Origin of the sequence: Sphingopyxis sp. L1A2A (assembly GCF_005502465.1) — a bacterium.
In the GTDB taxonomy this organism is placed as follows: Bacteria; Pseudomonadota; Alphaproteobacteria; order Sphingomonadales; family Sphingomonadaceae; genus Sphingopyxis.
This window is the reverse complement of the sequence record NZ_SCOT01000019.1, coordinates 1-55,380: the sequence shown is the minus strand read 5'-3', so window position 1 is coordinate 55,380 and position 55,380 is coordinate 1. Positions and strand designations below refer to the sequence as shown.

At 65.6% G+C, this 55,380-nt stretch carries 58 protein-coding genes (1 of these 58 only partly in view); 34 read left to right on the top strand and 24 right to left on the bottom strand.

The window, feature by feature from the left end:
* Positions 1–175, bottom strand: partial view of a metallophosphoesterase gene (locus FFS68_RS11940; protein ID WP_137753421.1) — the 5' portion only. 674 nt of this gene lie to the left of the window's left edge; only the first 175 of its 849 coding nucleotides appear in the window; the start codon lies at positions 173–175; its stop codon lies beyond the left edge, outside the window.
* Positions 172–1,002 (bottom strand): diacylglycerol kinase family protein, encoded by an 831-nt coding sequence (locus FFS68_RS11935; RefSeq protein WP_137753420.1) that lies wholly within the window; start codon positions 1,000–1,002, stop codon positions 172–174. The genes FFS68_RS11940 and FFS68_RS11935 overlap by 4 nt, the downstream gene beginning before the upstream one ends.
* 237 nt (positions 1,003–1,239) lie before the next feature.
* Here FFS68_RS11935 and FFS68_RS11930 point away from each other — a divergent pair, with 237 nt between their 5' ends.
* Genes FFS68_RS11930 through FFS68_RS11920 form a run of 3 tightly spaced genes read left to right on the top strand, consistent with a single transcriptional unit; the run spans position 1,240 to position 3,706 of the window.
* Positions 1,240–2,154, top strand: coding sequence for an alpha/beta hydrolase (locus FFS68_RS11930; protein ID WP_249340139.1), 915 nt, complete (start codon positions 1,240–1,242; stop codon positions 2,152–2,154).
* Complete coding sequence (locus tag FFS68_RS11925; RefSeq protein WP_137753418.1) at positions 2,151–2,945, top strand: nucleotidyltransferase family protein; 795 nt, start codon at positions 2,151–2,153, stop codon at positions 2,943–2,945. The genes FFS68_RS11930 and FFS68_RS11925 overlap by 4 nt, the downstream gene beginning before the upstream one ends.
* Positions 2,942–3,706, top strand: a complete 765-nt coding sequence (locus FFS68_RS11920; RefSeq protein WP_137753417.1) for a phosphocholine cytidylyltransferase family protein — start codon at positions 2,942–2,944, stop codon at positions 3,704–3,706. Before FFS68_RS11925 ends, FFS68_RS11920 begins: the two co-directional genes overlap by 4 nt.
* On the opposite strand, the gene FFS68_RS11915 is transcribed toward FFS68_RS11920, so the two are convergent.
* The 5 genes from FFS68_RS11915 to FFS68_RS11895 are packed head-to-tail and all read right to left on the bottom strand — an operon-like array spanning position 3,694 to position 8,612.
* Positions 3,694–4,122, bottom strand: coding sequence for an HIT family protein (locus FFS68_RS11915; protein WP_137753416.1), 429 nt, complete (start codon positions 4,120–4,122; stop codon positions 3,694–3,696). The genes FFS68_RS11920 and FFS68_RS11915 overlap by 13 nt on opposite strands.
* On the bottom strand, positions 4,119–5,222 hold the full coding sequence (locus FFS68_RS11910; RefSeq protein WP_137753415.1) for a CDP-alcohol phosphatidyltransferase family protein: 1,104 nt from the start codon (positions 5,220–5,222) through the stop codon (positions 4,119–4,121). Before FFS68_RS11910 ends, FFS68_RS11915 begins: the two co-directional genes overlap by 4 nt.
* Positions 5,222–6,358, bottom strand: coding sequence for a CDP-glycerol glycerophosphotransferase family protein (locus FFS68_RS11905; RefSeq protein ID WP_137753414.1), 1,137 nt, complete (start codon positions 6,356–6,358; stop codon positions 5,222–5,224). Before FFS68_RS11905 ends, FFS68_RS11910 begins: the two co-directional genes overlap by 1 nt.
* On the bottom strand, positions 6,358–7,071 hold the full coding sequence (locus FFS68_RS11900) for an HAD-IB family phosphatase (RefSeq protein ID WP_137753413.1): 714 nt from the start codon (positions 7,069–7,071) through the stop codon (positions 6,358–6,360). The genes FFS68_RS11905 and FFS68_RS11900 overlap by 1 nt, the downstream gene beginning before the upstream one ends.
* A complete protein-coding gene (locus FFS68_RS11895) occupies positions 7,068–8,612 on the bottom strand; it encodes an oligosaccharide flippase family protein (protein ID WP_137753412.1) in 1,545 nt (514 codons plus the stop codon). The genes FFS68_RS11900 and FFS68_RS11895 overlap by 4 nt, the downstream gene beginning before the upstream one ends.
* A gap of 128 nt (positions 8,613–8,740) precedes the next feature.
* Between FFS68_RS11895 and FFS68_RS11890 the strand changes: the two genes are divergently transcribed.
* The 3 genes from FFS68_RS11890 (at position 8,741) to zapE (ending at position 11,281) form a co-directional block, all read left to right on the top strand.
* Positions 8,741–9,523 (top strand): succinate dehydrogenase iron-sulfur subunit, encoded by a 783-nt coding sequence (locus FFS68_RS11890; protein ID WP_137753411.1) that lies wholly within the window; start codon positions 8,741–8,743, stop codon positions 9,521–9,523.
* A gap of 94 nt (positions 9,524–9,617) precedes the next feature.
* Positions 9,618–10,145, top strand: a complete 528-nt coding sequence (locus FFS68_RS11885; RefSeq protein WP_249340138.1) for a PaaI family thioesterase — start codon at positions 9,618–9,620, stop codon at positions 10,143–10,145.
* On the top strand, positions 10,142–11,281 hold the full coding sequence (zapE, locus tag FFS68_RS11880) for a cell division protein ZapE (RefSeq protein WP_137753410.1): 1,140 nt from the start codon (positions 10,142–10,144) through the stop codon (positions 11,279–11,281). The genes FFS68_RS11885 and zapE overlap by 4 nt, the downstream gene beginning before the upstream one ends.
* Here zapE and FFS68_RS11875 read toward each other — a convergent pair.
* Positions 11,234–12,277 carry a hypothetical protein gene (locus FFS68_RS11875; protein ID WP_137753409.1) on the bottom strand — a complete coding sequence of 348 codons (1,044 nt, stop codon included), beginning with the start codon at positions 12,275–12,277 and terminating at the stop codon, positions 11,234–11,236. The genes zapE and FFS68_RS11875 overlap by 48 nt on opposite strands.
* Before the next feature lie 311 nt (positions 12,278–12,588).
* On the opposite strand from FFS68_RS11875, the gene mdh reads away from it, so the two are divergent.
* The 10 genes from mdh (at position 12,589) to FFS68_RS11825 (ending at position 24,005) form a co-directional block, all read left to right on the top strand.
* Positions 12,589–13,551: a malate dehydrogenase gene (gene mdh, locus FFS68_RS11870; protein ID WP_137753408.1), complete on the top strand. Its 963-nt coding sequence runs from the start codon at positions 12,589–12,591 to the stop codon at positions 13,549–13,551.
* 59 nt (positions 13,552–13,610) lie between these two features.
* A complete protein-coding gene (locus FFS68_RS11865) occupies positions 13,611–14,060 on the top strand; it encodes a hypothetical protein (protein WP_137753407.1) in 450 nt (149 codons plus the stop codon).
* Between the two features lie 76 nt (positions 14,061–14,136).
* Positions 14,137–15,027, top strand: a complete 891-nt coding sequence (gene sucD, locus FFS68_RS11860) for a succinate--CoA ligase subunit alpha (RefSeq protein WP_137753406.1) — start codon at positions 14,137–14,139, stop codon at positions 15,025–15,027.
* Positions 15,028–15,117: 90 nt separating this feature from the next.
* Entirely contained in the window at positions 15,118–17,940 is a 2,823-nt protein-coding gene (locus FFS68_RS11855) for a 2-oxoglutarate dehydrogenase E1 component (RefSeq protein WP_137753405.1), read from the top strand.
* Positions 17,941–17,972: 32 nt separating this feature from the next.
* Positions 17,973–19,196, top strand: a complete 1,224-nt coding sequence (gene odhB / locus FFS68_RS11850) for a 2-oxoglutarate dehydrogenase complex dihydrolipoyllysine-residue succinyltransferase (protein ID WP_137753404.1) — start codon at positions 17,973–17,975, stop codon at positions 19,194–19,196.
* Between the two features lie 99 nt (positions 19,197–19,295).
* Entirely contained in the window at positions 19,296–19,589 is a 294-nt protein-coding gene (locus FFS68_RS11845; protein WP_249340137.1) for a GIY-YIG nuclease family protein, read from the top strand.
* Between the two features lie 44 nt (positions 19,590–19,633).
* Entirely contained in the window at positions 19,634–21,031 is a 1,398-nt protein-coding gene (gene lpdA, locus FFS68_RS11840; protein WP_137753403.1) for a dihydrolipoyl dehydrogenase, read from the top strand.
* 25 nt (positions 21,032–21,056) lie between these two features.
* Positions 21,057–22,394, top strand: a complete 1,338-nt coding sequence (locus tag FFS68_RS11835) for an amidohydrolase (protein WP_137753402.1) — start codon at positions 21,057–21,059, stop codon at positions 22,392–22,394.
* A gap of 8 nt (positions 22,395–22,402) precedes the next feature.
* Positions 22,403–23,035 (top strand): TRIC cation channel family protein, encoded by a 633-nt coding sequence (locus FFS68_RS11830; RefSeq protein WP_137753401.1) that lies wholly within the window; start codon positions 22,403–22,405, stop codon positions 23,033–23,035.
* 67 nt (positions 23,036–23,102) lie between these two features.
* Positions 23,103–24,005 carry an alpha/beta fold hydrolase gene (locus tag FFS68_RS11825; protein ID WP_137753400.1) on the top strand — a complete coding sequence of 301 codons (903 nt, stop codon included), beginning with the start codon at positions 23,103–23,105 and terminating at the stop codon, positions 24,003–24,005.
* Positions 24,006–24,116: 111 nt separating this feature from the next.
* Here FFS68_RS11825 and sppA read toward each other — a convergent pair whose 3' ends face one another.
* The 5 genes from sppA to obgE form a co-directional block, all read right to left on the bottom strand.
* Positions 24,117–26,099, bottom strand: a complete 1,983-nt coding sequence (sppA, locus tag FFS68_RS11820) for a signal peptide peptidase SppA (protein ID WP_137753399.1) — start codon at positions 26,097–26,099, stop codon at positions 24,117–24,119.
* Positions 26,100–26,277: 178 nt separating this feature from the next.
* Positions 26,278–27,177, bottom strand: coding sequence for an NAD(P)H-binding protein (locus tag FFS68_RS11815; RefSeq protein WP_137753428.1), 900 nt, complete (start codon positions 27,175–27,177; stop codon positions 26,278–26,280).
* Between the two features lie 17 nt (positions 27,178–27,194).
* Positions 27,195–28,298, bottom strand: a complete 1,104-nt coding sequence (gene proB, locus FFS68_RS11810) for a glutamate 5-kinase (RefSeq protein ID WP_137753398.1) — start codon at positions 28,296–28,298, stop codon at positions 27,195–27,197.
* Between the two features lie 46 nt (positions 28,299–28,344).
* A complete protein-coding gene (locus FFS68_RS11805) occupies positions 28,345–29,157 on the bottom strand; it encodes a MipA/OmpV family protein (protein ID WP_137753397.1) in 813 nt (270 codons plus the stop codon).
* A gap of 50 nt (positions 29,158–29,207) precedes the next feature.
* On the bottom strand, positions 29,208–30,257 hold the full coding sequence (gene obgE / locus FFS68_RS11800; RefSeq protein ID WP_137753396.1) for a GTPase ObgE: 1,050 nt from the start codon (positions 30,255–30,257) through the stop codon (positions 29,208–29,210).
* Positions 30,258–30,556: 299 nt separating this feature from the next.
* Between obgE and FFS68_RS11795 the strand changes: the two genes are divergently transcribed.
* Positions 30,557–31,021: a PA2169 family four-helix-bundle protein gene (locus tag FFS68_RS11795; protein WP_137753395.1), complete on the top strand. Its 465-nt coding sequence runs from the start codon at positions 30,557–30,559 to the stop codon at positions 31,019–31,021.
* 64 nt (positions 31,022–31,085) lie between these two features.
* On the opposite strand, the gene FFS68_RS11790 is transcribed toward FFS68_RS11795, so the two are convergent.
* Positions 31,086–31,685 (bottom strand): TetR family transcriptional regulator, encoded by a 600-nt coding sequence (locus FFS68_RS11790; protein ID WP_137753394.1) that lies wholly within the window; start codon positions 31,683–31,685, stop codon positions 31,086–31,088.
* Between the two features lie 57 nt (positions 31,686–31,742).
* Between FFS68_RS11790 and FFS68_RS11785 the strand changes: the two genes are divergently transcribed.
* The 3 genes from FFS68_RS11785 (at position 31,743) to FFS68_RS11775 (ending at position 34,014) form a co-directional block, all read left to right on the top strand.
* Positions 31,743–32,633, top strand: coding sequence for a metal-dependent hydrolase (locus tag FFS68_RS11785; protein WP_137753393.1), 891 nt, complete (start codon positions 31,743–31,745; stop codon positions 32,631–32,633).
* A gap of 269 nt (positions 32,634–32,902) precedes the next feature.
* Positions 32,903–33,451, top strand: a complete 549-nt coding sequence (locus FFS68_RS11780) for a hypothetical protein (protein ID WP_249340136.1) — start codon at positions 32,903–32,905, stop codon at positions 33,449–33,451.
* 32 nt (positions 33,452–33,483) lie between these two features.
* On the top strand, positions 33,484–34,014 hold the full coding sequence (locus FFS68_RS11775; protein ID WP_137753391.1) for a GNAT family N-acetyltransferase: 531 nt from the start codon (positions 33,484–33,486) through the stop codon (positions 34,012–34,014).
* A 131-nt stretch (positions 34,015–34,145) separates the two neighbouring features.
* Here FFS68_RS11775 and FFS68_RS11770 read toward each other — a convergent pair whose 3' ends face one another.
* Both FFS68_RS11770 and FFS68_RS11765 read right to left on the bottom strand, forming a co-directional pair.
* Positions 34,146–34,592, bottom strand: a complete 447-nt coding sequence (locus FFS68_RS11770) for an NfeD family protein (protein ID WP_137753390.1) — start codon at positions 34,590–34,592, stop codon at positions 34,146–34,148.
* Between the two features lies 1 nt (position 34,593).
* The gene (locus FFS68_RS11765) at positions 34,594–35,535 is read right to left on the bottom strand and encodes an SPFH domain-containing protein (protein WP_137753389.1); all 942 of its coding nucleotides are present in this window, start codon (positions 35,533–35,535) and stop codon (positions 34,594–34,596) included.
* A gap of 81 nt (positions 35,536–35,616) precedes the next feature.
* Here FFS68_RS11765 and FFS68_RS11760 point away from each other — a divergent pair, with 81 nt between their 5' ends.
* On the top strand, positions 35,617–36,426 hold the full coding sequence (locus FFS68_RS11760; RefSeq protein WP_137753388.1) for a CoA ester lyase: 810 nt from the start codon (positions 35,617–35,619) through the stop codon (positions 36,424–36,426).
* Between the two features lie 68 nt (positions 36,427–36,494).
* The gene (locus FFS68_RS11755) at positions 36,495–37,997 is read left to right on the top strand and encodes a M28 family peptidase (RefSeq protein ID WP_249340135.1); all 1,503 of its coding nucleotides are present in this window, start codon (positions 36,495–36,497) and stop codon (positions 37,995–37,997) included.
* 100 nt (positions 37,998–38,097) lie between these two features.
* Here the strand turns inward: FFS68_RS11755 and FFS68_RS11750 are convergent, their stop codons facing one another.
* Positions 38,098–39,471, bottom strand: a complete 1,374-nt coding sequence (locus FFS68_RS11750; protein WP_137753387.1) for a class II 3-deoxy-7-phosphoheptulonate synthase — start codon at positions 39,469–39,471, stop codon at positions 38,098–38,100.
* A 258-nt stretch (positions 39,472–39,729) separates the two neighbouring features.
* Between FFS68_RS11750 and FFS68_RS11745 the strand changes: the two genes are divergently transcribed.
* The 3 genes from FFS68_RS11745 to FFS68_RS11735 are packed head-to-tail and all read left to right on the top strand — an operon-like array spanning position 39,730 to position 41,888.
* Positions 39,730–40,407 carry a cyclic nucleotide-binding domain-containing protein gene (locus tag FFS68_RS11745; RefSeq protein WP_171003850.1) on the top strand — a complete coding sequence of 226 codons (678 nt, stop codon included), beginning with the start codon at positions 39,730–39,732 and terminating at the stop codon, positions 40,405–40,407.
* 57 nt (positions 40,408–40,464) lie between these two features.
* A complete protein-coding gene (locus FFS68_RS11740) occupies positions 40,465–40,815 on the top strand; it encodes an ArsC family reductase (RefSeq protein WP_137753385.1) in 351 nt (116 codons plus the stop codon).
* Positions 40,812–41,888, top strand: coding sequence for a glycerophosphodiester phosphodiesterase (locus FFS68_RS11735; RefSeq protein WP_137753384.1), 1,077 nt, complete (start codon positions 40,812–40,814; stop codon positions 41,886–41,888). The genes FFS68_RS11740 and FFS68_RS11735 overlap by 4 nt, the downstream gene beginning before the upstream one ends.
* A gap of 242 nt (positions 41,889–42,130) precedes the next feature.
* Here FFS68_RS11735 and FFS68_RS11730 read toward each other — a convergent pair whose 3' ends face one another.
* Both FFS68_RS11730 and FFS68_RS11725 read right to left on the bottom strand, forming a co-directional pair.
* A complete protein-coding gene (locus FFS68_RS11730) occupies positions 42,131–42,352 on the bottom strand; it encodes a helix-turn-helix transcriptional regulator (RefSeq protein ID WP_137753383.1) in 222 nt (73 codons plus the stop codon).
* A gap of 3 nt (positions 42,353–42,355) precedes the next feature.
* Complete coding sequence (locus tag FFS68_RS11725; RefSeq protein WP_137753382.1) at positions 42,356–42,778, bottom strand: hypothetical protein; 423 nt, start codon at positions 42,776–42,778, stop codon at positions 42,356–42,358.
* A 126-nt stretch (positions 42,779–42,904) separates the two neighbouring features.
* On the opposite strand from FFS68_RS11725, the gene panB reads away from it, so the two are divergent.
* The 6 genes from panB to FFS68_RS11695 all read left to right on the top strand — a co-directional run bounded on the left by panB (position 42,905) and on the right by FFS68_RS11695 (position 48,165).
* Complete coding sequence (panB, locus tag FFS68_RS11720; protein ID WP_137753381.1) at positions 42,905–43,768, top strand: 3-methyl-2-oxobutanoate hydroxymethyltransferase; 864 nt, start codon at positions 42,905–42,907, stop codon at positions 43,766–43,768.
* A 107-nt stretch (positions 43,769–43,875) separates the two neighbouring features.
* Positions 43,876–44,649, top strand: a complete 774-nt coding sequence (locus FFS68_RS11715) for a tetratricopeptide repeat protein (RefSeq protein ID WP_137753380.1) — start codon at positions 43,876–43,878, stop codon at positions 44,647–44,649.
* A gap of 1 nt (position 44,650) precedes the next feature.
* Positions 44,651–45,985, top strand: coding sequence for a PQQ-binding-like beta-propeller repeat protein (locus tag FFS68_RS11710; protein ID WP_137753379.1), 1,335 nt, complete (start codon positions 44,651–44,653; stop codon positions 45,983–45,985).
* Positions 45,986–46,035: 50 nt separating this feature from the next.
* Positions 46,036–47,415: a ribosome biogenesis GTPase Der gene (gene der, locus FFS68_RS11705; RefSeq protein ID WP_137753378.1), complete on the top strand. Its 1,380-nt coding sequence runs from the start codon at positions 46,036–46,038 to the stop codon at positions 47,413–47,415.
* Positions 47,412–47,645: a sulfurtransferase TusA family protein gene (locus tag FFS68_RS11700; protein ID WP_137753377.1), complete on the top strand. Its 234-nt coding sequence runs from the start codon at positions 47,412–47,414 to the stop codon at positions 47,643–47,645. The genes der and FFS68_RS11700 overlap by 4 nt, the downstream gene beginning before the upstream one ends.
* A 115-nt stretch (positions 47,646–47,760) precedes the next feature.
* The gene (locus FFS68_RS11695; RefSeq protein ID WP_171003849.1) at positions 47,761–48,165 is read left to right on the top strand and encodes an Hpt domain-containing protein; all 405 of its coding nucleotides are present in this window, start codon (positions 47,761–47,763) and stop codon (positions 48,163–48,165) included.
* Here the strand turns inward: FFS68_RS11695 and FFS68_RS11690 are convergent.
* Positions 48,159–49,412: a DUF418 domain-containing protein gene (locus tag FFS68_RS11690; RefSeq protein ID WP_137753376.1), complete on the bottom strand. Its 1,254-nt coding sequence runs from the start codon at positions 49,410–49,412 to the stop codon at positions 48,159–48,161. The two genes, FFS68_RS11695 and FFS68_RS11690, sit on opposite strands and share 7 nt — an antisense overlap.
* 127 nt (positions 49,413–49,539) lie before the next feature.
* On the opposite strand from FFS68_RS11690, the gene FFS68_RS11685 reads away from it, so the two are divergent.
* Complete coding sequence (locus tag FFS68_RS11685) at positions 49,540–50,322, top strand: Coq4 family protein (RefSeq protein ID WP_137753375.1); 783 nt, start codon at positions 49,540–49,542, stop codon at positions 50,320–50,322.
* A 138-nt stretch (positions 50,323–50,460) separates the two neighbouring features.
* Here FFS68_RS11685 and FFS68_RS11680 read toward each other — a convergent pair whose 3' ends face one another.
* The 4 genes from FFS68_RS11680 to FFS68_RS11665 form a co-directional block, all read right to left on the bottom strand.
* Positions 50,461–51,198 (bottom strand): DUF72 domain-containing protein, encoded by a 738-nt coding sequence (locus FFS68_RS11680; protein ID WP_137753374.1) that lies wholly within the window; start codon positions 51,196–51,198, stop codon positions 50,461–50,463.
* A gap of 104 nt (positions 51,199–51,302) precedes the next feature.
* On the bottom strand, positions 51,303–53,558 hold the full coding sequence (gene purL / locus FFS68_RS11675; protein ID WP_137753373.1) for a phosphoribosylformylglycinamidine synthase subunit PurL: 2,256 nt from the start codon (positions 53,556–53,558) through the stop codon (positions 51,303–51,305).
* 82 nt (positions 53,559–53,640) lie between these two features.
* Positions 53,641–53,937 carry a hypothetical protein gene (locus FFS68_RS11670; RefSeq protein WP_137753372.1) on the bottom strand — a complete coding sequence of 99 codons (297 nt, stop codon included), beginning with the start codon at positions 53,935–53,937 and terminating at the stop codon, positions 53,641–53,643.
* A gap of 131 nt (positions 53,938–54,068) precedes the next feature.
* On the bottom strand, positions 54,069–54,485 hold the full coding sequence (locus tag FFS68_RS11665) for a DUF2177 family protein (RefSeq protein ID WP_171003848.1): 417 nt from the start codon (positions 54,483–54,485) through the stop codon (positions 54,069–54,071).
* Positions 54,486–54,615: 130 nt separating this feature from the next.
* Here FFS68_RS11665 and FFS68_RS11660 point away from each other — a divergent pair, with 130 nt between their 5' ends.
* Together FFS68_RS11660 and FFS68_RS11655 are read left to right on the top strand one after the other, a co-directional pair.
* Positions 54,616–54,891, top strand: a complete 276-nt coding sequence (locus tag FFS68_RS11660) for an exodeoxyribonuclease VII small subunit (protein ID WP_137753424.1) — start codon at positions 54,616–54,618, stop codon at positions 54,889–54,891.
* A gap of 6 nt (positions 54,892–54,897) precedes the next feature.
* On the top strand, positions 54,898–55,380 hold a 483-nt coding region (locus tag FFS68_RS11655; RefSeq protein ID WP_171003847.1), incomplete at its 3' end, for a polyprenyl synthetase family protein.

Genomic DNA, 55,380 nt, shown 5'->3' with positions numbered 1-55,380 from the left:
TCTCGATCCAGTCGCACGCTGCGGCAAATTCGTGGGAGCGCGCGCGCATCGTGAGGTCGCCGGTGATCAGCACCGCGTCGGGTTGTTCGCGGCGGACGCATTCGCGGAACCAGTCGAGCGCGGCGCGATCCTCCAGCCCGAAATGCAGGTCGCTGATGTGGAAAAGCCGCGTCATGCGGTGGCGATGAAGTCGACCGCGCTGGTGCCGAGCGAAAATTTCGCGGGCGATGCGACCTCTGCCAGTTCGCCGTCGAATTCCAGACTGATCGGTTGGTCGCTTTCCAGCACGACGATTTCGCCGCTCGCGACCGGCTCGCTCGGCCCGTCGCGAAAATCGCCGCCCAGCCACGCGAGGCCGTGACGCAGCACGTCGCCGGTGCCTTCGGTCAGGATGCCGTCGGCGCGGATGCCGCCGGGCGTCGGGGTCAGGATCACCGCGGGATAGGCCTTGCTGTCGGCGCCGATGCGGACGCCGGGCGCGTTCATCATCTCGTCGAGCGCGTCGGGCGCGGCGCGGCTCGCCTCGATCAGCCCGTCCTGCCGCATCGTCTCGCGCACCTCGGCCCAGCGCGTTGCCGGACCAGCGACGACGGTGATGAAAGCGGTGCCGGCGTCGGACACGACTGTGGGGATCGGGCTGCGCCGCGCCCTGCCTTGCAGGGCATCGGTCAAAATCTCAGACACCGGCCGGTCGCCGTGCAACGCCTTGGAGAGCAGGTTCAAGGTTCCGCCGGGCAGCGCGAGGATCGCACCGTCCCAGCCCGCCCCCCGCGTCGCTGCGGCATTGATCGTGCCGTCGCCGGTCCACACCAGCAGCAGGTCGATATCCTGCCGCTGCAACTCCGCGACGTCCGGAATATCGCCGTCGGGCAGCGCAAAGGTCGCGACCAGCGGCGCGCCATGCGTGCGGCACAGTTCGGCGATCTGGTCGCGGACAGCGTCGTCATGGCTGCCGCTTTGGGTGTTGCAGAGCAGGGCGGGGCGGGTGAAGGGACTGGTCATCGCGCTGTCCTACGCATGAACGCGAAAAAGGTGGCGGTCTTCCTCTCTGCCGCTCGTCATCCCGGACGTGATCCGGGATCCATCGGCCCTATCCCGCATACCTTGCCTGAGCATTCATGGACCCCGGATCACGTCCGGGGTGACGAAACAGGGTGTGGACTCACCGCGCTGCTTGTTCCCCGCGTCACCGCCTTGTAGGGCGCAATAATGACAGCACGGGTTTCCAAAGGACGGCGATTGATCAAATTCCTGGTGGTGGCGATCCTGCTCGTGCTGCTGTTTGGCGGCGCGGCGCGGATGATCGCGGCGGGCGGCGCGAAATCGCTGAACCTCGGCGACCGGCTGCTCGGTGATGCCGACGGCGCGACGTTGCAGGTGGTGGGGCAGCCCTATGGCACCGGGACACGCAACAAGCTGAACATCTGGGTGCCGACGGGAACGGCAAAGACCGATAGGCTGCCGGTGCTGGTCTGGCTTTACGGCGGCGGCTGGTACAGCGGCCAGCGCGACGATTATGGCTTCGCGGGCCGCGCCTTTGCCAAACAGGGCTTCATTGTCGTCATCCCCGATTATCGCCTGGTGCCCGAGGGCCATTGGCCCGATTTCCTGCAAGACAGCGCTGCAGCGGTCGCGTGGACCCAGAAAAATATCGAAATATATGGCGGCGATCCGGGACGTATGGCGCTGGCGGGGCATTCGGCGGGGGCGTATAATTCGCTGATGCTGGCGCTCGACCCGCAGTGGCTGAAGGCGGCGGGCAGCGATGTGTCGGTGATCCGCGGCGTCGTCTCGCTCGCCGGACCGACCGATTTTTTCCCCTTTGAAAAGGGCGGCCGCGCCGATGTCGCGATGGGCGACATTCGCCCGGTCGAACAGACCCAGCCGATCCATTTTGTGCGCGCCGATGCGCCGCCGCTGTGGTTGGGGCATGGCACCGCCGACACTGTGGTGCGGGTACGCAACAGCCAGCGACTGGCCGCGGCGATGCACAAGGTTGGCGGTGCGGCGACGCTGCGCGAATATGACGGGCTGAGCCACAACGACCTGGTCATGGCGTTGACCCGGCCGCTGGCGTATAAAGGACCGATCCTGCCCGAGGTGACCGATTTCCTGCGCGGCGCGACCGCGCGGCGGGTGCCGCCTGCACCATGACGTCGGCGATCCCGGCGATCATCCTTGCGGGCAGTCGCCCCGGTCCCGATCCGCTGCTGACCGGCAGCGGGGTGTCGACGAAAGCACTATTGCCGATCGCGGGCCACGCGATGCTGGTCCATGTCGTCGGCGCGCTACGCGCTTCGCCGCTTGTGGGTCCAATCACCATCCTGGCGCAAAGCAGTGCCGAACTGGCCGCGGAGCCGGGGCTGGCGGGTCTGCCCGACCTGCATTTCGCCGATTCGGGGCAGGGGATCAGCAGCTCGCTCGCCGCGGCGCTGCCCCCCGGCGACGATCCGCTGTTGGTCACGACTGCCGACCATGTGCTGCTCACCCCGACGATGATCGCCGAATTCCTGCGCGGCGCCGAGGATAGCGATGTCGCGGTGGCGATGGTCGAGCGCGCCGTGCTGCTCGCGCGCTACCCCGAATCCAAACGCACCTGGCTGAAATTCCGCGGCGGCTGGTGGTCGGGGGCGAACATGTTCTACCTGCGCGGGCGGCGGGTGCTGCCTTTGCTCGATTTCTGGGGCCGCATCGAACGCGACCGCAAAAAGGGGCTGAAGATCATCGCGGCGTTCGGTCCATGGCTACTGATCGGCGCCCTGCTCCGCCTCTTCACGATCCAGCAGGGCGTCGCGCGCGCCGGGCTGCGCTTCGGGCTGAAGGCGCGGGTCGTGCCAATGTCCGAGGCCGAGGCGTGCATCGACGCCGACAAGCCATCCGACATTGAGCTGATCGAGCGGATATTTGCGGCGCGGCGGCAAGGCGCTATAGGGCAGCCGCTATGAGCATCGAAAAAGCCATCATCCTTTCGGCCGGGCAGGGCTCGCGCCTGTTGCCGCTGACCCGCGACATCCCCAAATGCCTGATCGACCTGAACGGTCGCACGCTGATCGGCTGGCAGGTCGCCGCGCTCGCCGCCAATGGCATCAAGGACATCGTCGTCGTCACGGGGTTCCGCACCGAACGCGTCGAGGATCATGCGCTCCAGCTGTACCGCGATACCGGGGTGCGTATCCGCACTTTGTTCAACCCCTTCTTTCAGGTCGCCGATAACCTCGGCACCTGCTGGATCGCGCGCGAGGAAATGGACCGCGATTTCATCATCCTGAACGGCGACACCATCATTTCGGACGAGATCGTCGCGAAATTGATCGCGGGCGCCAATGAGCCGATCACCGTCACCGTCGACGTCAAGGCCGACTATGACGACGACGATATGAAGGTGAACCGCGACGCCGAGGGCCGCCTGCACCACATCGGCAAGCGGTTGCTGCCCCCCGACACCAACGCCGAATCGATCGGCATGCTGGCGTTCGTCGGGGACGGGCCGTCGATTTTCCGCAACCAGGTCGATCAGATGATGCGCACGCCCGAGGGGGTCGAGCGTTGGTATCTGCGCGCGATCGACGTCATCGCCAAGGGCAACCGCGTCGGCACCGTGTCGATCGAAGGGCTCGAGTGGCAGGAAGTCGATTTCCCGCAGGATGTCGAAGCCGCCGACACGCTTACCGCCAAATGGGCGGCCGAGGGCCTCTACGCGAAATAGGGCTTGAGCCAGCCGACGAGTTCGGTGGTTTGGGCGTCGTCGAGTTTCACCGCTTGCGCGAGGTCGGGCTGCCCCGGCCAGCCTGCATCGGCCACCGTCAACCCCGCGCTACTGCGTTCGCCTTCGTACCGGGGCAGAACGTGAAAATGGACGTGCGGGTCGACCATCATCAGCATCAGGTAGTTGATCCGGGCATAGCCGACCGCCTGGCTTAGCGCGGATTCGATTGCGGCGGTCGCGGTCTTGAGCTCGGCATGCGCCGCGGCGGGCAAGTCGCCGAACGCCGTCGCGTCGGATTTCGCCGCGAGCACCAGCGCGCCGAGGGTTGGCTGGGCGGGACGCAGCAGCACGACCCAATGATCATATTCGGCGATCAGCGTCGCGGGGTGACCGAATTTGGCGATCGTGCCGTTCATGCTTCTTCCATCCAGCTGATGATCGGGCGCCCGGCGCGTCGGGCCGCATAGGCCTGCACCAGTTGCACCGCATGGACGACCAGCGAGATGATCGTCCACCACGCCACCGCGATCAGCCCGAGGTCGGGGCGCCCGGCGAGGGTGGCGAAAAACAGGATCGCGATGTTCGGATTGCGCCGCGCGGTGATCAGGCGGAACTGGCTGTCGAACCGGCGCCAGACATGGACGTCCATGCCGAAATCCTTGATGAACATCCCCTCGATCACGCGCTGGAGCACATAGCCCGCGACGACCGCGATCATCACCAGCAGGAAGGTCTGGTCGGAGAGCGCCAGGCCCCAGGCGCCAAGCCCGACGCCCCAGAAATACCACCAGAAGGGCGGGTGGACCAGGTCGACGCCATGATCGGCGACATTACCCCATTTCGACGAGGTGATCGTGCAGCGCGCCAGCTTGCCATCGACGGTATCGAACACCATGAAGATGAACGCGGCGAGCATCCCGGTCCAATAATGGCCATAGGCGAACAAATAGGTCGCATAGATGCACAGCGCCGCGCCGATCGCGGTCACCATATTCGGCGTCATCCCGATGCTCGCGGCAATCCGCGTCAGCCACAGCGCCAGTTCGGGCCACAGATATTTGGTGAGCAGGTCGGTGACGCCCTTATAGGCGCCGAAATAGCTTTTCCGCTCGATCGCGCGCCGGGTGTCCGGGGTCAGCCGCTGGATGAACGGACATTCGAGCTTGCGCAGCTGGCGGTTGTAGATTTGCGGATTGTCGCGGTAATCGATGATGGTCAGCGCACCGCGATGCGCGGCGATATCGTCGGGACCAAGGCCGTCGGTCAGATGCGCCATCACCAGCGCGTCGCCGTCCATCACCACCGTGCCGGGCAGCGTCAGGATATGGCGCAGCCACACCGGATCGAATACATAGTCGAGATTGACGGTCAGCTGCGCGCCCGACGCCGGCGCGGTTTCGGGCAGACCTTCGGCGCGCGCCAGCCGGCGCAGCCGTTCGGCGTTGGACATCCCCCACAAGGGCGTTGAATTGTCGCCGATCAGCGTCAGGGCGGGCAGGGTCGTTGGTTCGCTCATCAGCCGCTCTTATCCTGCGCGGCGTCCTTTGCAAGAAAGCGCGCGATCGCGTCGGCCCCGCGCTGCGCCGCGCCCGCCGGATCGCCGCCGATCGATTCGGCCAGCCGCTCGCGCTGTGCGTCCAGATAGCGCGGATGATGGGCGGCGGCGCGATCGAGCGCGTCAGGCAGCGCGGCCAGATCGTCCACAACATCGCCCAGGGTCCAGAACAGATAGTCGGGATTGTCGGCCCATTGGGCGTGATGGGCGTTGAGGAACAGGCATGGGCGCGGAGTGGCAAGAAATTCGTAAACCTGGCTGCTCACATCCCCCAGATAGACATCGGCGCCGCTGGTATAGCTCATGTCGAACAAGCGGTCGGACTGGAGGTCGATCAGGATCTTGTCGGGAACAGCAAGCGCGGTCACCGCGGCGCGGTCGGCATCGCTGGCCTCGGCGAACAGGCGGATATGCGGCGCGACCACCAGATTGTAGCGATCCTGCGCGGCGAACCAGGCGATGACGTCGCGCCCGAACCGATCCCACGACGACAAGTCGCGCCGAAAATGCGGGGCGTAAAGGACGGTCGGTCGGTCGTTGGCGAACAGGCGCGCGCGGGTTTTTTCCAGGCGCATCATCAGGTCGAGTTTTACATAGCCGTTGACGGCGTAGCGACCCGGACGAATTGTGCCGACGTCCAACATTCGCTGTTCGCTCTTTTCGCCCGCGACGAGCGCGAAATGGAAATGGCGATCGCGCGCATCAAAAGTGATCGCGCGATCGCCCGCGCCGTGCGGGGTAAAGATCAGGCGGGTGCGCCGCGGCAGGAAATGCCGGATCGCGGTCGTCGTCCGTTCGGGCACGACAATCGCATCAAACTGGCGAAGAAAGCGCAGCGCGCCGAACAGGATGGGCAGGCGCGGATGGCGAATGACCGCGCGATCGCGCAGCCAGCGGCTGATCCCGCGCTGACCCAGCAGTTTGATGCGCGGCGCAAAGCCCGGATAGGCCGCCGCGACCTGCTCGACCACCGGCAGATGCCCGGCGCTGGCCACCGCCACCTCGACGTCGGACCCCGCCGCCGCCATCTCAGCCGCGATCGGCAGTGCGTGGAAAATCTGGTGCGGTTCGCCGATGAACAGGAAGACTATGCGCATTATCGAGCCTCGACGACGGCGCCTGCCGCAACATTTTCAAAATCGGTCGTTTGCCAGCCATGTTGTTCGGCCAGCCGGGCGAACTTGTTGCCGCGTCCGATCAGCCAGGCCTCGCTGGCGAGCGCAAAGGTCGGCGCGTCGCTGATATGGTCGGAATAGGCGCGGATATGACCGCCGCCGCCGGGCGCATGGGCATCGAGCCATTCGGACACCCGCCGCGCCTTTTCGGCGCCATAGCAATTGGGTCCGTCGAGCCCCGGCAACCAGTTGCCGGCGGCGTCGCGCTGGTGACGCGAGGCGACGATGGCGTCGAAACCCAGCGCATCGGCGATGGCGCCGGCATAAAATTCCGGCGCCGCGGTCGCCATCAGCAGCCGGTACCCCGCGGCGCGGTCGCGCGCGATCGCCGCCGCGGCGCCCGGCGGCACATCGCGCGGCACGCGCCACGCCGCAAAGCGTGCCGCGAGACCGGCGGCGCGCGCCGGGGTCAGGTGGCGGCCCAGCATCAAGCGAATAGCCGCGGGTTTGAACCCGTCGCGGCCATAGAGGCGCAGCGCGTATCCGATCATCAATGCGGCGAGCGCGGGGAGCCGCAACAGGCGCCACGGTGCCTCGTGCCAGGCCGCCCATAGCAGGAACAGGGTAAAGGTCGGCTTGCGCAGCACGGTGCGGTCGAGATCATAGATGGCGACGCGGATGGCGGGGGCGGTCATGGCGCCTCGCTCCCGATCAGGCGCAGCTTGCGTCCCGCCTTGCCGAGCGAGGCGCGGTCGGCATAGGGCAATGCAAAGCGGATCGCGATCCAGATCGACGCGACCGCAATCGCGACGATCAGCGGCAACGCCACCGGATCGGGCAGGCGGCTGACCAGCAAGGCGGCGGTGCCGGCGGCGACGGTGATGGCCATCCCGCGCAGCGCGACAAGCGGAAACTGGCGATCGAACGGATGGAGTTTTTCGTTCATCGCCAATTGGAGCGTCGGGATCGCCGCCATCACCACCAGGCCGATCGAGGTCGCCAGCGTCACGCCGGTCAGCGCGTCCATATGCCCGACGATCAGCCAGCCCGCGCCGACCGCGACCCCGACGCCAAAGACGCTCGCGGTCAGTTGGTGGCGAAAGGCCGAGACGACCTGCAGCACCGGCGACGAAATGCCGAGCACCGCCTCGGCCGCGCGCGCGAACAGCAGGATGACCAGCGCCGCCTGTGCCGACTGTGCCTGCGCGCCGAACAGGCTGAGCAGCGACGCGCTGCCCGCCGCGAGCACTGCGGCGAGCGGCAGCGCGATCGCCGAGATCAGCCGCGTTGCATAGGCATAGATGTCGGCAACCTGCGCCCGATCCTCGCGCTCGGCGCTGGCGGCCAATGGCGCCATGACATAGACGAAGGCGATGCGGACGAGCTGGACGACGCTCGACAGCTTGCGCGCGATGGTGAACAGGCCCGCCGCCGCGGCGCCGGCCGCGCCGGGCAACAGCAGGTTGAGGATCAGCGCCGGGGCGTCGCCGAACAGCCGCGCGATGATGTTCGACGGCAGGATCGACAGCCCGGCCCAAAAGGTGTTGCGCGTTGTTTCGGTCACCCATGGGCCGCGCCACAGGTCGGCAAAGCTGTAATAGCGGGTGAGCAGGCGCACGCAGAGGATCGCGGTGATCGCGAGCGAGCAGAGATGGGCGATGAACAGCCCTTTGAGCCCGAGCCCGCCGGCAAAGAACAGCCCGGCAAAGACCAGTCGCAGCACCTGTTCCCAAACGATCCGCAGCCGGATTTCGGCACCGAACACCATGCGGGCGCGCAGCGCCGACGTGGCGATCTCGACAAAAGCCCAGAGCGGCAGCGCCCAGACGAAAATCTGGATCGCGGGAGTGACGAGGGCGCGGTCCTTCGCTGCGACATTGAGCAGCGGGCCGAGGTCGGCCGCGAAGACGGCGATGATGGCAGCAACGACGATACATGGCCCGACGCCAAAAATCATCGCCGTGCGCAGCGCCGCTGCCGCTTCGGCATCGCTTGCCGATTGGGGCACGGTGCGCTGCATCGCGCTGGTCATCCCGGTGTCGAAGATATTTTCGAGCAGGTTGATCGTCGCCCACAGCACCGCGTAAAGGCCATAGCCGGCAAGGCCGAACATCAGCACATAGAGCGGCTGCGCGACGATTTCGACGACCGCGCCCAGCCGCGCGAGCACCGTGGTGCCAAGCCCCCGCGCGACGCTGCGGCTGGTGACGGCGGGTTGGGCGGCGCGTTCGCTCATCGCTGCCGCCCTAGCGCCTTGCCTCGTGCCCTGCCAGCGGCTTTCGCGCCCGGCACCCCCGATCACCCCCTTGTCGTCCCTGCCAATCGGGTCTAGTCAGCCCGCAATTGTATAGGGGAGCCCGCGACATGGCCGAATTCCGCCTGCCCAAGAACAGCCGCCCGCAAAAGACGGGCAAGGTCCACAAGGCCGAGGGCGCGTCCGCGGTCAAGACGTTCAAAGTCTATCGCTACGACCCCGACAGCGGCGAAAATCCGCGCTTCGACACCTTTGAGATCGACACCGAAAAATGCGGTCCGATGGTGCTCGACGCGCTGATCAAGATGAAGAGCGAGCAGGATAGCTCGCTGACTTTCCGCCGTTCGTGCCGCGAGGGCATCTGCGGCAGCTGTTCGATGAACATGAATGGCAAGAACGGCCTGGCCTGCACCACCGCGATCGAGGATCTGAAGGGCGCGATCACGATCACCCCGCTGCCCGCGATGGATGTGATCAAGGATCTGGTCCCCGACTTCACCCATTTCTATGCCCAATATGCGTCGATCGAACCGTGGCTGAAGACCAAGACGACGACGCCGAGCGGCAAGGAGCGGCTGCAATCGCCCGCCGAACGCGAAAAGCTCGATGGGCTGTACGAATGCATCCTGTGCGCCTGCTGTTCGACCAGCTGCCCCAGCTATTGGTGGAACAGCGACAAGTTCCTCGGCCCCGCGATCCTGCTCCAGGCGTATCGCTGGCTCGCCGACAGCCGCGACGAAATGACCGGCGAGCGGCTCGACGAGCTGGAGGACCCGTTCCGCCTCTATCGCTGCCACACGATCATGAACTGCTCGAACGCTTGCCCCAAGGGGCTGAGCCCGGCGCGCGCGATCGCCGAGATCAAGAAGCTCGAGGCCGAGCGGCAAGTTTGATGTTGGCTGACGCCAACGTCGGCACCGGCCCGCTCCCCCACCCGGCCTCCCAGACGATAGTAGCCTATGGGAGGCCGGGTGGGGGAGCGGGCCGGTGCCGTTTCGCCTTCGCGAAAGTCACAACGTGAACGACGGGATCGAGGAACCGAAGCGCCGCGACCATTTCAGCGCCGAGGCGCTGGATGATGGTTGGCTGAGCTGGGACCTGAAGGACGCGAGCCGTTTCAACAGCTTCATCGAACCGCTGACGGTGCGGGTCGAGCCGCCGACGCCCGATGGCCGTCCGCAGGCGCGGGTGCGGATGATCCCTGAACGCCAGCACAGCAATTTGGGCGATAATGTCCATGGCGCGGTGACACTGGCGCTGGTCGATATTGCGCTGTTCGCCGCGTCACATCAGTTCGGATCGCTCAACGCCGGTCATTCGGTGACGCTCGACCTGTCGACGCAGTTCGTCGGCGCGGGCCGCCTGGGCGAGCCCCTGGACGCGGTGGTCGAGCTGGTCCGCGAGACCGGCCGCCTGATCTTCCTGCGCGGGCTGGTCGTGCAGGGCGAGGGCGACGAGCATATCGTGCTGACCTTTGCGGGCACCATTCGCAAGGCGAGCAAGGATCGCGGCTGATGTCGGTGCTGTCGGCCTATGACGCGCTCGTCGCGGCGGGCGAGCTCCGGCCCGACCCTGAACAGCGCGCCGCCGCCGAACGGCTGAACATCTTGCAGGCCGAGCTGGAAGCGGTGCCGCCGCGCGGCAGCCTGCTGTGGCGGTTGACCGGGCGCAAGCCCGAGGCACCGCGCGGCGTCTATCTGTGGGGCGCGGTCGGGCGCGGCAAATCGATGCTGATGGACCTGTTCTACGACCAGCTGCACATCCAGCGCAAACGGCGGGTCCATTTCCACGCCTTCATGCTCGACGTCCATGCGCGAATGCGCGAGGTGCGCAAAAGCGAGGCGGGCGACCCGATCCCGCTGGTCGCCGATGCGATCGTCGAAAACACCCGCTGCCTTGCCTTCGACGAGATGGTGGTGAACAACAGCGCCGATGCGATGATCCTCTCACGCCTGTTTACCGCGCTGATCGACCGCGGGGTGACGGTGGTCGCGACGTCGAACCGCCCGCCGTCCGACCTGTACAAGGACGGGCTCAACCGCGAACATTTCCTGCCCTTCATCGCGCTGGTCGAAGCGAAGCTCGACGTGATGGGCCTCAACGGTCCGACCGATTATCGCCGCGACCGGCTGGGCGATGGGGCGCGCTGGTTCGTGCCTGCCGATGCGGCGGCGAGCGCCGCGCTGTCGGCGGCATTCTTTCGCCTGACCGACTATCCGCCCGAGGACCGCGCGCATGTGCCGACGCTCGATCTTGACCTGGGGGGCGGGCGGACGCTGCATGTGCCGAAGGCGCTGAAAGGAGTCGCGGTCTTTTCGTTCAAGCGGCTGTGCGCCGAAGCGCGCGGCGCGTCCGACTATCTGGCGGTCGCGCGGCATTTCCACACCGTCATCATCGTCGGCATCCCGCGCATGGGGCCGGAAAACCGCAACGAGGCGGCGCGCTTCGTCACGCTGATCGACGCGCTGTACGAATATAAGGTCAAGCTGCTCGCGAGTGCGGCGGCAATGCCCGATGCGCTGTATGTTGCGGGCGACGGCGCGTTTGAATTCGAGCGGACGGCAAGCCGCCTCGCCGAAATGCAGTCCGACGAATATCTGGCGCTAGGCCATGGCCAGCAGGACGCCGCTGGCAATCTTGCCCCAACGTGACGAATTGATCGTCACCGCGATGACGTCGCGGACATAGCGCACCTCGTGGGCCAGATGCCCAAGCCCCTGTTGAATGACGCGGCGCAAGGTGCGAAGCGGGCGCGGCGCCGGAACATGGATGCGCGCCGGACGCGGCGGCGGCGGGGGCAGGGTGGCAAGGCCGCCGCTGGTGACGCGCGGATCGGCGGCGACCGCGCGGCACAGCGCTTCCATTCGCGAAATGGCCAGCCGGTTGGCGACCGCGCGATCGCGGCTCAGCAGCTCAAAACTGTGGCTGAAGGCCGAAAACTGGATCGCGCCGCTCGCCGCGGCATGATCGAGCGCGTCGCGCATCTCCTCCTCCGACATCGCGCATAGCTGGGCGGGGCGAAAGTGGCTGGCGCGGTCCATCAGGCCGCTGACCGGCACCTCGACAACCCCGTGGTGGAGCCGCATGCCAAGGTTCCCGGCGTCGAGCGAGATCGCGCAGCCCTGTCCCTGCCACGCCCCGTTGAAACTGCTGTCGAAACCGAAACCGAGCGCCGCGAGCGCACGCAGCGTGTCGTCGTTGGCGCCGAAATTGCCGGCGCGAAAGGCGACCGGTTTGGGGGCGCCGGCGCCGACCAAGATGTCGCGGGCGAGCGCGATCAGTTTCTTTTGCGCCGCCAGCGGAAAGTCGCCGATGTTGCGCCCGGTCAGGCGGCCAACCGGGTTGAAGCGCGCAAAGGCCAGCCATTCGGTGTGGATGTGCACCTGCACCTCGTGCCCGCGCTCGACGATCGGGCCAACGATCGCATCGATGACCCCGGGGCCGTAAACCAGGGCCGGCATCGGATCGACAAAGAACACCCCGGTCAGCCCATGGCGTTCGAGCATGTCCATCTGGAAATGGATGCCAAAATCGCCGTCGCGGCAACGGCCAAGGATCGAGCTTTCGAAATTGGCGCGCGCGTCGGCGCCGCGCTGGTACAGACCGGCCGACAATTCGGTATCGAAACTGATGATTGCCCGCGTCATCCCCTCGCGCCTATCACCCCAGCGATAAAGGAGGGTTAACCCGCGGCTGCGGCACCTCTCCGGCCCAAAAGCTGTCATGGCCTTGCGACTTTGTCCACCCATTCCCATCCGCGGGTGGGCGCTTCATCAGCTTTATTGTTATTGCGAACTATTTGCAAAAAAAGGCGGTTTTTCGTCCTTTTCGCGGTTGTTTCGTTAAGGGAATCGGCGTAGGGGCGACCCCAGTCTTGGGATCGACATGGCACTTTAGCCCGTGTGCCGCCGGTCTGTGAAGCATTGCCGGGCTTGCCAGGAAGGGAGTGCCGCGCGCCATGGGACGCAAGAAGATCGCATTGATCGGAGCCGGGAATATCGGCGGGACGCTGGCGCTGCTCGCCGCGCAAAAGGAACTCGGCGACGTCGTCCTGTTCGACGTGGTCGAAGGCGTGCCGCAGGGCAAGGCGCTCGACCTGTCGCAGGTCGGCCCAATCGCGGGCTTCGACGCGAAGATCACCGGATCGAACGATTATGCCGATATCGCTGGCGCCGACGTCATCATCGTCACCGCCGGGGTCGCGCGCAAGCCGGGAATGAGCCGCGACGACTTGCTCGGTATCAACCTGAAGGTCATGAAGGCCGTGGGTGAGGGCATCAAGGCCAACGCCCCCGACGCGTTCGTCATCTGCATCACCAACCCGCTCGACGCGATGGTGTGGGCGCTGCGCGAATTTTCGGGCCTGCCGCACAACAAGGTCGTCGGCATGGCCGGTGTGCTCGACTCGGCGCGCTTCAGCCACTTCATCGCCGACGAATTCGCCGTGTCGGTGAAGGATGTGAACACCTTCGTGCTCGGCGGCCACGGCGACACGATGGTCCCCGTTGTCCGCTATTCGACGGTCAACGGCATCCCCGTTCCCGATCTGGTCAAGATGGGCCTGTCGAGCCAGGACAAGATCGACGCAATCGTCAAGCGCACCCGCGGCGGCGGCGGCGAGATCGTCGCGCTGCTCGGCACCGGTTCGGCTTTCTATGCCCCGGCCGCGAGCGGCATCGCGATGGCCGAAGCCTATCTGGGTGACCAGAAGCGCATCCTGCCCTGCGCCGCCTATGTCGATGGCCAATACGGTCTCGACGGCCTGTATGTCGGCGTGCCGGTGATGATCGGTGCGGGCGGGGTCGAGACGATCGTCGAGATCGAACTCGACGATGCGGACAAGGCCGGGCTTCAGGTCTCGGTCGACGCGGTCAAGGAACTGCTTGATGCGTGCAAGGCGTTGGACTCGTCGCTCTCGTGATACGTGTGGCAGGATTCTGGCTGCTTGCAATATTACCGGTAATGTCGGCTGGCGCTCAGGTGCCGCAGAACATCAAGCCCGCCGACCTTGCTATGCTGGTCGGTGCCTTCAAGGCTATTTGCGTGGAGCCGGGCGTCGATGCCACAGCGCAGATTGCGACGGTTAAGGCTGAGCCTTGGGCCCTTCCGTCCAAAGGAGCTAGCGAGGAAGTCGGAGAGCTTTTTGGACGGCTCTATCAGGGCACGCCGCTGCAGGTGTCGATCAAGGCGTCTGGCCAATTTCCAAACTGTTCTGTTCTGACCGTACTACCGACTGAAACGACGCTGGAAGCAGCGGAAGCGGCGTTCGCAAACGGCTTGAGCATCCGCGGGGCGAAATTCGATTCCCGACGCAGCCAGATCGACTGGCCAGAGGCGTTCGGTGACAAGCGTTGGGTCACATTCAGCCTCAAGAAGTCAGCAGACATGACCGTTGGCATCTTTGCCGCATTCGATCCGACGGCCCGTTAGTGGCGATGGGAGCAATAATTCAGGTGATGATCCGTCGCCTTGGTTTTGCGTTTCGCCGCGATAAGAAGGAAGCAAAATGAGCATTCTCATCGACAAGAATACCAAGGTCATCACGCAAGGGATGACCGGCGCCACTGGCACCTTCCACACCGAACAGGCGCTCGCCTATGGCACGCAGATGGTCGGCGGCGTGACGCCGGGCAAGGGCGGCACGACGCATATCGGCCTGCCGAATTTCAACACGGTGGAAGAGGCGAAAGCTGCGACCGGCGCGACCGCGAGCTGCATCTATGTGCCGCCGCCGTTCGCCGCCGATTCGATCCTCGAGGCGATCGACGCCGAGATGGAACTGATCGTCTGCATCACCGAGGGCATTCCGGTGCTCGACATGGTCAAGGTGAAGCGCGCGCTTTCGGGCTCGAAATCGCGCCTGATCGGCCCGAACTGCCCCGGCGTATTGACGCCGGGCGAATGCAAGATCGGCATCATGCCGGGCAGTATCTTTTCAAAGGGCAGCGTCGGCGTCGTCTCGCGCTCGGGCACGCTGACCTATGAGGCGGTGTTCCAGACGACCAATGCGGGTCTGGGTCAGACGACCGCGGTCGGCATCGGCGGCGACCCCGTTAACGGCACCAACTTCATCGACGTGCTGGAGCTGTTCCTCGCCGACGAAGCCACCAAGTCGATCATCATGATCGGTGAAATCGGCGGCGATGCCGAGGAACAGGCGGCGCAGTTCCTGATCGACGAAGCCAGGCGCGGCCGCAAAAAGCCGATGGCGGGCTTCATTGCGGGCCGCACCGCGCCTCCGGGCCGCCGCATGGGCCACGCCGGCGCAATCGTGTCGGGCGGCAAGGGCGACGCCGAAAGCAAGATCGCGGCGATGGAAGCCGCGGGCATCACCATGTCGGCCAGCCCGTCCGAACTCGGCACCACACTGGTCGAAGTGCTGAAAGAACGCGTTTGATTTAAGCGCCCGCCGGCAACGGTCGTTGTTGGCGGGCGTTGCTCCCATATCCTCCCCGGAGCCATTTCTCTTTCGAGAATGGAAAAGACAATGAACCTCGAACGACAAAGCTTTGACATCGACGAGCCGCAGGCCGGCCCCAGCTGGGCGCCGAAGAACTGGCCGCAGATCGACAGCGACGACCTGACCGCCGCGCTCGATCCGCAGCAGATGCAGGTTGCGGTCAAGGCCGCCGCTGCGAAGGGCGGTGCGCCGCTGTCGAACGCCGAAGTCGAACGCGCCGCGAATGATTCGATCCGCGCGATGATGCTGATCCGCACCTACCGCGTGCGCGGGCACCTGGCCGCCAATCTCGACCCGCTGGGGCTGACCCAGCGCGAGCTGCCCGCCGATCTCACCCCCGAATATCACGGTTTTGTCGGCGCCGATCAGGACCGGCCGGTGTGGCTAGGCGGGACACTGGGACTCGAACGCGCGACGGTGCGCGAGATCGTCGCGATCCTGCGCGCCAATTATTGCGGCAATGTCGGTCTCGAATATATGCACATCGCCGACCTGAAGGAGCGCCAGTTCCTGCAGGAGCGGATGGAAGGCGCCGACAAGATCATCGAATTTTCGGTCGAGGGCAAACGCGCCATCCTGAACAAGGTGATCGAGGCCGAGGAATGGGAGAAATTCCTCGCCAAAAAATATGTCGGAACCAAGCGGTTCGGCCTCGACGGGGGTGAGAGCATGATCCCTGCGATGGAAGCCATCATCAAATATGGCGGCCAATACGGGGTCAAGGAAATCGTCTATGGCATGGCGCACCGCGGGCGCCTCAACATGCTCGCGAACGTCATGGCCAAGCCGTACAAGGTCATCTTCCACGAATTTGCCGGCGGATCGGCGAACCCCGACGACATCGGCGGTTCGGGCGACGTCAAATATCACCTTGGCACCTCGACCGACCGCGAGTTTGGCGGCGCATCGGTGCATATGTCGCTCGTCCCCAACCCATCGCACCTCGAAGCGGTCGATCCGGTCGTGTTGGGCAAGGTGCGCGCGCAGCAAGTGGTGCGCGACGACCTGGAAAAGCACGAGCAGGTGCTGCCGGTACTGATCCACGGCGACGCGGCGTTCGCGGGGCAGGGGATCGTCTGGGAATGCCTCGGCTTCTCGGGCATCCGCGGTTACAACACCGGCGGCTGCATCCACTTCATCGTCAACAACCAGATCGGTTTCACGACCAGCCCGCAATATGCGCGCTCGTCGCCTTACCCGTCGGACGTCGCAAAGGGCGTGATGGCGCCGATCCTGCACGTCAATGGCGACGATCCCGAAGCGGTGACCTTTGCGTGCAAGCTCGCGATCGATTTCCGCCAGCAGTTCAAGCGCGACGTCGTCATCGATATGTGGTGCTATCGCCGCTTCGGCCATAATGAAGGCGACGAGCCTTCGTTCACCCAGCCGTTGATGTACGCACGCATCCGCCAGCATCCGCCGGTGTCGCAGCTTTGCGCCGCCAAGCTCGAAAGCGAAGGTGTGATCGACGCCGGTTGGGCCGATGCCCGCCGCGCCGAGTTCATCGCGCGGCTCGAAGATGATTTCGAGGGTGCCAAAAGCTATAAACCGAACAAGGCCGACTGGTTCGCCGGGCGCTGGTCGGGGCTGCACGCCCCCGCCGATCCCGAAAATGCCCGCCGCAATATCTCGACCGGGGTCAGCGACAAATTGTTCGACTCGATCGGCCGGGTGATGACGACGATCCCCGCCGACCTTGACGTCCACAAGACGCTGCGCCGCGTGATCGACGCGCGCGGCGCGATGTTCGCCGACAAGAGCGACAAGGAAGTGTTCGACTGGTCCACCGCCGAGCAACTCGCGTTCGGAACCCTGCTCAGCGAAGGCTATCAGGTTCGCCTGTCGGGGCAGGATTCGGGCCGCGGCACCTTCAGCCAGCGCCATGCGGTGTGGGTCGACCAGAAGGACGAGCGCAAATATGTGCCGCTGACCACCGTCCCGCATGGCCGGTTCGAGGTGCTCGACAGCCCGCTGTCCGAATATGGCGTGCTCGGGTTCGAATATGGCTATGCGATGGCCGATCCGAAATCGCTGGTTCTGTGGGAAGCGCAGTTCGGCGATTTCGCCAATGGCGCGCAGATCATGATCGACCAGTTCATCGCGTCGGGCGAGGCCAAATGGCTGCGCGCCAACGGCCTCGTGATGCTGCTCCCGCACGGTTACGAAGGGCAGGGGCCGGAGCATAGCTCGGCGCGGCTCGAACGCTTCCTGCAACTGTGCGCGGGCGACAATATCCAGGTGTGCAATATTTCGACGCCGTCGAACTATTTCCACGTCCTGCGCCGCCAGATGCTGCGCCCGTTCCGCAAGCCGCTGATCATCATGACGCCGAAATCATTGCTCCGCCACAAGCTGGCGGTGTCGCAGCGCAGCGATTTCATCGGCGAGGCGCATTTCCGCCGCATCATGTCCGACCGCACCCCGCCCGCCGACGCCGACATCAAGCGCGTCGTGCTGTGTTCGGGCAAGGTCGGTTACGACCTGATGGAAGCGCGCGACGCGGCAGGGCTGACCGACACGACGGTGATCCGCATCGAACAGCTTTATCCCTTTCCGGGCGATCCGCTGGCGGTGCGGTTGAAGCGGATGCCGAAGCTGGAAGATGTCGTCTGGGCGCAGGAAGAGCCGCGCAACAATGGCAGCTGGTTTTTCGCGGGCGAATTGATCGAGGACGCGCTGACCGAAGCAGGCAAAAAGGGCATGCGGCCGCGCTATGCCGGCCGGGCCGCCGCGGCGTCGCCGGCAACGGGCCTGATGAGCCGCCACCAGACCGAGCAGGCGGCGCTGGTCGCCGACGCGCTGGGCCTGAGCGTCCGTGCCGAAATTCGCCGCAGCAAGAATAAAGCCTGATCCAAGCCTAAGCCCCCCAAGGAACTGCATCCATGAGCACCGAAGTCAAAGTCCCCACGCTGGGCGAAAGCGTCACCGAAGCGACGATCGGCGAATGGCTGAAACAGCCGGGCGACGCCGTTGCGCTCGACGAGCCGATCGCCAGCCTCGAGACCGACAAGGTCGCGGTCGAAGTGCCGTCGCCGGTGGCCGGGGTGATGGGCCAGCAGGTCGCCGCGGTCGGCGACACCGTCAATGTCGGCGCGACGATTGCGACGATCGAAGCGGGTGACGGCAAGGCCGCCGCGCCCGCCGCCACCGCAGCTCCCGCCGCGAAGGCCGAGGCCGCAGCACCGCCGCCGACGACCGCCAGCGACGATTCGGTCACCACGCTGTCCCCCGCGGTGCGCCGCCTCGTGCTCGAGCATGGCCTTGACCCCAGCAAGATCAAGGGCACCGGCAAGGATGGCCGCCTGACCAAGGAAGACGTCCTCGCCGCCGCCAATGCCGCGCCCGAAGCCCCCGCCGCGGCGCCCGCCGCCGTCGCCGCTGCCCCCGCCGCATCGGGCGCGCCGGGCCGCCGCGAGGAACGGGTCAAGATGACGCGGATGCGCCAGACGATCGCCAAGCGGCTGAAGGCGGCGCAGGACACCGCGGCGATGCTCACGACGTTCAACGACGTCGACATGTCGGCGGTGATGGCGACGCGCGACAAATATCGCGAGACGTTCGAGAAAAAGCATGGCGTCCGTTTGGGCTTCATGAGCTTTTTCACCAAGGCGGTCGCGCTCGCCGCGCATGACATTCCGGCGGTCAACGCGCGCATCGACGGCGACGAAATCGTCTATCACGACTATCTCGACGTGTCGGTCGCGGTGAGCGCACCGAACGGGCTGGTCGTGCCGGTCGTCCGCAACGCCGACGGCCTGAGCTTCGCCGAAATCGAAAAGGCGATCGCCGACCTGGGCAAGCGCGCCAAGGATGGCACGCTGACGATGGACGACATGACCGGCGGCACCTTTACCATCTCGAACGGCGGCGTGTTCGGCGGCCTGATGTCGACCCCGATCATCAACCCGCCGCAGTCGGCGGTGCTCGGCCTCCACCGCATCGAAGATCGCCCGGTCGTGCGGGGCGGCGAAATCGTGATCCGCCCGATGATGTATCTGGCGCTCAGCTACGACCACCGCCTGATCGACGGCCGCGAGGCGGTAACCTTCCTCAAGACGATCAAGGAAGCGATCGAGGATCCGACGCGGTTGCTGATCGATCTGTAATAGTTTGTGCTCCTGCGAACGCAGGAGCCCAGGGTAGGATGCAATGACGGTGCAATCTGACCCTGGGTTCCGGCTTTCGCAGGAACACGGAGATGCAAAATGAACCGGCCGGGCTATCTCTATCTGATGGCAAGCGCGCGAAACGGCACATTGTATCTTGGCGTTACCAGTGACCTGCTGGCCCGAGTGTGGCAGCATCGCAATGAGGTGGTGGAAAGTTTCACCAAGAAATATGGGTGCCACAGGCTGGTTTGGCACGAAGCGTTTGATGACATTCAGCAGGCTCGTCATCGCGAACTGCAAATGAAGAAATGGAAACGGGCGTGGAAGGTTGAACTGATCGAACGAGACAATCCACAATGGCTGGATTTGTTCGACAGGCTTTCGCTTTGACGCCCTGGGTTCCTGCGTTCGCAGGAACACAAACGGAGTGAGTTATGGCTGATTACGACTACGACGTCCTTGTCATCGGTGCCGGTCCCGGCGGCTATGTCGCGGCGATCCGCGCCGCGCAGCTGGGGCTGAAGACCGCGTGCGCCGACGGGCGCGCAACGCTCGGCGGCACCTGCCTCAACGTCGGCTGCATCCCGTCGAAGGCGATGCTCCACGCGTCGGAATATTATGACGCCGCGGCGAACGGCGCGATGGCGAAGATGGGGATCGATGTGACCCCCAAGCTGAACCTGCCCGCGATGCATGCGCAGCGCATCGATGCGGTCAAGGGGCTGACCGGCGGGATCGAATTCCTGTTCAAGAAGAACAAGGTCGACTGGCTGAAGGGCTATGCGGCCTTTACCGGCAAGGACAGCGTCGAGGTCGCGGGCAAGACCTATCGCGCCAAGAATATCATCATCGCCACCGGTTCGTCGGTCACCCCGCTTCCGGGTGTCGATGTCGATAACGACAAGCAGATCATCGTCGATTCGACCGGCGCGCTCGAGCTGGCCAAGGTGCCGGGTCATATGGTCGTCATCGGCGGCGGCGTGATCGGGCTTGAGCTCGGGAGCGTGTGGCGCCGTCTGGGTACCAAGGTCACCTGCGTCGAATTTCTCGACCAGATCCTGCCCGGCATGGACGCCGATGTCCGCAAGGACGCGAACCGCATCTTCAAAAAGCAGGGCATCGAATTCAAGCTGAAGACCAAGGTCACCGGCGCGGTGGTCAAGGGCAAGAAGGCCGTGCTGACGCTCGAACCAGCGGCGGGGGGCGAAGCCGAAACGCTCGAGGCCGACGTCGTGCTGGTGTCGATCGGACGGCGCCCGCACACCGACGGGCTGGCGCTCGACAAGGCGGGCCTCGCGGTCAATGCACGCGGCCAGATCGAAACCGACCATGATTTCAGCACCCAGGTGCCCGGCATCTGGGCGATCGGCGACGTCATCCCCGGCCCGATGCTCGCGCACAAGGCTGAGGACGAGGGGATCGCCTGCGCCGAAAATATCGCGGGCCAGACCGGCATCGTGAACCATGATGTCATCCCGTCGGTCGTCTATACCTGGCCCGAAATCGCCGGGGTCGGCCTGACCGAAGAGCAGGCCAAGGAAAAGGGTGAGGTCAAGGTCGGCAAGTTCCCGATGGCGGGCAACAGCCGCGCCAAGACCAACCATGAGCCCGACGGTTTCGTGAAGATCATTGCGGACGCCAAGACCGACCGCGTGCTGGGCGTGTGGTGCATTGCCAGCGTCGCCGGCACGATGATCGCGCAGGCCGCGCAGGCGATGGAATTTGGCGCGACGTCGGAAGATATCGCCTATACCTGTCACGCGCATCCGACGCACAGCGAAGCGATCAAGGAAGCCGCGATGGCGGTGACGGGCAAGCCGATCCACGTCTGATAAACGCAAAAGGGGGAGAGAGATTATGGCGAAGCATTGGCTCTGGGCAGCGGCTTCGCTGACCCTCTCCCTCACCGCGACCAGCGCGCAGGCGGCACCTGACCTCAATGCCGCCAATGCGCGGCTGACCGCGCTGCTCGATAAAAATTACCCGGTGCTCGACGCGCTGTACCGCGATCTGCATCAGAACCCCGAACTCGGGATGCAGGAGGTGCGCACTGCGGGCATATTGGCGCAGCATCTGCGCAAGGCGGGCTTTACCGTGACCGAAAAGGTCGGCGGCACCGGCGTCGTCGGCGTCCTGAAAAATGGCGACGGCCCGACGATCCTCGTGCGCGCCGACATGGACGCGCTGCCGATGGAGGAAAAGACCGGGCTTCCCTATGCCAGCAAGGCGCGCGCGACCTATGAGGGCAAGGATGTTCCGGTGATGCACGCGTGCGGCCACGACACCCATGTAGCCTATCTGATCGGGGTCGCGCAGGCGCTCGCCGCGATGCGCGACAGCTGGTCGGGGACGGTCGTGCTGATCGGCCAGCCCGCCGAAGAAACGCTGAAGGGCGCGCGCGCGATGCTTGACGACGGGTTGCTGACGCGCTTCCCGCGCCCCGACTTCGGCTTTGCCGCGCATGTCACGAACCTGCCGGTTGGAAGCGTTGCGATCAAGGCGGGGGCGTCGTCGGCGGCATCGGACAGCTATTCGATCATTTTCCACGGACGCGGCGGCCATGGCTCGATGCCGGCTGCGACGATCGATCCGATCCCCATTGCCGCGCGCTTCGTGACCGATGTCCAGACGGTCATCAGCCGTGAAAAGGATCCCGCGGCGTTCGGCGTGTTGACGATCGGTGCGATCAACGCCGGCAGCGCGCCGAATATCATCCCCGACAGTGCCGAGGTGAAGGCCAACCTCCGCTCGCACACCCCCGAGGTGCGCGAACTGCTGAAGACCGGCACCGCGCGAGCGGCCAAGGCGGCGGCGATGATGGGCAAGGCGCCCGAACCGACGATCACCTATCTGGGCGGCACCGGCGCGCTGGTAAACGACGAAAGCATGGCGGCGGCGGGCGCTGCCGCGTTGAAACCGGTGTTCGGAAACGGACTCCTCTTCGCCCCGGCCAGCGTGCCCCCCATGTCGGCGAGCGAGGATTTCTCCGAATTCGTCGACGCGGGTGTCCCGTCGCTCTTCTTCGGTATCGGCGGTTATGATCCGAAGACGCTCGCCGATCTGAAGGCGAAGGGCCAGCCCGTCCCGACCAATCATTCGCCCTTCTTCGCGCCGCAAGCCGAGCCCGCGATCCGGGGCGCGGTGTCGGCGATCGTCCTTTCGATCATCGGCGGCGTCCGGCCGGCCGCGAAATAGCCGGGGCCATGACTGACATCGACAATGCGCTCATCGTCCGCCTGCTCGACCTGGCCGGGATCGGTGTGTTCGCCTTGTCGGGCGCGTTGATGGCGGTGCGGCTCCGCCAGACGCTGGTCACCGCCGCCTTCTTTGCGCTGGTGACGGGCGTCGGCGGGGGCAGCGTGCGCGACCTCTTGATCGGGGCGCCGGTGTTCTGGGTGCAGGATGGCGCGATTTCGGCGGTGTGCATCGCGATCGCGCTGATCGTGTGGCTGACCCCCGAACGCTGGTGGCAGGGGCAATTGCTCGAATGGGCCGACGCCGTCGGGCTGGCGGCCTATGCGGTGTTCGGCACCGCCAAGGCGCTCGCGTGGGGCGTGCCGCCTGCGCCGGCGCTGCTGATGGGCGTCATCACAGGCTGCGTCGGCGGCACGATCCGCGACATATTGGCGGGGGTGCCGTCGATCATCGTGCGGCCCGAAATCTATGTCACCGCGGCAGCGCTGGCGTCGGGGCTGTTCCTGTTGCTGCTGTGGCTCGGGGTCGGCACGCCGGTTGCGGCGGTGGTCGGCGCGGTCGCCGGGTTCATCCTGCGCGGCGCCGCGATCCGCTGGTCGCTCGCGCTTCCCGCCTATCGCGATCCAAAAACAGGGGCTTAGGCACCCGGCTTGACGTTCGCGTCAACTGCGCCATGGTGCAGGAAATCGGCCAAAGGATTTCCGCAGCATGACCATCGCGCAAACGACCGCCAACGGCATCAATATCACGTTTGAAGACAAGGGACCGCGCGACGCGCCCGCGATCCTGCTGGTGATGGGGCTGGGCGGGCAGCTGACCTTGTGGCCTGACGAGTTCGTCGATGCGCTGAACGCGCACGGATTTCGCACCATCCGTTACGACAACCGCGACGTCGGTCTGTCGACGCGCTTCGAGGCAGCGGGGGTGCCGAACCTGAAATGGATGTTCGTGAAGGCGGCGATCGGCCTGCCGGTGCGCCCCGCTTATACGCTTGCCGATATGGCCGCCGACGGCATCGCGCTGCTCGATCATCTGGGCATCGATCGCGCGCATATCGTCGGCGCATCGATGGGCGGGATGATTTCGCAGCATATCGCGGCGCGCTATCCCGGTCGCACCCTGTCGCTGACTTCGATCATGTCGAGTACCGGCAACCGCCGCCTGCCGCGCGCGCGCAAGGAAGCGATGCAGGTGCTGGCGAACCGGCCGATGAGCGGCGATCCCGAGGATATGATCGCCTATTCGGTGCGCGCGGCGCGGGTGATCGGCAGCCCCGCCTATCCCGCCGCCGAGGAGCGGTTGCAGCGGCGAGTCCGCGCCGATTTCGAACGCGGCTGGTATCCGCAGGGCGTCGCGCGCCAGATGGCGGCGATCGTTGCCGATGGTGACCGGCGCGACCTGCTGAAATCGATCACCGCGCCGACGCTGGTCGTGCATGGCGAGGATGATCCGCTGGTGCCGCTCGCTGCGGGGCGCGACACCGCCGACAATATTGCGGGGGCGCGGCTGTTGACGATCCCCGGCATGGGCCATGACCTGCCGCTGGCGCTGGTCGAGACGCTGGCCGACGCGATTGCGGAGCATGCGAAGGGGGTTGCGGTGGCCGCCTGAGCGTTAGCCGTCGTCAACTAATACGTCATTGCGAGCGAAGCGAAGCAATCCAGGGCGGTTTACGCACACTCTGGATTGCCGCGTCGCTTCGCTCCTCGCAATGACGAATGATTATTTCAGCAACAGCGCCACCGTTGCAAAGAACCCCTTCGCTTCCGCCGCACCCGGGCGCGGCACCGCGGGCAAATAGCCGCGGCAATCGAGGCACGCGGCCTGCACCGACCCGCTTTGGGTCAGCATCGCCATATCCTGCATCAACCGCTGCTCGGTCAGCTGGCGGTTCATCGCCGCGATGCCGAACCAGCCGCGCGGGGCGGCGGCGGCTTCCTCTTCGCTTTTGCCCCAGCTGGCGAGCATCTTCGAAAACTCGCTCGGCTCGTCCTCATAATATTTGGCGTGGAAATCGCCGTCGACCTTGGCGAGCTTGGCCGCAGCCGCCAGCGCGTCGGGCAGGCCGCCGAACTGATCGATCAGGCCCAGCTGGCGTGCGGTGCCGCCCGCCCACACGCGCCCTTCGGCGATCGCCCGGACCTTCTCCAGCGGCTGCTTGCGGCTCTTCGCGACCAGACCGGTAAAGCGGGCATAGATGTCCTCGACGCTCGCCTGCGCCAGCGCGTTGAATTCGTCGTTCACGCCGCCGAACACATCGGGCTGGCCCGACAGCGGCGTCGTCGCGATGCCGTCGGCGGTGACCCCGATCTTGGCGAGCGCCTGATCGAAGCTGGGCAAGATGCCGAACACGCCGATCGATCCGGTGATCGTCTCGGGTTCGGCAAAGATGCGGTCGGCGGGGGTCGCGACCCAATAGCCACCCGACGCCGCGACATTGGCCATCGACACGACGATCGGTAGCTTCTTCGCCTTGGCGGCGAGCAACGCCTGACGGATTTCTTCGGACGCCAGCACCGACCCGCCGGGCGAATCGACGCGGAGCACGATCGCCTTGGTGCTGCTGTCGGACGCGGCATCGAGGATGTGCTGGGCGACAGTGGTGCCGCCGGCGGTGCCGGTCGGCGCCTCGCCATCGACGATCTCGCCGACGACGGGGACGACCGCAATCGCGCTGCCCTTCAGTTCGGGCGGGTTGGCGGCGACCCAGTTTTCCAGCGGGATCGCATTATATTCCCACGGCTTGCTGTCGTCATAGGCGCCGCTAATCTCGGCGACGCGGGTGTTGAACGCCATGCGGCTGCCGAGCTTGTCGATCAGGCCCGCATCGAACGACGCCTTGGACAGGTCATTGCCCGCCGCGCGCACCGCGCCCGCGGTGTCGGCGATATAGGCGTCGATCTTGGCCGCCGGACGCGCCTTTTTGACGTCGGTCAGCCAATTGTCCCACAGCACGCTGGCATAGGCGAGATTGGCTTCCTTTGCCTCGGGCGACTGGTCGCCGCGCAGGAAGGGCTCGACCGCGCTTTTGAAGGTGCCGACGCGATAAATGTTCGCGGTGATTCCCAGCCGGTCCATCAGGCCCTTGTAATAAAGCCGCGATCCGCCCGGACCCGCAATCGCGACGCCGCCGATGCTGTCGGCCCAGATTTCGCTGGCGTGCGAGGCGATCTGATAGCTGTCGGTGGTGTAGGCGGTGGCAAAGGCCAGCACCGGCTTTTTCTTGGCGCGGACCTTGTCGACCGCGGCGCCGATCTCGGCGAGCGACACCTGTCCGCCGCCGAGGAAGCGATCGAGGTCGAGCACGACCGAGGTCACGCGCTTGTCGTCGGCGGCGCTTTCCAGCGCATGGACGATGTCGCGGACGCGGATTTCACGCAGCTGATTGCCACCCGACAGCGCGGTGAAGGTGTCGACCTCGGCGGGTTGTTCGCTGACCACGCCGTCGAGTTCGATCAACAGCGCGCCTTCGCTGACCGGCAACCCGGCGTTCGGGCGTCCCGCGAGCAGGCCGAACAGCACGACGAAGAACAGCAGCAAAAAGATGAGTGCGAGCGCGTCCTTGATCGCCACCAGCAGTTTCCACACCTTGCGCGGAAAACTGGTCGTCGACTTCGGCTTGTCGTCGCCGGGCAGCGGGCGGCGCACGGGGATCGCCCAGGGGCCGGCGGGGTCGTTCGGGGTGTTGGCGGTGGTGTCGGTCATGCGGATAAACCTAGGGATGCGGTTCGCCCTTGGCAATGCACGCTTCGACCGGCGGGTCACCCGGCCCTATCGGCGACTACATTCCCAAATCCCCGTTCGCATCGAGCGAAGTCGAGATGCCCATCGGCTGTGCGCGCCTTCGCGGTGTCTCGACTTCGCTCGACACGAACGGAAAGGGTTAGAGCCAGCCTTCGCGGCGGTACCAGCGCACCGTTTCGGCGAGCGCGTCGTCGGTGCCGCGTTCGGGGCGCCACAGCGCGGCGGGGGGCTGCGCGCCCGTCGCCGCGACCCAATCGGGATGCGCGATATAGCGCGCGCGGTCCGGAGTCAGCTTGGCGCGGCCGCGGCGGACCAGCTTGTCGATCCGGCCGCCCGCCTTGAGCAACGCGCCCGGGATCGCGAGCGTCGAGACATGGCTGCGCCCCACCGCGCGCCCGATCGCGCGGGCAAAGCCGCGGTGCGACCAACCGTCCGCTCGGCCGTCGTCGGGCTCGTAGATCGCGCCGACGCTGGTATCGCGATCGGCCGCCAGCGCGACGAGCAAGCGTGCGAGGTCGTCGACATAGATCGCCGACATGCGCCCCTTGGGCGGCAACAGCGCGATGCCGCGCCGCGCCATGCGGAACAGGTCGAGCATTTCGGTATCGCCGGGGCCGAACACCGCGGGTGGGCGGACGATGGTCCAGTCGAGACCGCTGGCGCGGACGATGATTTCGGCGCGTTCTTTCGACCAGCCATAGTCGGAAAGGCCGGGTTCGCGCGCCGCGAGGGATGAGACATGGACGAAGCGCGTCACCCCCGCACCGCGCGCCGCATCGATGACATGGCGTGTCGCGGTGGCGTTGCCCGCCTCGAACGCGGCGCGGGTCGGGACGTTGACCACCCCCGCGACGTGCATCACCACGTCGCTGCCCGCTGCCATTTCGGCAAGGGTATCGGGACGGTCGAGTGCGCCCGCGATCCAGGTCACGCCATCGCGCGCGGGTTGCGGTCGGCGGGTGAGGGCGCGGACGTGCCAGCCCGCCTCGATCGCCTGCTGCATCGTCGCGCCGCCGACGAAGCCGGTTGCGCCGGTCATCGCCAGAACGGGCTGGGTCACAGCAGCACCATATGGTCGCGGTGGACCATGGCGCTGCGCGGCGCATAGCCGAGCGCCGCTTCCTGCGCGTCGCGGCCGAGGCCGATGATCGCGGCGGCATCGGCGCCGGGATATTCGGACAGCCCGCGCGCGATCACGGCGCCGTCGGGACCGGCGATGTCGAGCACGTCGCCGCGGGCAAAGGCACCCGCCACGCCGCTCACCCCCGCCGCGAGCAGGCTGGCGCCGCCGCGCAGCGCCCGCGCGGCACCGGCATCGATCGTCAGCCGCCCCTTGGCGGTCAGCCCGCCGGCAAGCCAGGCTTTGCGCGCGTTGGCGCCCTTTTCGGCGACGAACAGGCTGTGCCGCGCGGCGGTCGACAGCGGCCGGTCGATGCGGCCCGAGGCGATCGCGAGATGCGCGCCCGCGGCGTTGGCGATGCGCGCCGCGGCGATTTTCGACACCATGCCGCCGGATCCCATGCCCGACGCCGATCCGGTATCGGCCATCGCCTCGATGCTCGCGTCGATGCGCTCGATCCGCGCGATATGGTTGGCGCCGGGCTGCGCCGGGTTGCGGTCGTAAAGGCCGTCGATGTCGGACAGCAGCACCACGCCGCCCGCGCCCGCCGCCTGCGCGACGCGCGCGGCGAGGCGGTCGTTGTCGCCAAAGCGGATTTCCTCGGTGGCGACGCTGTCATTCTCGTTGATGATCGGCACGACGCCCAGGCTGAGCAGCCGGTCGAGCGTCGCGGCGGCATTCAGATAGCGCCGCCGGTCTTCCAGATCGTCGAGCGTGACCAAAATCTGCGCCGCGGTCAGCCCCTCGGCGGCGAGTACGTCGGCCCAGACCTGCGACAGCACGATCTGCCCTGTTGCGGCGGCCGCTTGGGCATCTTCCAATGTGCCGCGACCGCCCTTGGCCAGCCCAAGCCGCCGCGCGCCAAGCGCAATCGCACCCGACGACACGACCGCGACCTGCTGTCCTGCGCGCGCCCGTTCGGCAATGTCGGCGGCGATCCCGGTCAACCAGTCGCGGCGTACCGCGCCGTCGGGATCGACAAGCAGCGCCGACCCGATCTTGACGATCAGACGGGAGCAGGAGGCGGGCGCAAACAACATGACGTCGCCGATAGCGCGCGGCGCCGCTCGCGCCAATGCTATTACGTCAGCGAGAGCCGCCGAAGGTGTAGCTGAGCGCGAGGCCGACCGATGGCTGGCTGCGCGATCCCAGATTGCGGGTTATCGGCGAATCCGCCGTATCGCCGATCAGCCGGTCATAGCGCGCGTAGGCGGCAAGCCCCCAGCGGCGGTTGAGCTGGCGCAGATAGCCCGCGGTCAGTCCCACCGACTGGATGCCGCCGTCGGCATCGAACGTCGGCAAGCCCGACGATAGCGCCGCGGCGGCGGTCACGCCGAAATAGGCATTTTTATATTTGGCGTCGCCCAGTGTCACGCGCGGGCCGATCGAAAACAGCCAATCGTCGCCGTCGCGCACGACATAGTCGGCGCTGACTTCGCCGGCCCATCCCTTGTGACCGCTCAGCGCCTTGCGGCCCTCGACCCGGACCCGGACCGCCGGGGTCAAATTGACCTGTGCAAACCCGCCCGCCTCGATCGTGAAACCGACCTTGGGCAGGTCGGCGCCGATGTCGGCGGCGGTGCGTTTGCCGATGAATCCCAGCGACGGTCCGAACGCAAAATTTCCCGATTGGATCAGCGGTCCGCCAAAGCTCTCGTCAGCGGCTTCGAAGGTGAATTCGGTTCCTTCGCGCTCGCGCGAGACGTCGATGTAGGGCCCGACCGACAGATCCTTCGAGCCCGGCCATGACGGCGACAATTGCGGCCCGAGGATGACGCGGGTGCGCTTTTCGGAACCGGAGGTCGCATCCTGCGCCTGCGCCTGCGCCGGAACCACGACGAAGCCAAGAACGGGTGAAACACAGAGCAGAAACTTGATCGCAAGACGGGGAGAGAACATCCGGAATTCCTTGTTGTTGATGCTACAAGGCGCCCCGCCCGTTTTCGTTCCTAAACCGGCGACCAGTCGGTCGTTTCTTCGCCATCGTCGTTACGGACGACGGCGCGCTTTTCGGGGCCGATGATCTCGAGCAGCTTGTCGAGGATCGCGGGCACCCCGGCGCCGCTCGCGCCCGACAGCGCCATCACCGGATGGCCGCTTTCTGCGGCAAGCTCGGCCGACAGCGCCGCGACCAGCTCGTCGTCGAGCGTGTCGATCTTGTTCAATGCGACGATCACCGGCTTGTCGGTCAAGTCGGCGCCGTAAGCCTCCAGCTCGTCGCGGACGATGCGATAGCTGGTGGCGACATCCTCGTCATTGGCGTCGACCAGATGGAGCAGGACGCGGCAGCGTTCGATATGGCCAAGGAAGCGGTCGCCAACCCCGGCGCCATCGGCGGCGCCCTCGATCAGGCCGGGGATGTCGGCGACGACAAATTCATTGCCCTTGTGGCTGACCACCCCCAGCTGCGGGCGCAGGGTGGTAAAGGCATAGGCGCCGACCTTTGCCTGCGCGTTGGTAACGCCATTGATGAACGTCGATTTGCCGGCGTTGGGCAGCCCGACAAGACCCGCGTCGGCGAGCAGCTTCAATCGCAGCCACACCCATTTTTCTTCGCCCGGCCACCCGGGGCCGTGCTGGCGCGGGGCGCGGTTGGTGCTGGTCTTGTATGATGCGTTGCCGCGCCCGCCGTCGCCGCCGCGCAGAAAAGCAAGCGTCTCGCCCTCCTTGGTCAGGTCGGCGAGCAGGCTGCGGTCCTCGTCATCGTCGAGGATCTGGGTGCCGATCGGCACCTGGATGACCAGGTCGGGGCCGCCCGCGCCGGTGCGGTCGCGCCCCGCGCCGGGGGTGCCGCGCTTCGCCTTGAAATGCTGGGTATAGCGAAAGTCGATCAGCGTGTTGAGCCCGGCGACCGCTTCAAAGATAATGTCGCCGCCCTTGCCGCCATTGCCGCCGTCGGGACCGCCATATTCGACATATTTTTCGCGCCGGAACGACACGGCACCGGGGCCGCCGTCGCCGGATTTGATGTAGATTTTTGCTTGGTCGAGGAAATGCATGGGAAGCCTTTGGAGCGGAAAACATCGCGTTCGCGTCGCATGAAGCGGCGTCGGCGATGGTCCTTGTTCATGTGGCGGCGTCGCATTTGGCAACGTCGCTCGGCACGAACAGCGTGGTTGGGTTGCGCACCCCTTAGTCGCAGCGGGCCGAAATGGCCAGTTTTGTGATGCGTCGATCCGGCTTTCGATGAAAAGCGCCTGCGGAGCGCCAGACCGACGCAACTTTGCGGGTCGGCGCTCGTTGGGTGGGTAAGGCATCGCATGATGCTTGCCCCGGAATTTTCCCGAAAGGATTTCAAATGTTTGACAACAAGAATGTCAGCACGCTCAGCACGCTCAATTCGCTGATCGCCACCACGCTCGACAGCGTCGATGGCTATCGCAAGGCCGCCGAAGAAGCCAATGCGGCACAGTTTCGCGAAACCTTTTTGAACCGCGCCAACGAGCGCCAGACCATCGTCGCCGCGTTTCAGGCGAAGGTTCGCGAGCTGGGCGGTAATCCTGAAGACGACGGCACCGTGCTGGCATCGGCGCACCGTGCGTTCTTGGGCCTGCGCGATGCGCTGACCGGCGATCGCGACGATTCGGCGGTTGTTGCCGAGGTCGAGCGCGGCGAGGACCATATCAAGGCTAAGTTCGAAAGCGCGCTGAAGGACGGCGATCTTGACGCGGCCGTGCAGCAACTGATCCAGACCAGCTTTGCTTCGGTCCGCGACGGCCATGACCAGATGTCGGCGCTCAAGCATCAGCTGAACGCCAGCTAAGACCTTCTCCCGCCCTCCCGGAGAAGCATGGAAACGGCGGTTCCGCTATTCGGGGCCGCCGTTTCTATTTGGGGTTTTGCGCCGCCCAGAAATTGGCGATGCGGCCGGTGATCAGCTCGCACGCCAGCGCACGCGCGGTGTCGCGGGGCAGGCCGAGCGCTTCGGCCATCGCGCCGCCCAGCTGCGCATCGCCGAGCGCCATCAGCACCAGCGCCAGCGTGTCTTCGTGCATCAGCCGTTTTTCATGCGCATCGGGGGCCATGCCGTCGATCAGCTTGTGGATCGCATCGACGATCGGGTCGAGCGCGTCCTCATTGCCCGTCGCCGCCATCCACGTCGCCAGCGCGCCCGCGCCGCCGCTGTCGAACGCGTCGAACGCGAGATCGACGATTTCGCGCACATTGCGCTCGCCCGGCGGCGATTCGGCCATCTTCGCGCCGATTGTCGCGCACACCGTTTCGGCGAGATAGGCGGCAAGCGCCTTTTGCAGTCCCGCGGCGCTGCCGAAATGGTGGAGGAGGTTGGCATGGGTGCGGTCGATGCGCCCCGCGACCGCCTTCAGCGTCACCGCGGCCGGCCCCGTTTCGATCAATATTTCGCGCGCGGCCTGGAGGGCGACGAACCGGCTCTCCTCAGGACTCAGGCGCTTCTTCACTATTGACATGCTTGTAAGTAAATCCTAGATATTTCCCCATTGCCCCTTTTCGACGGTATGAACCATATGTCCAGCCTTTCCCTCTCCCCGACCCCCGCCGACCTGTCGATCACCCCGCGCGACATGCGCTTTGGCCGCGAGGACAAGCAGGGCCGCTGGTGGCTGAACGGCGACCCGATCGCGTCGGCTTTCCACACCGCGCTGTCGGTGACCTTTCCGCGCGGCGAGGCGATGTTCATCGAGGCGGTGAAGGCGCACCGCGACGGCGTGCCCGACAAGCTGGCGCGCGAAATCCGGGCGTTCACCCAGCAGGAGGTGATCCACAGCCGCGAACATGTCGTGTTCAACAAAAAGGCGGCGGAGGCAGGGTATGACCTGTCCGAGCTCGAGGCCGACGTGAATCAGGTGCTCGACCTGATCAAGCAGCGGCCGCAGATCGTCAACCTGATGGCGACGATCGCGCTCGAACATTATACCGCGATGATGGCATCGGTGATGCTGCGCGACGAGCGCATGTACGCGGGCGCCGAACCCGAATGGGCGGCCCTGTGGAAATGGCATGCGATCGAAGAGATCGAGCATAAGGGTGTCGCCTACGACACCTGGCTGCACGCGACGAAGGACTGGAGCCGGTTCCGCCGCTGGCGCGCCAAGTCGATCATGATGCTGCTCGTCACCAGCCGCTTCTGGCCGAAGCGGATCAAGGGCATGAAGAATCTGCTCAAGCAGGACGGGCTCACCGGCTGGCGCGTCACCGCGCGCATCTGGTGGTATCTGCTCGGCTCGCCCGGGGTGCTGCGCAAGAGCTTCCTGCCGTGGCTCAGCTATTTCCTGCCCGGTTTCCACCCGTGGAACCACGACGACCGCGCGCTGATCCAGAAATATGAAAGCGATTATGCCGACGCGGTGATGCCCACGCAGGCGTCGAACCCCGAAAAGGTCGCCGTCGCAGCCTGACATCGCGCGACGGACACGCCGTGCGGTAACGGCTTTTGACTGATTGCGGACGCCCCCTATCGTCATCCCGGACTTGATCCGGGATCCATCGGCCCTCCCAGTACCGGGCAGCGCAAGGGGTCGTGGACCCCGGATAAGTCCGGGGTGACGACGTTATGACCGCCGCTGCCCATCACTATCCCTACATTCGGCCCGAACCATCTCCTAGGCTGGACGGGCGGGGCGTCGTCCCATATCCCCTCCTGGTGGAGGGGACCATGCAACCACAAATGACCGCGGCGGAAGTCACCCAGTTTGAGCTGCAACTGGCGGGGCTGTCGTCGCTGCTCGAATTCGGCTGCGGGGGCAGCACGCTGGTGGCGGCGCGGCAGGTGCGGCGGATCGTCAGCGTCGACAGCGATCCGGCTTGGTTGGCCAAGGTGCAGGCTGACATTGCGGGGGAAGCGGTGGAATTTACGCCTTTCCATGCCGACATTGGCCCCGTCGGCGAATGGGGCCGGCCGATCGATGACAGTCGGCTTCGTGACTGGCCGCGCTATCACACCCAAATCTGGCGCGGCATGGGGGGCAGCCCCGATGCGGTGCTGATCGACGGGCGCTTTCGCGTCGCATGCCTGTTGCAGGCGATCATCCACTGCAAACCCGACTGCATCCTGCTGTTTCACGATTTCACCAATCGGCCGCATTATCACGTCGTGCTGCGTCACGTCGATGTGCTGACCCGCGTCGACACCCTCGCGGTGATGCGCGCCAAGGCGCAAGTCGATGGCAAGGCGGTGCTGCACGACCTGTTCGACCATTATCTGATCCCCGATTGACCCGCCGGGCGGGCTTCGGCACACCCGCACCCATGTTCAGCATCGCCCCCGTCATTGAGACCGACCGCCTCCGCCTGCGCCCCGGGCGCCTGTCCGACAAGGACACCCATATCGCGATGTGGGCCGACGCCCGCGTCACCCGCTTCATCGGCGGCGAACCGCGTGCGCCCGACGTCAGCTGGGGCAAATTCCTCAGCTCGGCCGGGCTGTGGCCGGTGATGGGGTTCGGCTATTGGGTGTTCGCCGACCGGGCGAGCGACGCGCTGGTCGGCATGGGGGGGCTAAGCTATTTCGGCCGCGGCATCCCCGAACTCGAAGGCTTGCCCGAGGCGGGCTGGGCGTTCGACGCCGATCATTGGGGGGCGGGCTATGCGACCGAGGCGATGACCGCGGCGCTGGGCTGGGCGGATGCGAACCTCGACGCCGCCGAGGTGCGCTGCATCATCGATCCGGGCAACGACGCATCGGAGCGGGTGGCGGCGAAGCTGGGGTTTCGGCGGATCGGTGAGAGCGATGCGCTGGGCCATGTGGTGGCGATTTATGGGCGACCGCGCGGGGGGTGAGATCCTCCCCGGAACGGGGAGGGGGACCGCGAAGCGGTGGAGGGGGCTATCGGCCTTGAGCGGCGGTTGCAGGGCGCGACCCTCCGTCAGCGGCTACGCCGCTGCCACCTCCCCGCTAGCGGGAAGGATTTTTACGCAGCTTCGACCACCAGCACCCCGCCATCGGCGCTGACGACGCGGACCTTGGTTCCCTCGGCAGCATCCGGCCCGCGCACCGGCCATTCGCCGTCGCCGACCCGCGCACGGCCGCGGCCGTTTTCGATCGCGGTCACCAGCGTCAGCACTTCGCCGATCAGTCGCCCGCCGCGCTGGTTGAGCAGCGGGTCGCTCGACACGATCGGATTGGCCTTGAGCCAGCGGCGCGCGCCGTAGAGCGCGATGAACGCCAGCACGGCAAAAACGCCAAGCTGCATCGGCACCCCGATCGGCAGCAGAAAGGCAAGGACGCCGGTCGCGATCGCGGCGACGCCGAGCCAGACGAGGAAGAACCCCGGCGCGATGATTTCGGCGGCGCACAGCAGCACCCCGACGGTCAGCCACGCCCAGTGCGGCGCCATGTTGTTCAGCCACTCGGTCATGTCAGCGCACTCCCGGCGGCGTCGGCGGCGTCGGCCCACGCTCGAAGGCATCCTTGGCGAGTTCGCCGATGCCGCCCAGCGTACCGATCAGCTGGGTCGCCTCGACCGGGAACAGGATCGTCTTGCTGTTCGGGCTGGTGGCAAACTGGCTCACCGCTTCGACATATTTCTGCGCGATGAAGTAATTGATCGCCTGTGCGTTGCCGCCGGCGATCGCGTCCGACACCATCTGCGTCGCCTTGGCTTCGGCCTCGGCTTCGCGCTCGCGCGCTTCGGCGTCGCGGAAGGCGGCTTCGCGGCGGCCCTCGGCCTGCAGGATCTGGCCCTGCTTCTCGCCCTCGGCACGCAGGATTTCGGAGGCGCGCATGCCCTCGGCTTCCAGGATGTTGGCGCGCTTTTCGCGCTCGGCTTTCATCTGCCGCGCCATGGCGTTGGAAATGTCGGCGGGGGGACGAATGTCCTTGATCTCGACGCGGGTGATCTTGACCCCCCAGGGCGTCGTCGCTTCATCGACCACGACCAGCAGCCGCGCGTTGATATGGTCGCGTTTCGACAGCGTTTCGTCGAGGTCCATCGACCCCATGACGGTGCGCAGGTTCGTCGTCGTCAGGTTCATGATCGCCAGATACAGGTCGCTGACTTCATAGGCCGCCTTGGCGGCGTCGAGCACCTGAAAGAACACGACGCCGTCGACCGCGACCATCGCATTGTCCTTGGTGATGATTTCCTGGCCGGGAATGTCGAGCACCTGCTCCATCATATTGACCTTGCGACCGACGCGATCAAAGATCGGCATGATGAAGTTCAGCCCCGGCTGCGCGGTGTGGGTGTAGCGGCCGAAACGTTCGATCGTGTAGCTGAAACCCTGACGAACCGGGGTCAGCGCCCACAGCAGGAACACCGCCGCGAGCACGACGAGTGCGATTGGAAACCAATAATCCATCGAAAATCCCCTCTGCGAACCTGGCCGTCAGGCCTCACTCCTTTATTGCGAGAACGGCCGCATTGCGCCAGACAAAAGCGCATGACCGATACCAGTCTCGCACCGCGCTCGCTGCTTTACGTCCCGGGTTCGAACGCCCGCGCGCTCGAAAAGGCGGGCGGCCTGACCGCCGACTTGCTGATCATCGACCTGGAGGACGCGGTGCCCGCGAACCGCAAGGACGAAGCGCGCGCCGCGATGCGCGCCGCGGTCATGGCGGGCTTTCCCGGCAAGCGCGTTGCGGTACGGATCAACGCCACCGGGACGGCCGAGCAGGCGGCGGACATCGACGCGCTCGCCGATCTGAAGCTTGATGCGGTCGTGCTGCCCAAGGTCGACGCACCCGCCGACCTGGGACCGGTCCGCGGGCTGGGGCTGCCGGTGCTGGCGATGATCGAAACCCCGGTCGCGATCTATGCCGCGCGCGACATCGGTGCCGATCCGGCGGTCGCCGGACTGATCGCCGGACTCAACGATCTGGCGCATGAATTGAAGCTGCCGGACGGCATGGATCGCGGCGCGATGAGCCATGCAATTCAGGCGATCGTGCTTGCGGCGCGCGCGGCGAACGTGTGGGCGTTCGACGGGGTTTACAATGCCATCGACGACGCCGCTGGCTTTGCTGCCGAAGCCGCCGAGGGACGGCGTCTCGGTTTCGACGGCAAGTCGCTGATCCACCCGTCGCAGGTCGATCCGTGCAACGCCGCCTTTGCCCCGTCGGCGCGCGAGATCGCCGCTGCGGAGGCGTTGGTCGCCGCGGCGACGGGCGGGGCGCAACGTCACGATGGACGGATGATCGAGGATATGCATGTCGCCGCGGCGCGCGCGCTGCTTGAGGGGGCGGGGCGTTAAGAGTGGCTGTTCGTCGTTCGACGAACGCGCCTTGCCTGCCTGCGGTGGACATGCCATGCGGCGCGCCCATGCAGACGATGAAGTTTCGCGCCGCGATTGCGGCTGTCGCCCTGGCCGCTTTAGCCGCCGTTCCCGCCGCGCACGCCAAGGGCGCCGACGCGCCGGTCACCGAGGCTGAGCTCGCCGCGCATATCAAGGTGCTGGCGGGCGACGCGTTCGAAGGGCGCGCGCCGGGGACCGACGGCGAGGATCGCACCATCGCCTATATCGTTGGCGAATGGGCCAAGGCGGGCCTCGAGGCGGTGCCGGGCAGCACGACGCCCTGGCTCCAGCCCGTCCCGTTCGTCGAGAGCAAGGCCGTTAGCGGCACCGCCAGGTTCAAGGTGCATGGCCGCGACTTCGCGATCGAGGATGACGGCATCATCCTGACCGGGCGCGAGACGTCGGCCGCGCTGGCGAATGTTCCGGGGGTGTTTGTCGGTTATGGCGTCGATGGCGCGGGTAAGGTCAATGCCGACGTCACCGGCAAGCTCGCGATCATGTTGTTCGACAATGCGCCGTTCGGCGACAAGCTGCCGCGCTATCGCGAGCGGCGCCAGATGCTCGCCGACGCGGGCGCCGCTGCGGTCCTGGTGATCGCGACCGATGCGGTGCCATGGGCGCAGTTGCGCGACAGCGCGGGTAGCGCCGCGGTGCGGCTGGCGAGTGCCAAGCCCGGCGCGCCGGTGAGCGGCTTCCTGTCGCTTGAGGCCGCCGACGCGCTGCTCAAGAAAGCGGGGCAGGACGGCGCTGCGGTGCGCGAAGCGGCGAAGTCGCCTGACTATAAGGGGATCGCGCTGCCGGTGACCGCCGACTTGGCCACCCAATCGGCGATCCGCCCCTTTGCCAGCAACAATGTCATCGCCAAGCTGCCGGGCGCCAAACCCGACGGCAAGGCGGTGCTGTTCCTCGGCCATTGGGATCATCTCGGCATTTGCGGCAAGGACGGCGACGCCGACCGCATTTGCAACGGCGCGGTCGACAATGCGAGCGGTATAGCGGTGCTGATCGAAGTTGCGAAAAGGCTGGCGTCGGGTCCGCGCCCCGACCGCGATATTTATTTCCTCGCCACAACGGCGGAGGAAAAAGGCCTGCTCGGTGCGCATTATTTCGCCGATCATCCGGTGGTACCGCTGACCGACATCACCGTCGCGCTCAATGTCGATACGATCGCGATTTCACCGCGCGGGACGCCGGTGGCAACGATCGGACGCGGCAAGCCTGCTTATGACGCCGTGGTGCGTCAGGCGGCGACCAAGTTCGGCCGCAAGCTCGACGAGGATGGCGAGGCCGACGCGTTTATCCAGCGGCAGGACGGCTGGGCGCTGGGCGCGAAGGGCGTGACGTCGCTGATGGTCGGCGGCAGCTTTTCGGACATGCCGCTGCTGCAGGCGTTTCTGGGCGGCGACTATCATGAGGCCGCCGATAATTTCAGCGACAAGATCCCCCTCGGCGGTGCGGCGGAAGATGCCGATCTGCACGTCGCGCTGGGGCGGGCGTTTGCCGATGTGAAGGCGTGGTCGGGGAAGTAAGTTTCGTCGCCCCCGCGAAGGCGGGGGCCGCTGCCCGGCTTGCACAGCGTCGCTGCGTATACCTCCAGCGGCCCCCGCCTTCGCGGGGGCGATGGAAAAACTAAGCCGCCTGCTTCGCCCGCTCGCTCATTTCCTGATTGAGCATTTCGGCCAGCAGGAACGCCAACTCCAGCGACTGCCCTGCGTTCAGCCGCGGGTCGCAATGCGTGTGATAACGGTCGGCGAGGTCCATCTGGGTCACGTCCATCGCGCCGCCGGTGCATTCGGTGACATTCTGGCCGGTCATTTCGATATGGATGCCGCCGCCATGCGTGCCCTCGGCGCGGTGGACGGCAAAGAAGCCCCGCACTTCGGCGAGGATGCGCTCGAACGGGCGCGTCTTGTAGCCGTTGGGCGTCTTGATGACATTGCCGTGCATCGGGTCGCACGACCACACGACGGGATGGCCCGATTCCTTCACCGCGCGCACCAGCTTGGGCAAATGCGCCTCGATCTTGTCATGGCCATAGCGCGTGATCAGCGTCATGCGGCCCGCGACATGGTGCGGGTTCAGCGTATCGAGCAGACGCAGCAGCACATCGGGTTCGAGGCTGGGGCCGCATTTCATGCCGACCGGATTGCCGATGCCGCGCAGATACTCGATATGCGCCGAGCCCTCGAAGCGGGTGCGGTCGCCGACCCACAGGAAATGGCCCGAGGTGTCGTACCAGCCGCCGGTCAGGCTGTCCTGCCGGGTCAGCGCCTGCTCATAGGGGAGCAGCAGCGCCTCGTGGCTGGTGTAGAAGCTGGTGCCCTTGATCTGCGGCACCGTCTCCGGCGTCACGCCGCACGCTTCCATGAAGGCGAGCGCTTCGGAAATCCGGCCTGCGGTTTCCTGATATTTCTTCGCCCATGGGCTGCGGTCCATGAAGTCATGCGTCCAGGCGTTGACCTGATGCAGATTGGCATAGCCGCCGTTCGCGAAGGCGCGCAGCAGGTTCAGCGTCGCCGCCGACTGGTTATAGGCCTTGACCATCCGCTGCGGATCGGGCTCGCGGCCCGCTTCCTCGAACGCGATGTCGTTGATGATGTCGCCGCGATAGCTCGGCAGCGACACGCCGTCGATGTCCTCCATGTCGGCCGAACGCGGCTTGGCGAACTGGCCCGCCATGCGGCCGAGCTTCACCACCGGCATTTTCGACGCGAAGGTCAGCACCACCGCCATCTGGAGCAGCACGCGAAAGGTGTCGCGGATGTTGTTCGGATGGAATTCGGCAAAGCTCTCGGCGCAGTCGCCGCCCTGCAGCAGGAACGCCTTTCCCTCGGCCACGCGGCCCAGGTCGGCGGTCAGGTCGCGCGCCTCGCCGGCAAACACCAGCGGCGGATAATTGCTCAGCTCGCGCTCCGCCGCCGCGAGCGCATCGGCGTCGCGATAGGTGGGGAGTTGGCGGGCGTCGTGCGAGCGCCAGCTATGCGGTTGCCAATTTTTCGTCATCTGCCTGTTCTTTTCGCGTTCGAATCCGGGCGCCGCCATGGCGCGAATGTCGGCTGGACGCAATGCGCCCCAATCCTGTCAGCGCCAAAATTAGCATTATCGTGACATTTGCGCACCTATGCTTTGTCTTTCGCGCCCAAAACTGTTAGTTTGTTACAGCTTTTGGGAACGCAACCGACGCGTCCAAGGCATTTGGCTATCGGCAACGTTATACCCGAGTGACCCAAAAGGTCGGGTCTCCACGCGAGGCGATTGGCTATGGCGAATTTCGAATCCGCATGGTTTGTATATGGGGCGCTGCTGCTGTTGCTCGCGACCAGCTTCGTCGTGCGTATCGACTATGTCCGGATCGGGCTGGCCGCCGCCGCGCTGGTCGCGGTGCCGCTGGTGTTGTTCCGCGAGCCCGATGTCGGTTACGGCATGTTGGTGCTGGCGATTCTGGTCGTCAATATCGGCATCCTGGCCCGGCTCTGGCTGAACGATGCACAGATCCGCTTTTCGGCGGAAGAAGAGGCGCTGCGCCGTCAGCATTTCGCCGGTCTGGCGCCCGCCGCCGCGCGCGGCCTGATCGACCAGGGACATTGGATTTCGGCGCGCCGCGGTGAGGTGCTGATCCGCGAGAACCAGGCGGCACCCAGCCTGTTCTATCTGGCCGAGGGGCAAGCGGCGATTTTGCGCGACGGGGTCGAGGTCGGAACCTTGTCCGACGGCGCGCTGGTCGGCGAGGCGACGGTCCTGGATGGCACCCACGCGACCGGAACGGTGCTGCTGGGCAGCAACGCGCGCCTGTGGTTTGTCCCCGCCGCGGCGCTCCGCGCCTATCTGGCGGCAAATCCCGGCATCGCGAGCGCGCTGCACGAAGGGTTTGCGCGGGCGCTGCGCGGAAAATTGGCGAGCGCGAACACCCGCCTGGCCGACCGCCCGCCGCTCCCTTGACGGCGGCTGCGCTGTGACGCCTCGAATATGTAATCGCCACCTGCTAACGCCCGATCCATGACGTTGATTCTTTATGGCATCCCGAACTGCGACACGGTGAAAAAGGCGCGGCGCTGGCTGGACGAGCAGGGCCTCGCCTATCGTTTTCACGACGTCCGCAAGGATGGGCTGGACCCCGCACGGCTGCAAAGCTGGATCGATGCGCTGGGCTGGGACAAGCTGCTCAACAAGGGCGGCACGACGTTTCGCCAACTTCCCGACACGCAGAAGGACGGCCTCGACGCAGGCTCGGCCAAGGCGCTGATGCTGGCGTCGCCCGCGATGATCCGCCGCCCCGTCGTCGAAGCCGAGGGCGCGGTCAGCGTCGGCTTTTCGGCCGCCGACTGGCAGGCGCGTTTTGCGGCATGATCCGGTGGACCCTGGCCCTGCTGGCCCTGACGCTGCTCGCCGGTTGCTCGGCTGATCCGGTGACCGCGCAGCCGACCCTCGACGGCCAGCCGCCGATCGTCATCGCCCACCGCGGCGCGTCGGGCGAGCGGCCCGAACATACGATCGCCGCCTACCGGCTCGCGATCGAGCAGGGCGCCGATTTTATCGAACCCGATCTGGTGCTGACCAAGGACGGCGTGCTGGTCGCGCGGCACGAGAATGAGATTTCGGAGACCACCGACGTCGCCGAGCGCGCCGAGTTCGCCGACCGCAAGACGACCAAGACGATCGACGGTAGCGCGGTGACCGGCTGGTTCACCGAGGATTTCACGCTCGCCGAACTCAAGACGTTGCGCGCCCGCGAGCGGCTGCCAAAGCTGCGCTCGACCGAATATGACGGCCAGTTCGACATCCCGACCTTCGAGGAAATCCTGGCGCTGCTGGCTGAGGTCAATCGGGGCCGCAAGGTGCCGATCGGCGTCTATCCCGAAACCAAGCACCCCAGCCACTTCATCGCGATCGGCCTGTCGCACGAAGCGCCGTTGCTGGCGCTGCTCGACCGCTTCGGTTATCGCGGCCGCAAGGCGCCGGTCTATATTCAGAGCTTTGAGGTGCGGAACCTGATGGACCTGCGCGCCAAGAGCGACGTGCCGCTGATCCAGTTGATGGACGGGGCGGGCGGTCCGCCTGACATGCCCGAAACCAGCTATGCCGCGATGGCGTCGCCGATGGGGCTGAAGGCGATCGCGGCCTATGCCGACGGGATCGGACCGAACAAGGCGATGGTCATCCCGCGTGGCGCGCTGGGGTCGCTGGGCGAACCGACCAGCCTGGTGCGCGATGCCCATGCTGCCGGTTTGAAGGTGCATCCGTGGACCTTTCGCCGCGAAAATTACTTCCTGCCGCTGGGCGACCGCGGCGGGGTGAACCCGGCCGGGCACGGCGACCTGGGCGCCGAGATTGCGGCCTATCTGCGCACCGGCATCGACGGCCTGTTCAGCGACAACCCGCGCGAGGCGGTGGCGACAGTGGCGACCCGCGGCGATCGGTGATCGGGCCGGACTGCATCTGAGGGCTGGCGCGGCGATTGTGACGTAGTGGGTATCGACCGGACTTTCATTGTCATCCCGGACTTGATCCGGGATCCATGACGACGGTGCAGCTGTGGATCCCGGATCAAGTCCGGGATGACGAAGGTGGGGGAAGTTGGTGGCAACTCCCCACCCCGCAGCAGCAAAAACCCGGCCCACGCCACCGGGGAGCGACGTGGGCCGGGCCGCGCGGCCGCGCTGTCTCAATCCTTGCTGTCCTCCCACTGGAACACGGTTTCAAGCGGCTTGCCAAAGACGCGGGCAATCCGGAACGCGACCTCGAGCGACGGCGAATATTTGCCTTGTTCGATCGCCGCGATCGTCTGCCGTGTGACGCCCACCTGATCGCCCAGGTCGCCCTGGGTCATTTCGCCCGCCAGGAACCGCAGCGTCCGGATGTCGTTGGTGAAGGGGAGCCGGGCCATCACTCAATACCCGCGGCGATAGAAATAGAGCTGCGATCCGACGCGAACGAGCTCGGCGACGACAACCGTCGCGATCAGCAGGTTGAGGTGCACCGCCGCGCTCAATTGATAGAATATCGCGAACAGATTGGCCCAAACTCCGAGGACCAAAGGATAATAGGCGAGGTGCGTCCCGCGCATATGGATCGTGCGTTCGCGCTCGTCGTCTTTCAGATGGGCTTCTTTGGGCGCCCGAATGGCGAAAAAGGCCGCCGTCAGTGACATCGCGCCGATGATGATGACCGTGACCGGCAACAGCATATCCGCCGCCGCAGCCACCCCCGCGCGGCGACCAACGATTTGCCAGGGGTAGGAAAGGAAATACCAGCCAAAGGCGCTGACGATGGCCACGAACGCAGCCCAGTGGATTTTCTCGTTGAACGACATCTGCAATCTCCGGTGTTACTCGTTATGCACTTTATGTCGAATATTTCTAACATCGTGTCAAATGAATTTTGCATCGAGCCGCTTGGCGCTTTTGCCGACGCCGTTTAGCCGCTAAGCCCCCGCCCCATGTCCACCCTGCCCAAAACGCTCACCTTCGACACCTCGACCAGCCGCGCGAATCCGACGCCGCAGCCGATGAAGCGGCTGACCGTGCCGCGTATCCGCCAGCGCAAGGGCGGCGAGCCGATCGTCATGCTGACCGCTTATACCGTTCGCATGGCGCAGCTGCTCGACCCGCATTGCGACATGCTGCTGGTCGGCGATTCGCTGGGGCAGGTGATCTACGGGCTGCCGCATACGGTCGGGGTCACGATGGAAATGATGGCGCTGCACGGCGCCGCGGTGGTGCGCGGCAGCTATCATGCCGCGGTCATCGTCGACATGCCGTTCGGCAGCTATGAAGCGAGCCAGGAACAGGCGTTTACCAACGCCGCGCGGCTGCTCAAGGAAACCGGCGCCGCGGCGGTGAAGCTGGAGGGCGGGCGCGCGCTCGCCCCGACGATCGAATTTCTGACCCAGCGCGGCATCCCGGTGATGGGGCATGTCGGGCTGACCCCGCAAGCGGTGAACATTCTCGGCGGCTATGGCGTGCGCGGCAAGAGCGACGAAGAAGCGAAAGCGATCGTCGAGGATTCGATCGCGGTCGCGCAGGCCGGCGCCTTTTCGCTGGTGATCGAAGGCGTGCTCGAATCGATCGCGATCGAGGTCACGAACAAGGTCGCTTGTCCGACGATCGGTATCGGGGCGTCGGCGCAATGCGACGGCCAGGTGCTGGTGACCGAGGACATGCTGGGCATGTTTGAACGTGTACCGAAGTTCGTGAAACGCTACGGCGATATGGCCGATGTCGTCACCGGCGCGGTCAAGGACTATGCCGATCAGGTCAGGTCCCGTTCATTCCCGACCGAGGATCAGATCTACGCAGGCTGAGACAGCGTGCGGTATGGATCGAGGCCAAGTGAATCGCTTGGCCTTTTTCCGCACCGTCGCTAAGGAAGCCGCGGCCCCAGAGCCATGAATGACAAATGGAGGTTTGATTGGCCCTGAGCCCGACCAACGATGCCGCGCTGTTGCAAGAGGTTGACGAAGCCGTTCGCAAGGACCGGCTGGACACGATCATGCAGCGCTATGGCCGCTGGATCATCGGCGCAGTGCTGGCGGGGTTGCTGGCGTTCGGCGGCTATCTGTACTGGAGCCACCGCCAGGATGTCGCGCGCGGCGAACAGGCCGAGGAGCTGATCGCGGCGTTCGAGAAACTGGGCACCAACCAGCCGCGCGCCGCCGCCACCGAACTCGAAAAGCTGGCGGCCGGGGGCGATCCCGCTTATCGCGCCGTGGCGGTTATGCAGCAGGCGAATATCAAAGCGCAGGCCGGCGACCTGAAGGCCGCCGCGGCGCTGATGGCGACGATTGCTGCCGACCCCAAGCTGGACAAGGCGCTGCGCGATCTGGCGCTGATCCGCCAGACCGCGTTCGAATATGACAATCTGAAACCCGCAGTCGTGATCGCGCGGATGAAGCCGCTGATCGATGCCAAGGATCCGGCGTCGAGCTGGTTCGCCAGCGCCGCCGAACTGTCGGCAACCGCCCATTATCAGCTTGGCCAATATGACCAGGCCGGGGCGCTCTATGGCCGGATCGCCAAACTGCCCGACGTGACCAAATCGCTGCAGTCGCGGTCGGTCCAGATGGCAGGTATGCTGGGCGTCGATGCGGTCGCCGATCGCGCCGCCGACAGCGCCGCAAAGGACCAGAAGGGCAATGTCGCGCCCCCGGCAGCGACCGTCGCCCCAGTTGAGGAAGCCAAATAATATGCGCAAAACGCATTACGGAATTTTTGTCGCGCTGCTGGCGCTGCCGCTGGCGGGTTGCGGCGTGTTCAAGGGCGACGGCGGCCCCAAGACGCCGACGATCGGCGATCGCGTATCGATCCTGTCGAACGACAACAGCATCAAGGTCGATCCGGCCACCGCCGCGATCGCCGTCGTCCTGCCCGAGCCCGCGGTTAACGCCGCCTGGGCGCAGTCGGGCGGCAATGCATCGAAATCCATGGGCCACCCGGCGCTGGGCGCGACGCGCAGCAAGCTGTGGCAGGCCAATATCGCGGGCAGCACCAATAAGCAGCGGCTCGCCGCGTCGCCGGTGATCGCCGACAACCGCCTGTTCGCCGTCGATACCGAGGCTGTGGTCACCGCGCTCGCCGCCGATACCGGCGCGCCGCTGTGGCGCACCGCAATCGGCAGCACCGGCAAGGATTTCAAGGATTCGCTGTTCGGCGGTGGCGCCGGGGTCGATGGATCGGTGGTCTATGCGACCAGCGGCGCGGGCGATGTCGCGGCGCTGAATGTCGCCGACGGATCGGTGATCTGGAAGGTCAAGCCCGCGGGTCCGCTGCGCGGGTCGCCGACGATTGCCTTTGGCGGCGTCTATGTGATCAGCCAGGACAACCAGATCATTGCGCTCAACGCTGCCAATGGCGCGGTGCTGTGGCAGGCGACGGCGTCGCTCGAACCCGGCAGCGTGTTCGGCGCGGCGTCGCCCGCGGCGGGGCAGGGGACGATCGTCGCCGGCTTCTCGTCGGGCGAGGTTCAGGCCTATCGTTACGAAAACGGCCGCGACCTGTGGGAAGACGCGCTGGCGCGCACGTCGATGGCGCTTTCGGTGTCGACCCTAACCGACGTCGATGCCGATCCGGTGGTCGATAACGGCCGCGTCTTTGCGCTGGGCCAGGGCGGCCGCATGGCGAGCTATGAACTGCTCACCGGTCAGCGCAGCTGGGAAATCTCGATCGCCGGGATTTCGACCCCCTATGTGGTCGGCGAATGGGTCTATGCGATGACCGACGACGGCAAATTGCTGTGCGTGGCGCGCACGTCGGGCAAGGTGCGCTGGCTCCAGCAGCTCGCGCGCTTCCGCGTCGAAACCGAAAAGAAGAAAAAGGATCCGATCCGCTGGACCGGACCGATCCTGGCGGGTGGCCGCCTGATCGCGGTCAACAGCGAGGGGATCATGGCGGAATATTCGCCGACCGATGGTTCGCTGCTCGGATCGACCGAATTCAAATCGCCGCTGTCGCAGGCACCGGTGGTGGCGAACAATATTTTGTATATTTTGGCGGACGACGGGCAGATCACGGCCTGGCGCTGAACCAGCGCCCGGGCCGGGGCGGCCCGGCGCAACAACAGGGATAAAGTAAGATGTCGCGATTCGCGACGATAGCCATTGTCGGCCGCCCGAATGTGGGCAAATCGACGCTGTTCAACCGGCTGGTCGGCAAGCGGCTGGCGCTGGTCGATGACCAGCCCGGGGTGACCCGCGACCGCCGCGAGGGCGACGCCAATCTGCTCGGGCTGGAGTTCCGCATCGTCGACACCGCAGGGTTCGAGGATCAAGACGCCGCGACGCTGCCCGGCCGGATGCGGGTGCAAACCGAAAAGGCGGTGCGCGAGGCCGATGCCGCGCTGTTCATGATCGACGGCCGCGCCGGGGTCGTGCCGCTGGACGAGGAAATCGCGCGCTGGCTGCGCAGCGAGGACACGCCGATCATATTGGTGGTCAACAAGGCGGAAGGGAAACAGGGCGAAAACGGCCTGATGGAATCCTATTCGCTCGGCTTTGACAGCCCGGTCGCGCTCAGCGCCGAGCATGGCGACGGGATGGTCGACCTGTTCGACCTGTTGCGTCCGATCGTCGAGCCGTTCGACGAGATCGAAAAGGACGTTGCCGCCGCCAGCGATGATGACGAGGACGCGCCGCTCGGCCCGATGAAGCTGGCGATCGTCGGCCGTCCGAACGCGGGCAAATCGACGCTGATCAACCGCATGATCGGCGAGGACCGTCTGATCACCGGGCCCGAAGCCGGGATCACACGCGATTCGATCCGCGTCGACTGGAAATGGGAAGACGACGGCGAGACCCACGAAATCCAGCTGTTCGACACCGCCGGGATGCGCAAGCGCGCCAAGGTGCAGGACAAGCTGGAGAAACTGTCGGTCGCCGATGCGCTGCACGCGGTCGATTTCGCCGAGGTTGTCGTGCTGTTGCTCGACGCGACCAAGGGGCTCGAGTCGCAGGACCTCCACATCGCCGACCGGGTACTGCAAGAAGGCCGCGCGCTGATCGTCGCGCTGAACAAATGGGATGTCGCCGAGGAGCCGTCGTCGCTGTTCAACGGCGTCCGCGCCGCGCTCGAGGACGGGCTGAGCCAGGTCAAGGGCGTGCCGGTGCTGACCATTTCGGGCGCGACGGGCAAAGGGATCGACACGCTGGTGCGGGTGGCGTTTGAACAGCGCGCGATCTGGACCAACCGGGTGTCGACATCGGCGCTCAATCGCTGGTTTGAACGCGCGGTCGATGCCAACCCGCCGCCCGCGCCCGGCGGCAAGCGGATCAAGCTGCGCTACATCACCCAGGCGCGCACCCGGCCGCCGACCTTTGTCGTCTTTGGCACTCGCACCGATAGCCTGCCCGGCAGCTATGAACGCTATCTGGTCAACGGCATGCGCAAGGAATTGGGGTTCCAGGGCGTGCCGGTGCGGCTCAACTTCCGCAATTCGCGCAATCCCTATGACGAATGACCCAAGCTGAGGGGAGGGCGACGCTGGTCGTCGACGCGCGCGGGATGCGTTGCCCCTGGCCCGCGCTGCGGCTGGCGCGCGCGATGCGCGATGCCGCCGACGTGCTATTGATCGCCGACGATCCGCACGCGGGGCGCGAAGTTACGGCGCTGGCCACCGAGCATGGCTGGTTGGTCGAGGCTGAAACCGCGGCGGATGACGCGGGCCGCTGGCGCGTGCGCCGCCGCTGACCCAAATTGGGGCGGCTTTGGTGAGAAGCGCCCGACGTCGTAACGTCTTTTTTACCCAAATTGGGCATGTGTTGGGCGGGACCACGACCGACGTTGCACACCAAGGGACACGAAATTGGACGAAATCCTGGTCGATTGGGATGAATTCCGCGCCACGCGCGCCCAGCTGGGCGCCGCGTTTGTACGGATTCTGGGCTATTTTCGCGAAGACGGCACCAAATCGGTGGCGGCGATCGAAGAGGCCATGCGCGCCCGTGACGCGCGCGGACTCGTGATGCCCGCCCACACGCTGAAAAGCGAAGCGCGCCAGTTTGGCGGCGAAAAACTCGGCGCGGTCGCCGAAGATATCGAAATGTTCGCGCGCCACTGCGTCGAGAGCCAGATCAGCCCCGAAGAATATCTGCCGCGCGTCGTCGAACTGCGGCGGCTGTTCGAGGAAACGCTGAGCGCGCTCGAGCGCGAGGCCAATCCGCTCGTCCAGCGCCGCCCGGCCGGGTTCGGTCGCGCCGTCGGTTACTGAGCAGGCGAGGCTTTCCGCATCGGTTGCACCGCGCCGCGCGCGAGGCTCCGCCACAACCATTCGAGCGGTCCATAGCGAAAACGGTCGAGCCAGGGCTTTGACCACAGCAGCATGAGCGCCCACATGCCCAGGCACAGCAGATAGAGCGTCCAGCGACCGACGTCGCCGAACAGCCCCAGCCCATAGCCGTAAAAGACCGTCGTCATCACGATGCTGGTGCCCAGATAATTGGAAAAGGCCGCGCGCCCTGCCGCCGCGACGCGCGCGATCAGGGCGCTGCCCGCGGCGCCGCGGATCACCAGAACGAGCAAGGCGGCATAGGCGATTGTCATCATCAAGCGACCCGGCGCCGCCCACGCCATGAAGGCATTGACCGCGACGATATAGTCGAAATCGGCGCGCCACTGGAGCCAGCCGACCAGCGCGGTCAACACCAGCCCCGGCGGTAGCCAGCGCAGCGCGGTCCGCCGATAATCGCCGCTGCTCCAAGCTCCGGTCAGGAAGCCATTGCGGAACAGCGCCATGCCGAGCAGCATCAGCGGCAGCGTTTCGAGGAACGACATCAGCACCATGATCAGCGGGTTGGCGGCGTTGTCCAGCCGCTCATCGAGGATCGGCAGATAAGGCCCGCGGAACAGCACCAACTCGGCGGTAACCTCGCCGTCAATCTTGGCATATTCGTCGCGCACACCCTGACCCGCCTCGGCCATCGGCGATGCGGGATCGTCTGCGGCGCTGGCGACCGCCAGCTGGGCGCCAAAGAACAGCGACGTCAAGACGACACCGAGCGTGAACAGCCCGAGCGCCCATTTGATCAGCCGCCGCGCTTCCCATTTGCGGAAACGAAAGGCGACGCAGCCGACCGCCGCATAGAGGAACAGGATGTCGCCCCACCAGATGAAGAAATAATGGCAGAGCCCAAACACCGCGAGCCACGCCATGCGGCGATAATGGACCGATCGCGGATTTTGTCCGGCGGCTTCGGCGCGGTCGCTGATCAGCAGCAGGCTCGCCCCGAACAGGATCGAGAATAATCCGCGCATCTTGCCGTCGAACAACAGAAAGCCGAACCCCCAGGCGGCAAGGTCGGACGCCGTTTCGCCGCCATAGGCGCGCGGCGAGACATAGGCCATTTCGGGCATCGCAAAGGCGACGATGTTCATCGCCAATATGCCCATCACGGCAAAGCCGCGCATGGCGTCGAGGGTGATGAGCCGTTCGGTCCGGTCGCCGCTGTCTTCGTTCATACGCCCTCCGCTGTATTATGATGCTATAACAGCTGGGCTTGGCGTTGGTCCAGCGATTAACACACTATTGACATCTGTGTCAGTAATGCTATCTGACCATCATCAACAGATTCGCACGAGACCAGCCATGACCCCAACCATCTTCTCCCACCCTGACCGCAAGCTGCCGACGTTTCGCCCGTTCAAGGCGTTCGCGCATTTCCGCAAGCTCATCAAGGACAAGGAAGACACCGAGCAGGTGTTCCACATCTTTGAAAGCCTGCCGCGCAAGGGGTTCATGGATGATGCGCGCGCCTTCGTCGAAAGCGACAAGGGCCGCCAGTTGATGGCGAGCGAACCCTATCTGCCCGACCTGCTCGACGATCATGCGTGGATCGATAAACTGCCCGAAGGCAGCGTCGGCCACGCCTATGTCACCTTCATGCGCCGTGAGGGCCTGTCGGCCGCGGGCCTCGTCGCCGAAGCCGACAAGATGGGCCGCCCCAAATTCGACGATCAGGTGCAATGGTATGCCAATCGCCTGCGCGACACGCACGACCTGTTCCACATCCTGACCGGCTATGGCCGCGACGCGCTCGGCGAACAGTGCGTGCTCGGCTTCACCTATGGCCAGACCGGCAATTATGGCAATTTCTTCATCGCCTATGCGGGCGGATATGAAGTGAAGCGCGGCGTGAAAGCCGATGCCCCGGTGTTCGGCGCGATCCGCCAGGGCCAGCGCCACGGCAAGGCGGCGCAGGCGATCATCGAACAGGATATCCGCGCGCTGCTCGCCGAACCGCTCGACGCGGCGCGGGCGCGGCTGGGGATTGGCGAGCCGACGCTGTATCAGGAAGCGCACCGCGCGTACCGCAGCCGCGGCATCGATCCGTACAACTTCCTTGCGTCGCAACAAGCGGTTGCGGCTTGAATTAAATCCTCTCTGTGGCGAAGCCATGGGGAGGTGGCAGTCCGAAGGACTGACGGAGGGGCTATAGCGCCACCGTCGCCGCCCCTCCACCACCGCTTCGCGGCGGTCCCCTCCCCATCGCTACGCGACAGGGAGGATCTATTTTAGCTTCGCGATCAGCGCCTGTGCCGCAACCGGATTGCGGATCTTGGCGCCCGAAATGAAGAAGATGAACACATCGCGGTCGCCTTTGGCCCAATCGCGGGCCTGCCCGGCCCATGCATCGAGCGCCGTGTCGTCATAGCCGGTTGCGACATCCTCCTGGCTGCGCTGCAACCGGGCATAGGTGAAGTCGGCGGTCTGCTCGTCAATGCACGGGAATACGTCGCTGTCGGCAAAGACGATCGCCATGTTCCGCGCGCGCAGCATGTCGATGAACGCCTGGTCGCGGAAACTTTCGTGGCGCACCTCGATTGCGTGGCGCAGCGGCAGGCCGTCCTGCGTCTCGGGCAGCAAATCGAGAAAAGCCGCAAAATCGTCGCGGTCGAATTTCTTCGTCGCCATGAACTGCCAGTGGATCGGGCCGAGCCGGTCGCCGAGCCGCGTCAGCCCCTGCGTCAGGAATTTCTCGATCGATCCGGCGCCCTCGGCAAGGATTTTGCGGTTGGTGGTGAAGCGTGACGCCTTGACGCTAAATTGGAACCCGTCGGGGACCGCCGCCGCCCAATTGGCAAAACTCTCGGGCTTTTGGCTGCCATAATAGGTGCCGTTGATTTCGATGCCGGTGAGGTGCTGCCCGGCATATTCGAGTTCGCGCTTCTGCGCGAGCCCGGCGGGATAGAAGGGGCCGCGCCACGGCTCGAAGGTCCAGCCGCCGATGCCGACATGGATGCTCATGACGCCAATACCTCCGTCATCCCGGCGAAGGCCGGGATCTCATCGTCGCGTTTTGCCGCACCGGCGAGATCCCGGCCTTCGCCGGGATGACGGGGTGGGAAATATCAAGCCAGCGCCGCGTCGGCGCCCATCAGCGTCGGGAAGAACCCTTCATGCGCCTCGCGCAGTTCGGCGAGCGTCACCTGATGATCGCTGCCCTCGAGTTCAAACACGATGCGGTCCTTGATCGTGCGGCCCACCGGATCGACCGGCACGTCGGCGCGGCCGGCGGCGTCGAGGAAGTCGGCGAGGCAGGTGTCGCACACGGTGACCAGATACAACCCTTGGTCCTCGCCGAAGAAGCTTTCGGCGACGCCGAAGGGCTGTTCTTCGCTGACCAGCACGCCGATGTTCGACTTCAGCGCCATTTCGGCGAGCGTTACCGCCATGCCGCCGTCCGACACGTCGTGGCACGCGGTGATCCAGCCGGCGTTGATCGCGCCGCGGATGAAGTCGCCGGTGCGCTTTTCGCAGCGGAGGTTCACCGGCGGCGGCGGGCCTTCTTCGCGGCCGTGGATTTCGCGCAGCCACACTGACTGGCCGAGATGGCCGGCGCGCTCGCCGACCGCGAGCACGATGTCGCCGGTGCGCTTGAAACCGATGCCTACCGCCTTGTTCAGGTCTTCGATCACCCCGACGCCGCCGATCGCCGGGGTCGGCAGGATCGCGCTGCCGCCGCCGGTCGCCTTGCTCTCGTTATACAGGCTGACGTTGCCCGACACGATCGGATAGTCGAGCGCGCGGCACGCCTGCGCCATGCCGTCGAGACAGCCGACGATCTGGCCCATGATTTCGGGACGCTGCGGGTTGGCGAAGTTGAGGCAGTTGGTGATCGCGAGCGGGGTCGCGCCGACCGCGCTGATGTTGCGCCAGGTTTCGGCGACCGCCTGCTTGCCGCCCTCGACCGGGTCGGCGTAGCAATAGCGCGGGGTGCAGTCGGTCGACATCGCGAGCGCGCGGTTGGTGCCGTGGATGCGGACGAGCGCAGCGTCGCCGCCGGTCTGCACCGTGTCGGCGCCGACCTGGCTGTCATACTGCTCCCAGATCCAGCGGCGCGAAGCGATGTCGGGGGTGCCCATCAAGGCCTTCAGGTCGGCGGCGACGTCCTTCGTCTCAGGGACGTTGGTAAGTTCCGCCTGCTTCGGGGTCGGCACATGCGGCCGGTCATAGAGCGGCGCGTCGTCGGCGAGCGGGGCGAGCGGGATGTCGCAGACGATCTCGCCATGATGTTCGAGTATCATGCGGCCGGTGTCGGTGACGGTCCCGATGACCGCGAAATCGAGTTCCCATTTGTGGAAGATCGCGGCAGCGAAATCTTCGCGGCCGGGCTTCAGCACCATCAGCATGCGTTCCTGCGATTCGGACAGCATCATTTCATAGGCGGTCATGCCGGTTTCGCGCTGCGGCACATCGTCCATCTTGAGGTGGAGCCCGACGCCGCCCTTCGACGCCATTTCGACCGACGAGCTGGTCAGCCCCGCGGCGCCCATGTCCTGGATCGCGACGATCGCGTCAGACGCCATCAGCTCCAAGCACGCCTCGATCAGCAATTTTTCGGTGAAGGGGTCGCCGACCTGGACCGTCGGGCGCTTTTCCTCGGCATCTTCGCCGAAATCCGCCGACGCCATCGTCGCGCCGTGGATGCCGTCGCGGCCGGTTTTCGATCCGACATAGACGATCGGATTGCCGACGCCCGATGCGGCCGAATAGAAGATCTTGTCCTGTTCGGCGACGCCGACGGTCATCGCGTTGACCAGGATATTGCCGTCATACGCCTTGTGAAAATTGACCTCGCCGCCGACCGTGGGCACGCCGACGCAATTGCCATAACCGCCGATGCCGTGGACGACGCCCGAGATGAGGTGCTTCATCTTCGGATGATCGGGACGGCCGAAGCGCAGCGCGTTGAGGTTCGCGACGGGTCGCGCGCCCATGGTGAAGACGTCGCGCAGGATGCCCCCGACCCCGGTCGCCGCACCCTGATAGGGTTCGATGTACGACGGATGGTTGTGGCTCTCCATCTTGAAGATCGCGGCGAGTTTCTTGCCCCCTTCGCCTTCGCCGATGTCGATCACGCCGGCGTTCTCGCCGGGGCCGCAGATCACCCACGGCGCTTCGGTCGGCAGTTTTTTAAGGTGGAGGCGCGAGCTTTTATAGCTGCAATGTTCGGACCACATGACCGAGAAGATGCCGAGTTCGACGATGTTCGGTTCGCGCCCGAGCGCGTGCCGGACGCGCTCATATTCTTCCGGCGACAGGCCATGGTCGGCAACGACCTGGGGGGTGATGACGGAGGCGGGCGCGGTTGCGGTCTGAGTCATGGCGCGCCTTTAGCGATGTGCGCGCAAAACGAACAGACCCCATGATGCGAAAAGCACCATGGGGTCTGCGGTCGGATTGGGGTCAGCGCGCGGCGAGGGTGGTCGTGGGCTTGGTCAGCGGCTCGACGTCGCGCAGCGGGAAGCTGACCTGCTGCGATCCCACGGTGCCGCGGACGCGGCGGGGGCCGACGCGCAGCGTGAACGGTTTGCCGGTGCGTTCTTCGACGCCGCTGATGACGCGGACGTCGCCGACCTGGGTCACGGTATAGCTGTAGCTGCTGCCCTTATGCTCAAACCGCTGCGTTGCGGGTTCCTCGGCGTGGGCGACGGCGGGAGTAAGCGCGAGCAGCGCGATGATGGGGAGGAAGAAATTTTTCATGATGCAAGTCCTTGTTTGTCAGAACAAAACTTGCCTTTACGCCCCTCTCTCTTGTGCGGTGCAGCATGAGTGGTCGCGCGCCGCGCGGCAATTGCAAAAAGCGGAATCGTAATTGTCGGAATTGAAAGGGGTTATGCGCCGCGCGGCAGCAAGGTCAGCACCAGCCACGCCGCGGCGCCCGCGGCGACACCCGTCGCGGCTGTGCCCCAGGCGATGTCGAGCAGCGTCACCTTGGTCGACCAGATTTTCATCGTCGCATGGTTGGTGAGGTCATAGGTCATGTAGCAGAAAAAGCCGAACATCGCGCCCCACGGCGCCGCGACCTGCCATTTGCCCGCGGCCAGCGCGGGGGCGACCGCAAATATCTGGATGCCCAGCATATAGAGCGCGTAAAAGATCAGCGCCGGGGCGGGGCGCCAGCCGTCCATCAGCAAGGCGCCGATTTCGGGGCGATAGACTTTGGTCACCATCGTGCGGAGCCACAGCGCGTCGAGGACGCCAAAGATGACGGCGGTGGCGAGGTAGGCGGCGATGGTTTGCAGGGTCATGGCTGGACTTTCATGGCGACCGTCCGACGATTGTCAGGGGCGAATGCATGACATCAGCCTAGGCGCACACGGTATGACGTCAAGCTGACCGCACTTGACCATTGGGGGGCGAAAGGGCCAAAGCATGGCGATGACGGACACCCCCGAAATCGCTGCCGCGCCCGCCCCCGACCCTGCCATCACCGCGCTTTCGTTCGAAGCCGCGATGGGCGAGCTGGAAACGATCGTGCGGCGGCTGGAGAGCGGCGATGTCAGCCTGGAGGAATCGGTGGCGCTCTATGAACGCGGCCATGCGCTGCGCGGGCATTGCGAAGCGCGGCTCGCCGCGGCGCAGGCGCGCATCGAACAAGTCAGCCTCGGCGCCGACGGGCGGCCGACGGGAACCACCCCCTTCGGCGAAAGCTGAGCGGTCATGGCGTCGACGAGCGACGATCTTTCGCGCACCACGCAGCTGTTGCTGAGCACCCAGTCCGAGGTGATGGCGGGGATCGACCGGCTGTTCGACCAGCTGCTGCCGGTGCCAAGCGACGCGCGCGCGCCGCTTTACGAAGCGATGCGCCACGCCGCGATTGCCGGCGGCAAGCGGCTCCGCCCGCTGCTCGTTCGCGCCGCGGGCGATCTGTTCCACGTCGATCGCGGGCTCAGCCTGCGGGTCGGTGCGGCGGTCGAGGCGATGCACGTCTATTCGCTGATCCACGACGATTTGCCGTGCATGGACGATGACGATCTGCGCCGCGGCAAACCGACGGTGCACAAGGCATTCGACGAGGCGACCGCGGTGCTGGCGGGCGATTCGCTCCATGCCCTCGCGTTCGAATGGCTGTGCGATCCGGCGACGAGCAGCGATCCGTTCGTGCGCGGCGAGCTGTGCTGCGACTGTCGCTTCTACACATCT

Bases quoted from the DNA above. Each gene is read 5' to 3' on its own strand.
- FFS68_RS11935 (WP_137753420.1), bottom strand. From the start codon at position 1,002: ATGACCAGTCCCTTCACCCGCCCCGCCCTGCTCTGCAACACCCAAAGC.
- FFS68_RS11925 (WP_137753418.1), top strand. From the start codon at position 2,151: ATGACGTCGGCGATCCCGGCGATCATCCTTGCGGGCAGTCGCCCCGGT.
- FFS68_RS11920 (WP_137753417.1), top strand. From the start codon at position 2,942: ATGAGCATCGAAAAAGCCATCATCCTTTCGGCCGGGCAGGGCTCGCGC.
- FFS68_RS11915 (WP_137753416.1), bottom strand. From the start codon at position 4,122: ATGAACGGCACGATCGCCAAATTCGGTCACCCCGCGACGCTGATCGCC.
- FFS68_RS11910 (WP_137753415.1), bottom strand. From the start codon at position 5,222: ATGAGCGAACCAACGACCCTGCCCGCCCTGACGCTGATCGGCGACAAT.
- FFS68_RS11905 (WP_137753414.1), bottom strand. From the start codon at position 6,358: ATGCGCATAGTCTTCCTGTTCATCGGCGAACCGCACCAGATTTTCCAC.
- FFS68_RS11900 (WP_137753413.1), bottom strand. From the start codon at position 7,071: ATGACCGCCCCCGCCATCCGCGTCGCCATCTATGATCTCGACCGCACC.
- FFS68_RS11895 (WP_137753412.1), bottom strand. From the start codon at position 8,612: ATGAGCGAACGCGCCGCCCAACCCGCCGTCACCAGCCGCAGCGTCGCG.
- FFS68_RS11890 (WP_137753411.1), top strand. From the start codon at position 8,741: ATGGCCGAATTCCGCCTGCCCAAGAACAGCCGCCCGCAAAAGACGGGC.
- FFS68_RS11875 (WP_137753409.1), bottom strand. From the start codon at position 12,277: ATGACGCGGGCAATCATCAGTTTCGATACCGAATTGTCGGCCGGTCTG.
- mdh (WP_137753408.1), top strand. From the start codon at position 12,589: ATGGGACGCAAGAAGATCGCATTGATCGGAGCCGGGAATATCGGCGGG.
- sucD (WP_137753406.1), top strand. From the start codon at position 14,137: ATGAGCATTCTCATCGACAAGAATACCAAGGTCATCACGCAAGGGATG.
- FFS68_RS11855 (WP_137753405.1), top strand. From the start codon at position 15,118: ATGAACCTCGAACGACAAAGCTTTGACATCGACGAGCCGCAGGCCGGC.
- odhB (WP_137753404.1), top strand. From the start codon at position 17,973: ATGAGCACCGAAGTCAAAGTCCCCACGCTGGGCGAAAGCGTCACCGAA.
- FFS68_RS11845 (WP_249340137.1), top strand. From the start codon at position 19,296: ATGAACCGGCCGGGCTATCTCTATCTGATGGCAAGCGCGCGAAACGGC.
- lpdA (WP_137753403.1), top strand. From the start codon at position 19,634: ATGGCTGATTACGACTACGACGTCCTTGTCATCGGTGCCGGTCCCGGC.
- FFS68_RS11835 (WP_137753402.1), top strand. From the start codon at position 21,057: ATGGCGAAGCATTGGCTCTGGGCAGCGGCTTCGCTGACCCTCTCCCTC.
- FFS68_RS11830 (WP_137753401.1), top strand. From the start codon at position 22,403: ATGACTGACATCGACAATGCGCTCATCGTCCGCCTGCTCGACCTGGCC.
- FFS68_RS11825 (WP_137753400.1), top strand. From the start codon at position 23,103: ATGACCATCGCGCAAACGACCGCCAACGGCATCAATATCACGTTTGAA.
- sppA (WP_137753399.1), bottom strand. From the start codon at position 26,099: ATGACCGACACCACCGCCAACACCCCGAACGACCCCGCCGGCCCCTGG.
- FFS68_RS11815 (WP_137753428.1), bottom strand. From the start codon at position 27,177: ATGACCGGCGCAACCGGCTTCGTCGGCGGCGCGACGATGCAGCAGGCG.
- proB (WP_137753398.1), bottom strand. From the start codon at position 28,298: ATGTTGTTTGCGCCCGCCTCCTGCTCCCGTCTGATCGTCAAGATCGGG.
- FFS68_RS11805 (WP_137753397.1), bottom strand. From the start codon at position 29,157: ATGTTCTCTCCCCGTCTTGCGATCAAGTTTCTGCTCTGTGTTTCACCC.
- obgE (WP_137753396.1), bottom strand. From the start codon at position 30,257: ATGCATTTCCTCGACCAAGCAAAAATCTACATCAAATCCGGCGACGGC.
- FFS68_RS11795 (WP_137753395.1), top strand. From the start codon at position 30,557: ATGTTTGACAACAAGAATGTCAGCACGCTCAGCACGCTCAATTCGCTG.
- FFS68_RS11790 (WP_137753394.1), bottom strand. From the start codon at position 31,685: ATGTCAATAGTGAAGAAGCGCCTGAGTCCTGAGGAGAGCCGGTTCGTC.
- FFS68_RS11785 (WP_137753393.1), top strand. From the start codon at position 31,743: ATGTCCAGCCTTTCCCTCTCCCCGACCCCCGCCGACCTGTCGATCACC.
- FFS68_RS11780 (WP_249340136.1), top strand. From the start codon at position 32,903: ATGACCGCGGCGGAAGTCACCCAGTTTGAGCTGCAACTGGCGGGGCTG.
- FFS68_RS11775 (WP_137753391.1), top strand. From the start codon at position 33,484: ATGTTCAGCATCGCCCCCGTCATTGAGACCGACCGCCTCCGCCTGCGC.
- FFS68_RS11770 (WP_137753390.1), bottom strand. From the start codon at position 34,592: ATGACCGAGTGGCTGAACAACATGGCGCCGCACTGGGCGTGGCTGACC.
- FFS68_RS11765 (WP_137753389.1), bottom strand. From the start codon at position 35,535: ATGGATTATTGGTTTCCAATCGCACTCGTCGTGCTCGCGGCGGTGTTC.
- FFS68_RS11760 (WP_137753388.1), top strand. From the start codon at position 35,617: ATGACCGATACCAGTCTCGCACCGCGCTCGCTGCTTTACGTCCCGGGT.
- FFS68_RS11755 (WP_249340135.1), top strand. From the start codon at position 36,495: ATGCAGACGATGAAGTTTCGCGCCGCGATTGCGGCTGTCGCCCTGGCC.
- FFS68_RS11750 (WP_137753387.1), bottom strand. From the start codon at position 39,471: ATGACGAAAAATTGGCAACCGCATAGCTGGCGCTCGCACGACGCCCGC.
- FFS68_RS11745 (WP_171003850.1), top strand. From the start codon at position 39,730: ATGGCGAATTTCGAATCCGCATGGTTTGTATATGGGGCGCTGCTGCTG.
- FFS68_RS11740 (WP_137753385.1), top strand. From the start codon at position 40,465: ATGACGTTGATTCTTTATGGCATCCCGAACTGCGACACGGTGAAAAAG.
- FFS68_RS11735 (WP_137753384.1), top strand. From the start codon at position 40,812: ATGATCCGGTGGACCCTGGCCCTGCTGGCCCTGACGCTGCTCGCCGGT.
- FFS68_RS11730 (WP_137753383.1), bottom strand. From the start codon at position 42,352: ATGGCCCGGCTCCCCTTCACCAACGACATCCGGACGCTGCGGTTCCTG.
- FFS68_RS11725 (WP_137753382.1), bottom strand. From the start codon at position 42,778: ATGTCGTTCAACGAGAAAATCCACTGGGCTGCGTTCGTGGCCATCGTC.
- panB (WP_137753381.1), top strand. From the start codon at position 42,905: ATGTCCACCCTGCCCAAAACGCTCACCTTCGACACCTCGACCAGCCGC.
- FFS68_RS11710 (WP_137753379.1), top strand. From the start codon at position 44,651: ATGCGCAAAACGCATTACGGAATTTTTGTCGCGCTGCTGGCGCTGCCG.
- der (WP_137753378.1), top strand. From the start codon at position 46,036: ATGTCGCGATTCGCGACGATAGCCATTGTCGGCCGCCCGAATGTGGGC.
- FFS68_RS11700 (WP_137753377.1), top strand. From the start codon at position 47,412: ATGACCCAAGCTGAGGGGAGGGCGACGCTGGTCGTCGACGCGCGCGGG.
- FFS68_RS11690 (WP_137753376.1), bottom strand. From the start codon at position 49,412: ATGAACGAAGACAGCGGCGACCGGACCGAACGGCTCATCACCCTCGAC.
- FFS68_RS11685 (WP_137753375.1), top strand. From the start codon at position 49,540: ATGACCCCAACCATCTTCTCCCACCCTGACCGCAAGCTGCCGACGTTT.
- FFS68_RS11680 (WP_137753374.1), bottom strand. From the start codon at position 51,198: ATGAGCATCCATGTCGGCATCGGCGGCTGGACCTTCGAGCCGTGGCGC.
- purL (WP_137753373.1), bottom strand. From the start codon at position 53,558: ATGACTCAGACCGCAACCGCGCCCGCCTCCGTCATCACCCCCCAGGTC.
- FFS68_RS11670 (WP_137753372.1), bottom strand. From the start codon at position 53,937: ATGAAAAATTTCTTCCTCCCCATCATCGCGCTGCTCGCGCTTACTCCC.
- FFS68_RS11665 (WP_171003848.1), bottom strand. From the start codon at position 54,485: ATGACCCTGCAAACCATCGCCGCCTACCTCGCCACCGCCGTCATCTTT.
- FFS68_RS11660 (WP_137753424.1), top strand. From the start codon at position 54,616: ATGACGGACACCCCCGAAATCGCTGCCGCGCCCGCCCCCGACCCTGCC.